Origin of the sequence: Nocardiopsis lambiniae (genome assembly GCF_031845465.1) — a bacterium.
GTDB classification, from domain to species: domain Bacteria; phylum Actinomycetota; class Actinomycetes; order Streptosporangiales; family Streptosporangiaceae; genus Nocardiopsis; species Nocardiopsis lambiniae.
In genome coordinates, this window is the sequence record NZ_JAVREP010000011.1 from 171,484 (window position 1) to 225,781 (window position 54,298).

General features: G+C 72.5%; 56 protein-coding genes (2 of these 56 running past the window's edge). 24 read left to right on the top strand and 32 right to left on the bottom strand.

All coding sequences use genetic code 11. From position 1 onward, the window contains the following. On the top strand, nt 1-126 hold the final stretch of the coding sequence (locus RM479_RS17660; RefSeq protein ID WP_311512816.1) for an acyltransferase domain-containing protein. It extends 897 nt beyond the left edge of the window; only the last 126 of its 1,023 coding nucleotides appear in the window; its start codon lies off the left edge, out of view; it ends in the stop codon at nt 124-126. A 39-nt stretch (nt 127-165) separates the two neighbouring features. Here the strand turns inward: RM479_RS17660 and RM479_RS17665 are convergent, their stop codons facing one another. The 7 genes from RM479_RS17665 to RM479_RS17695 all read right to left on the bottom strand — a co-directional run bounded on the left by RM479_RS17665 (nt 166) and on the right by RM479_RS17695 (nt 5,861). Further along, nucleotides 166-360, bottom strand: coding sequence for a hypothetical protein (locus RM479_RS17665; RefSeq protein ID WP_311512817.1), 195 nt, complete (start codon nt 358-360; stop codon nt 166-168). A gap of 236 nt (nt 361-596) precedes the next feature. Next, nucleotides 597-2,396: a bifunctional metallophosphatase/5'-nucleotidase gene (locus tag RM479_RS17670; RefSeq protein WP_311512818.1), complete on the bottom strand. Its 1,800-nt coding sequence runs from the start codon at nt 2,394-2,396 to the stop codon at nt 597-599. A 133-nt stretch (nt 2,397-2,529) separates the two neighbouring features. Continuing rightward, nucleotides 2,530-3,525 carry an NAD(P)-dependent alcohol dehydrogenase gene (locus RM479_RS17675; protein ID WP_311512819.1) on the bottom strand — a complete coding sequence of 332 codons (996 nt, stop codon included), beginning with the start codon at nt 3,523-3,525 and terminating at the stop codon, nt 2,530-2,532. 35 nt (nt 3,526-3,560) lie between these two features. Next, entirely contained in the window at nt 3,561-3,779 is a 219-nt protein-coding gene (locus RM479_RS17680; RefSeq protein ID WP_397222449.1) for a helix-turn-helix transcriptional regulator, read from the bottom strand. Nucleotides 3,780-3,782: 3 nt separating this feature from the next. Further along, a complete protein-coding gene (locus RM479_RS17685) occupies nt 3,783-4,202 on the bottom strand; it encodes a hypothetical protein (protein ID WP_311512820.1) in 420 nt (139 codons plus the stop codon). Between the two features lie 113 nt (nt 4,203-4,315). After that, a complete protein-coding gene (locus RM479_RS17690; RefSeq protein ID WP_311512821.1) occupies nt 4,316-4,777 on the bottom strand; it encodes a GNAT family N-acetyltransferase in 462 nt (153 codons plus the stop codon). A gap of 166 nt (nt 4,778-4,943) precedes the next feature. Continuing rightward, a complete protein-coding gene (locus RM479_RS17695; protein WP_311512822.1) occupies nt 4,944-5,861 on the bottom strand; it encodes a LysR family transcriptional regulator in 918 nt (305 codons plus the stop codon). A gap of 373 nt (nt 5,862-6,234) precedes the next feature. On the opposite strand from RM479_RS17695, the gene RM479_RS17700 reads away from it, so the two are divergent. Together RM479_RS17700 and RM479_RS17705 are read left to right on the top strand one after the other, a co-directional pair. Beyond that, entirely contained in the window at nt 6,235-6,450 is a 216-nt protein-coding gene (locus tag RM479_RS17700; protein WP_311512823.1) for a helix-hairpin-helix domain-containing protein, read from the top strand. Between the two features lie 132 nt (nt 6,451-6,582). Next, the gene (locus RM479_RS17705; protein ID WP_311512824.1) at nt 6,583-7,281 is read left to right on the top strand and encodes a metal-dependent transcriptional regulator; all 699 of its coding nucleotides are present in this window, start codon (nt 6,583-6,585) and stop codon (nt 7,279-7,281) included. Between the two features lie 34 nt (nt 7,282-7,315). On the opposite strand, the gene RM479_RS17710 is transcribed toward RM479_RS17705, so the two are convergent. Then, the gene (locus RM479_RS17710) at nt 7,316-8,884 is read right to left on the bottom strand and encodes an alkaline phosphatase D family protein (RefSeq protein WP_311512825.1); all 1,569 of its coding nucleotides are present in this window, start codon (nt 8,882-8,884) and stop codon (nt 7,316-7,318) included. A gap of 489 nt (nt 8,885-9,373) precedes the next feature. Here RM479_RS17710 and RM479_RS17715 point away from each other — a divergent pair, with 489 nt between their 5' ends. Then, the gene (locus RM479_RS17715) at nt 9,374-10,723 is read left to right on the top strand and encodes an MFS transporter (protein ID WP_311512826.1); all 1,350 of its coding nucleotides are present in this window, start codon (nt 9,374-9,376) and stop codon (nt 10,721-10,723) included. 292 nt (nt 10,724-11,015) lie between these two features. Further along, nucleotides 11,016-11,822: an alpha/beta fold hydrolase gene (locus RM479_RS17720; protein WP_311512887.1), complete on the top strand. Its 807-nt coding sequence runs from the start codon at nt 11,016-11,018 to the stop codon at nt 11,820-11,822. A gap of 42 nt (nt 11,823-11,864) precedes the next feature. Here RM479_RS17720 and RM479_RS17725 read toward each other — a convergent pair whose 3' ends face one another. Both RM479_RS17725 and RM479_RS17730 read right to left on the bottom strand, forming a co-directional pair. Next, nucleotides 11,865-13,406, bottom strand: a complete 1,542-nt coding sequence (locus tag RM479_RS17725) for an MFS transporter (protein WP_397222453.1) — start codon at nt 13,404-13,406, stop codon at nt 11,865-11,867. Beyond that, nucleotides 13,403-13,993, bottom strand: coding sequence for a TetR/AcrR family transcriptional regulator (locus tag RM479_RS17730; protein WP_311512827.1), 591 nt, complete (start codon nt 13,991-13,993; stop codon nt 13,403-13,405). The genes RM479_RS17725 and RM479_RS17730 overlap by 4 nt, the downstream gene beginning before the upstream one ends. Before the next feature lie 503 nt (nt 13,994-14,496). Between RM479_RS17730 and RM479_RS17735 the strand changes: the two genes are divergently transcribed. After that, entirely contained in the window at nt 14,497-15,627 is a 1,131-nt protein-coding gene (locus RM479_RS17735) for a baeRF2 domain-containing protein (RefSeq protein WP_311512828.1), read from the top strand. Nucleotides 15,628-15,675: 48 nt separating this feature from the next. Here RM479_RS17735 and RM479_RS17740 read toward each other — a convergent pair whose 3' ends face one another. Further along, nucleotides 15,676-16,644, bottom strand: a complete 969-nt coding sequence (locus RM479_RS17740; RefSeq protein ID WP_311512829.1) for an exonuclease domain-containing protein — start codon at nt 16,642-16,644, stop codon at nt 15,676-15,678. Between the two features lie 367 nt (nt 16,645-17,011). Between RM479_RS17740 and RM479_RS17745 the strand changes: the two genes are divergently transcribed. Both RM479_RS17745 and RM479_RS17750 read left to right on the top strand, forming a co-directional pair. Next, a complete protein-coding gene (locus RM479_RS17745; RefSeq protein ID WP_311512830.1) occupies nt 17,012-18,178 on the top strand; it encodes a sensor histidine kinase in 1,167 nt (388 codons plus the stop codon). Nucleotides 18,179-18,221: 43 nt separating this feature from the next. Continuing rightward, nucleotides 18,222-18,866, top strand: coding sequence for a response regulator transcription factor (locus RM479_RS17750; RefSeq protein ID WP_311512831.1), 645 nt, complete (start codon nt 18,222-18,224; stop codon nt 18,864-18,866). A 180-nt stretch (nt 18,867-19,046) separates the two neighbouring features. Here the strand turns inward: RM479_RS17750 and RM479_RS17755 are convergent, their stop codons facing one another. The 3 genes from RM479_RS17755 to RM479_RS17765 are packed head-to-tail and all read right to left on the bottom strand — an operon-like array spanning nt 19,047 to nt 22,223. After that, nucleotides 19,047-20,363 (bottom strand): ABC transporter substrate-binding protein, encoded by a 1,317-nt coding sequence (locus RM479_RS17755; protein ID WP_311512832.1) that lies wholly within the window; start codon nt 20,361-20,363, stop codon nt 19,047-19,049. A gap of 20 nt (nt 20,364-20,383) precedes the next feature. Next, nucleotides 20,384-21,262: a carbohydrate ABC transporter permease gene (locus RM479_RS17760; RefSeq protein WP_311512833.1), complete on the bottom strand. Its 879-nt coding sequence runs from the start codon at nt 21,260-21,262 to the stop codon at nt 20,384-20,386. Further along, nucleotides 21,252-22,223, bottom strand: a complete 972-nt coding sequence (locus RM479_RS17765) for a carbohydrate ABC transporter permease (RefSeq protein WP_311512834.1) — start codon at nt 22,221-22,223, stop codon at nt 21,252-21,254. Before RM479_RS17765 ends, RM479_RS17760 begins: the two co-directional genes overlap by 11 nt. A gap of 413 nt (nt 22,224-22,636) precedes the next feature. On the opposite strand from RM479_RS17765, the gene RM479_RS17770 reads away from it, so the two are divergent. From RM479_RS17770 to RM479_RS17790, 5 genes are all read left to right on the top strand, one after another. Further along, nucleotides 22,637-23,950 carry a Gfo/Idh/MocA family oxidoreductase gene (locus tag RM479_RS17770; RefSeq protein WP_311512835.1) on the top strand — a complete coding sequence of 438 codons (1,314 nt, stop codon included), beginning with the start codon at nt 22,637-22,639 and terminating at the stop codon, nt 23,948-23,950. Then, a complete protein-coding gene (locus tag RM479_RS17775; RefSeq protein ID WP_311512836.1) occupies nt 23,947-25,113 on the top strand; it encodes a Gfo/Idh/MocA family protein in 1,167 nt (388 codons plus the stop codon). Before RM479_RS17770 ends, RM479_RS17775 begins: the two co-directional genes overlap by 4 nt. Further along, nucleotides 25,110-25,943 carry a DUF6807 domain-containing protein gene (locus RM479_RS17780; RefSeq protein WP_311512837.1) on the top strand — a complete coding sequence of 278 codons (834 nt, stop codon included), beginning with the start codon at nt 25,110-25,112 and terminating at the stop codon, nt 25,941-25,943. Before RM479_RS17775 ends, RM479_RS17780 begins: the two co-directional genes overlap by 4 nt. A gap of 46 nt (nt 25,944-25,989) precedes the next feature. Next, a complete protein-coding gene (locus RM479_RS17785) occupies nt 25,990-26,883 on the top strand; it encodes an NAD-dependent epimerase/dehydratase family protein (protein WP_311512838.1) in 894 nt (297 codons plus the stop codon). An 82-nt stretch (nt 26,884-26,965) separates the two neighbouring features. After that, complete coding sequence (locus RM479_RS17790; protein WP_311512839.1) at nt 26,966-28,000, top strand: LacI family DNA-binding transcriptional regulator; 1,035 nt, start codon at nt 26,966-26,968, stop codon at nt 27,998-28,000. 238 nt (nt 28,001-28,238) lie between these two features. Here the strand turns inward: RM479_RS17790 and RM479_RS17795 are convergent, their stop codons facing one another. The 8 genes from RM479_RS17795 to RM479_RS17830 all read right to left on the bottom strand — a co-directional run bounded on the left by RM479_RS17795 (nt 28,239) and on the right by RM479_RS17830 (nt 36,607). Continuing rightward, a complete protein-coding gene (locus tag RM479_RS17795) occupies nt 28,239-29,315 on the bottom strand; it encodes a mandelate racemase/muconate lactonizing enzyme family protein (RefSeq protein ID WP_311512840.1) in 1,077 nt (358 codons plus the stop codon). A 4-nt stretch (nt 29,316-29,319) separates the two neighbouring features. Next, nucleotides 29,320-30,228, bottom strand: a complete 909-nt coding sequence (locus RM479_RS17800) for a 5-dehydro-4-deoxyglucarate dehydratase (protein WP_311512841.1) — start codon at nt 30,226-30,228, stop codon at nt 29,320-29,322. A 31-nt stretch (nt 30,229-30,259) separates the two neighbouring features. Then, nucleotides 30,260-31,162 carry a sugar phosphate isomerase/epimerase family protein gene (locus RM479_RS17805; protein WP_311512842.1) on the bottom strand — a complete coding sequence of 301 codons (903 nt, stop codon included), beginning with the start codon at nt 31,160-31,162 and terminating at the stop codon, nt 30,260-30,262. Further along, the gene (locus RM479_RS17810; RefSeq protein ID WP_311512843.1) at nt 31,159-32,319 is read right to left on the bottom strand and encodes a dihydrodipicolinate synthase family protein; all 1,161 of its coding nucleotides are present in this window, start codon (nt 32,317-32,319) and stop codon (nt 31,159-31,161) included. The genes RM479_RS17805 and RM479_RS17810 overlap by 4 nt, the downstream gene beginning before the upstream one ends. Further along, entirely contained in the window at nt 32,316-33,470 is a 1,155-nt protein-coding gene (locus RM479_RS17815; RefSeq protein WP_311512844.1) for a Gfo/Idh/MocA family protein, read from the bottom strand. Before RM479_RS17815 ends, RM479_RS17810 begins: the two co-directional genes overlap by 4 nt. Before the next feature lie 479 nt (nt 33,471-33,949). Then, nucleotides 33,950-34,786, bottom strand: coding sequence for a peroxiredoxin family protein (locus RM479_RS17820; RefSeq protein WP_311512845.1), 837 nt, complete (start codon nt 34,784-34,786; stop codon nt 33,950-33,952). Between the two features lie 96 nt (nt 34,787-34,882). Continuing rightward, a complete protein-coding gene (locus RM479_RS17825; protein WP_311512846.1) occupies nt 34,883-35,476 on the bottom strand; it encodes a TetR/AcrR family transcriptional regulator in 594 nt (197 codons plus the stop codon). A 180-nt stretch (nt 35,477-35,656) separates the two neighbouring features. Beyond that, a complete protein-coding gene (locus RM479_RS17830; RefSeq protein WP_311512847.1) occupies nt 35,657-36,607 on the bottom strand; it encodes a saccharopine dehydrogenase in 951 nt (316 codons plus the stop codon). 53 nt (nt 36,608-36,660) lie between these two features. Between RM479_RS17830 and RM479_RS17835 the strand changes: the two genes are divergently transcribed. Continuing rightward, nucleotides 36,661-37,296: a TetR/AcrR family transcriptional regulator gene (locus tag RM479_RS17835; protein ID WP_311512848.1), complete on the top strand. Its 636-nt coding sequence runs from the start codon at nt 36,661-36,663 to the stop codon at nt 37,294-37,296. On the opposite strand, the gene RM479_RS17840 is transcribed toward RM479_RS17835, so the two are convergent. The 3 genes from RM479_RS17840 to RM479_RS17850 form a co-directional block, all read right to left on the bottom strand. Further along, nucleotides 37,293-38,144: an alpha/beta fold hydrolase gene (locus RM479_RS17840; protein ID WP_311512849.1), complete on the bottom strand. Its 852-nt coding sequence runs from the start codon at nt 38,142-38,144 to the stop codon at nt 37,293-37,295. The two genes, RM479_RS17835 and RM479_RS17840, sit on opposite strands and share 4 nt — an antisense overlap. Further along, nucleotides 38,141-38,620, bottom strand: a complete 480-nt coding sequence (locus tag RM479_RS17845) for a GbsR/MarR family transcriptional regulator (protein ID WP_311512850.1) — start codon at nt 38,618-38,620, stop codon at nt 38,141-38,143. The genes RM479_RS17840 and RM479_RS17845 overlap by 4 nt, the downstream gene beginning before the upstream one ends. 75 nt (nt 38,621-38,695) lie before the next feature. Next, nucleotides 38,696-40,579, bottom strand: a complete 1,884-nt coding sequence (locus tag RM479_RS17850; protein ID WP_311512851.1) for a serine/threonine-protein kinase — start codon at nt 40,577-40,579, stop codon at nt 38,696-38,698. 264 nt (nt 40,580-40,843) lie between these two features. Here RM479_RS17850 and RM479_RS17855 point away from each other — a divergent pair, with 264 nt between their 5' ends. Genes RM479_RS17855 through RM479_RS17865 form a run of 3 tightly spaced genes read left to right on the top strand, consistent with a single transcriptional unit; the run spans nt 40,844 to nt 43,418 of the window. Beyond that, the gene (locus RM479_RS17855; RefSeq protein WP_311512852.1) at nt 40,844-41,779 is read left to right on the top strand and encodes a metal ABC transporter substrate-binding protein; all 936 of its coding nucleotides are present in this window, start codon (nt 40,844-40,846) and stop codon (nt 41,777-41,779) included. Next, nucleotides 41,776-42,525, top strand: a complete 750-nt coding sequence (locus RM479_RS17860) for a metal ABC transporter ATP-binding protein (RefSeq protein WP_311512853.1) — start codon at nt 41,776-41,778, stop codon at nt 42,523-42,525. The genes RM479_RS17855 and RM479_RS17860 overlap by 4 nt, the downstream gene beginning before the upstream one ends. Beyond that, entirely contained in the window at nt 42,513-43,418 is a 906-nt protein-coding gene (locus RM479_RS17865; protein WP_311512854.1) for a metal ABC transporter permease, read from the top strand. Before RM479_RS17860 ends, RM479_RS17865 begins: the two co-directional genes overlap by 13 nt. A gap of 12 nt (nt 43,419-43,430) precedes the next feature. On the opposite strand, the gene RM479_RS17870 is transcribed toward RM479_RS17865, so the two are convergent. Beyond that, on the bottom strand, nt 43,431-44,015 hold the full coding sequence (locus RM479_RS17870) for a CGNR zinc finger domain-containing protein (protein ID WP_311512855.1): 585 nt from the start codon (nt 44,013-44,015) through the stop codon (nt 43,431-43,433). 123 nt (nt 44,016-44,138) lie between these two features. Between RM479_RS17870 and RM479_RS17875 the strand changes: the two genes are divergently transcribed. Then, nucleotides 44,139-44,900, top strand: a complete 762-nt coding sequence (locus tag RM479_RS17875; protein WP_274809821.1) for a metallophosphoesterase — start codon at nt 44,139-44,141, stop codon at nt 44,898-44,900. Between the two features lie 222 nt (nt 44,901-45,122). On the opposite strand, the gene RM479_RS17880 is transcribed toward RM479_RS17875, so the two are convergent. Beyond that, nucleotides 45,123-45,938, bottom strand: coding sequence for a thioesterase family protein (locus RM479_RS17880; RefSeq protein WP_311512856.1), 816 nt, complete (start codon nt 45,936-45,938; stop codon nt 45,123-45,125). 137 nt (nt 45,939-46,075) lie between these two features. Between RM479_RS17880 and RM479_RS17885 the strand changes: the two genes are divergently transcribed. Then, a complete protein-coding gene (locus RM479_RS17885) occupies nt 46,076-46,840 on the top strand; it encodes a MerR family transcriptional regulator (protein WP_311512857.1) in 765 nt (254 codons plus the stop codon). Here RM479_RS17885 and RM479_RS17890 read toward each other — a convergent pair. Both RM479_RS17890 and RM479_RS17895 read right to left on the bottom strand, forming a co-directional pair. Next, nucleotides 46,825-47,652, bottom strand: coding sequence for an SDR family oxidoreductase (locus RM479_RS17890; RefSeq protein WP_311512858.1), 828 nt, complete (start codon nt 47,650-47,652; stop codon nt 46,825-46,827). The two genes, RM479_RS17885 and RM479_RS17890, sit on opposite strands and share 16 nt — an antisense overlap. A 190-nt stretch (nt 47,653-47,842) precedes the next feature. Continuing rightward, the gene (locus tag RM479_RS17895; protein ID WP_311512859.1) at nt 47,843-48,742 is read right to left on the bottom strand and encodes an NADP-dependent oxidoreductase; all 900 of its coding nucleotides are present in this window, start codon (nt 48,740-48,742) and stop codon (nt 47,843-47,845) included. Between the two features lie 81 nt (nt 48,743-48,823). Here RM479_RS17895 and RM479_RS17900 point away from each other — a divergent pair, with 81 nt between their 5' ends. Then, nucleotides 48,824-49,483: a class I SAM-dependent methyltransferase gene (locus tag RM479_RS17900; protein WP_311512860.1), complete on the top strand. Its 660-nt coding sequence runs from the start codon at nt 48,824-48,826 to the stop codon at nt 49,481-49,483. A gap of 134 nt (nt 49,484-49,617) precedes the next feature. Then, nucleotides 49,618-50,145: an NUDIX domain-containing protein gene (locus RM479_RS17905; protein ID WP_311512861.1), complete on the top strand. Its 528-nt coding sequence runs from the start codon at nt 49,618-49,620 to the stop codon at nt 50,143-50,145. A gap of 3 nt (nt 50,146-50,148) precedes the next feature. Here RM479_RS17905 and RM479_RS17910 read toward each other — a convergent pair whose 3' ends face one another. Beyond that, nucleotides 50,149-50,934, bottom strand: a complete 786-nt coding sequence (locus RM479_RS17910) for a DUF4253 domain-containing protein (protein WP_311512862.1) — start codon at nt 50,932-50,934, stop codon at nt 50,149-50,151. Nucleotides 50,935-51,126: 192 nt separating this feature from the next. Next, nucleotides 51,127-51,564, bottom strand: coding sequence for an NUDIX hydrolase (locus RM479_RS17915; RefSeq protein WP_311512863.1), 438 nt, complete (start codon nt 51,562-51,564; stop codon nt 51,127-51,129). A gap of 139 nt (nt 51,565-51,703) precedes the next feature. On the opposite strand from RM479_RS17915, the gene RM479_RS17920 reads away from it, so the two are divergent. Then, complete coding sequence (locus RM479_RS17920; protein WP_311512889.1) at nt 51,704-51,892, top strand: CsbD family protein; 189 nt, start codon at nt 51,704-51,706, stop codon at nt 51,890-51,892. 173 nt (nt 51,893-52,065) lie between these two features. On the opposite strand, the gene RM479_RS17925 is transcribed toward RM479_RS17920, so the two are convergent. Next, a complete protein-coding gene (locus RM479_RS17925) occupies nt 52,066-53,058 on the bottom strand; it encodes a GNAT family N-acetyltransferase (RefSeq protein WP_311512864.1) in 993 nt (330 codons plus the stop codon). A 282-nt stretch (nt 53,059-53,340) separates the two neighbouring features. Between RM479_RS17925 and RM479_RS17930 the strand changes: the two genes are divergently transcribed. Both RM479_RS17930 and RM479_RS17935 read left to right on the top strand, forming a co-directional pair. Continuing rightward, entirely contained in the window at nt 53,341-54,114 is a 774-nt protein-coding gene (locus RM479_RS17930; protein ID WP_311512865.1) for a GNAT family N-acetyltransferase, read from the top strand. A gap of 70 nt (nt 54,115-54,184) precedes the next feature. Beyond that, nucleotides 54,185-54,298, top strand: the 5' portion of a protein-coding gene (locus tag RM479_RS17935) for a hypothetical protein (protein WP_311512866.1). Its footprint extends 114 nt past the window's final position; only the first 114 of its 228 coding nucleotides appear in the window; it begins with the start codon at nt 54,185-54,187; the stop codon falls past the right edge of the window.

The following is a 54,298-nucleotide window of genomic DNA, read 5'->3' on the forward strand; positions in this document are numbered from 1 at the left end:
GGGATGTCGGAGGTGGATGTGGTGGCGGCGCCGCGTCGTACCCGGTTGGAGCGTGCGGCGGTGGAGCGTGTGGAGGGGGGTGGTGGGTGGCAGGTGCGGACGGGGTGGTTGCCGTTGCCCGTGTGATGGTGGGTGTGGGGTGGTGGGGGGTTTTGGTGCGGGTGGTCACGTGTGGGTCGTGGTGTCGGGTGGGCGGGGGTGGACGGTGGCGGTGAGTTCTTGGTGGCCGGTGCGGTCGCAGTCGGTGCAGGGGTGTCCGAGGAGGACCTGGGTGAGGGTGTGGTCGGCTTCCCGGCGGGCGAGGACGACGGCACGGGTGCCGGTGCCCAGGCAGGTGCGGCACAGGATGCTGATGCGCATGTGCGCAGGATAGGTTTCTTTGCCGGTTTCGTCTGGGAGAACACGGCTTTTTCACGGTGATATCCGGGCAAAGAGTGCCGGGGTTTCGTCCGCGGGTGGCGGGCACGCGGGTGGCGGGGGCGGGCCTTGGGGGCCGCCCCCGCCGGTGTGGGGTGGGTCGGTGGCGGTGTGCGGGGCCGCTCCGGGGGCGTCGGCGGGGGTGCCGGTGGGGGCCCGGGTGGTCTTCGGGGCCGGGGTCAGGTGAAGATCGGGGCGCCTTGGCGCACCAGCCGCCAGTTCACGTCGTGGAAGTCGGCCGGGTCGATGACCCCGACCGCGGTGGCGTGGTCGATGAGGGCCTGGCGGATCTCTCGTTGGGCGTTGTAGACGACGGGCGCGTCGGTGATGTGGGGGAAGGCGCCGCCGCCGGATTGGCGGTAGTTGTTGACGGCGACCACGAATCTCTGGTCGTCGGTCACCGGGGTCCCGTTCAGGGTCAGTGAGGTGACGCGTTGTCCGGCGGGGCGGGACACGTCCAGTTCGTAGTCGACGCCGGCGAGCTGGTCACAGCTGTAGTCGGGGATGTCGTCGGCGTTGGTCAGGTCGGCCGGGTCGACCGTTCCGGTGGCCGGGACCTGCTTGTAGTAGCGGGCGGAGTGCTCCAGGTAGGCCCGTAGTCGGGCGCCGGTCAGTACCGAGCCCAGCAGGGTGTTGTCGTAGATGTAGAGGGCGGCGATGTCGCGGATGCTCAGGTCGCCGGCGGGGAAGACCGCGGAGCGGCTGAAGGGGGCGGCGATGGAGACCACGGGCAGGTCGGCCTCGGGGGTGCCGGTGAGGGCGGCGGTCACGGTGTCGATCTGTACCTTGTGCACGAAGTCGACGATGGCGGTGTCGGTCCAGCAGGCCTGGGCGGCGCTCAGTTCTCGGGCGCTGGTGGCCACGACCTGGTTGACGTAGGCGACCGTGGTGGCGTGCTGGTCGGCGACCAGGGCGGCGATCTGCGGGTCCTCTTCGACGGTGTTGGTGTTGAGGGTGAGGGCGTTCTTGGAGATGACCTTCCAGCGGCCGTGTTCGCGGCGCAGGGCCAGGTCCATCACGGAGAGGCGGCGTCCCCAGAAGGAGGGCATGGTCATGAGGACCCGTTCGCCGGTCTCGGTGTTGGTGACGAAGCGTTCGGGGACCTCTCGGTGGGCGTGTCCGAAGAGGATGGCGTCGATGCCGGGGACCTGTTCGGCGACCATGGCGGAGGCGTTCTCGACGGGGATGTCGCCTTGGTAGGAGGAGGTGCCGCTGTCGCCGGCGTGGGCGCTGACGATGACGATGTCGGCGCCTCGGGCGCGCATGAGGGGTACCCAGTGGCGGGCGGATTCGATGAGGTCGCGGAATTCCAGGTGGCCGTGGACGTGGTGGCGGTCCCAGATGGCCGAGCCGGGGTTGGTGAGGCCCAGTACTCCGATGGTGAGGGGTTGGGTGCCGGGTCGGTTCGTGCAGTCGACCTTCATGCGTTTGAGGGCGTAGGGCTTGTAGGCGGGGTCGTCGGTGCCGTGGTGGACGGCGTTGGCGGCCAGTGCGGGGGCTCGCATCTGGGAGATCCAGGTGTCGAGGTGGTCGATGCCGTAGTTGAATTCGTGGTTGCCGAGGGTGATGGCGTCGTAGTCCAGGGCGTTCATGGCGCGGGCCATGGGGTGGGTCTCGCCGGTGTCGGTGATGGGTTCGACGACGCTGTAGTAGGTGGCGAGGGGGGCGCCTTGGATGGTGTCGCCGGAGTCGAACAGCAGGGTGTTGTTGTGGCCGCGTTCGGCGCGGATCTCTTTGACGAGGGCGGCGGCCTTGGCGATGCCGATGTGGTCGCCGTTGGCGTCGGAGTAGGTGGTGTTCTTGTAGTAGTCCCAGTTGAGGCAGTGGCCGTGCAGGTCGGAGGTGCCCATCACGGTGATGAGGGCCTCGCGTGCGGAGGAGGCGGCGGCGGGGGTGGGCCAGCCGGCGAGGGTGAGGGCTCCTGCGGCGCTCAGGCCGCCTAGGGCACCGCGTCGCGAGATGGTGGGCTCCTTCGTCATGGGCTTCTCCCGGGGGTTCGGAGCGGGGCGAAGCCACACACGGTAGCGAGGCGGTCGCGGGGGAGGGAACCGGGCTCGCGTTAACAGTCGGTGCACACGATAGGAGAAGGGGGCGCGTTGTGGAAGGTGGGTGTCAGGGGAGGACGACGACCTTGCCGCCGTTGTGGCCGGCGCGCACGTGGGCGAGGGCGGCGGTGGTGTCGGTGAGGGGGAAGGTGCGGGCGACCATGGGGGTGAGGCGTCCTTGTGCGGCGAGGTCGGCGAGGTGGGCGAGGTCTCGGGGGGAGTTCTCGGTGATGAGTCCGGTCAGGGTGTGGGTGGTGAAGGGGGACCACAGGGCGGCCCGGAGTTGTCGGTCGGTGCCTTGGATGAGGGGGCCGCCGCCTTCGGATCCGACGATGACGAGGGTGCCGTGGGGGTTCAGGGCGCGGCGTAGGAGTCGGAGGGGGCGGTGTCCGGCGGTGTCGATGATGAGGTCGTGGCGGTGGCCGTGGTCGGTGATCTCGGCGCGGGTGCGGTCGATGACGTGGGTGGCGCCCAGGGAGCGGACCAGGTCGAGGGTGGCGGGGCCGCATACGCCGGTGACGCGGGCGCCGGCGTCGGCGGCGAGGGCGACGGCGAGGGTGCCGACGCCTCCGCTCGCGCCGATGATGAGGACCGTGCGGTCTTTCAGGTCGCCGCCGGTGCGCAGGGCTTGGAGGGCGGTGCGGCCGCAGGTGGGGAGGGTGGCGGCTTGTTCGAAGGTGAGGGTGGTGGGTTTGCGCACGAGGTCGTCGGTGGTGGTGAGGGCGTATTGGGCGCAGGCGCCCGGGGCGGTGCCCATGACCTCGTCGCCGGGGGTGAGGTCGGTGACGCCTTCGCCGATGGCGGTGACGGTGCCGGCGAGGTCTTCGCCGATGCCGGTGGTGCGGGGGCGGCGTATTCCGTAGCCGAACAGGCGGGTGAGGTAGGGGAGGCCGGTGGTGAGGTGCCAGGTGCCCTGGTCGATGCCGGCGGCGTGCACTCGGACCAGGACCTGTCCCGGTCCGGGGGTGGGGCGGGGGGTGCGGACGGTGCGCAGGACGGTGTCGGGCGGGCCGTAGCGGTCGCGGACGATGGCGGTCATGGTGGTGGCGGTGGTGTCGGGCATGGTGTCCTCGTTGTGTGCGGTGGGTGGCTCGGGGTTCAGGTTTCGGGGTAGTGGAAGACGTCGTCGAGGCGGGTTCCGAAGACGCGGGCGATGAGGAACGCGGTCTCCAGTGAGGGGGAGTAGCGGCCTTGTTCGATGGCGATGATGGTCTGGCGGGTCACTCCGACGCGTTCGGCGAGGTCGGCCTGGGTCATTTCGTCGTGTGCGAAGCGCAGGGCGCGGATGGTGTTGGTCACCCGGGTCTTCTTGGGCACGGTTCACATTCCTCGGCGGTAGGCGATGATGCGGGCGGCCGATGAGGTCAGTGCGGAGAGCACGAATCCGAGGTAGAGGGTGTGGGCGATCCAGAAGTGGTCGGCTCGGGTGAGGGTGAGGGCGAGGGCCGCCGCGGCGCCGATGGCCAGGGCGATGAATTCCCAGCGCAGGCCGCGGCGGTCGATCTCGGTGTCGCGTTCGTCGCGTAGGTGGGCGTCGCGTGGCCATAGGGCGCCGGCGATGACGGTGAGGAGGAGGTTGGCGGCCAGGGCGGTGCCGATGGCGATGAGCAGGGGGCGTGTGTAGGTGATGTGTTCGGGTGGGGTGTCGGTGAGTCGGGTGGCGATGATCGCGGTGTAGATCACCGGGATGATCAGGGCGATCGCGGTGTAGATCCACACGCGTCTTTCTTCGAATGTCATGTCCGCCTCCATGTCAAATATCTAAGACTCAGTGTCAGGCATGGCGGACATGATGTCAATGATGTTTTACATATGGGGGTGTGCGGGATGGGCGGATCGGCGGGGTCCGTCGGTCACAGGTCCTTGCGGTAGACGATGTTGGGGATGCCGGACTCGGGGAAGCTGCTTTCGCCGACGGGGTACCAGCCGGTGGACTCGTACAGGGCGCGGCCCGCGGTGTTGGCGTGCAGGACTTCGAGGGTGAGGGAGTCGGCGTGGGCGGCCACGCGGGCCAGGGTGGTGTCCATGAGGCGGCGGCCCCATCCGGTGCCCTGGAGGGCGGGGGCCACGGCGAGGTGGGTCAGGTGGGCGGTGCGCTCGCCGCCGGTGGGCAGGCGGGTGAGGGTGTAGCCGTCCAGGGCGGGGGTGCGCAGGAGCAGGAGGAGTCGGGGGGTGTGGAGCAGTCGGCGTTCGGCGCGGGCGCGTACCACGGGGTCGGGGGCGGTGCCGTCGCGGTGGGCGACGGCGCGGGTCCACAGTTCGGCGCAGGCGGGGTGGTCGGCCTCGGTGCCCTCGACGATGGTGTGCCGGTCCACGGTGGTCCTTCGGGGTGTGGGGGCGGGGGTCGTCCCCGCCCGTGTGGTCCATGGGGTCGGGCGGTACCGGCGGATCGCGCCGTCACCGGTGGGGTCGGGTGTCGGGGTTGGACGCCCGGGGCCGCCGGGGTGTGGAGCGGGTCGAGGCCCACCGTCGGGGCGGGCCTCACCCTCTCGGGGCGGTGGCGGTGGCGGACAGGTCGGTGAGCGTGGTCAGGGCGGCGACGACGGCGGGGTGTGTGCGCGATCCCCGGCGGGTGCAGGTGAGGATCTTGCGGGCCGGGGCCGGTGTGCCCTTGAGGGGGACGCGGACGACGGGCAGTGGGGGCAGGTCGGCCAGTCGGGGGATGAGCGCCACTCCCAGGCCGTGGGCGACCATGGCGGCGATGGCGTTCCACTCCCGTGCCCCGTGGGGGCCGTGCGGGGTGAACCCGGCCGCGCCGCAGGCCGACACGGCGTGGGCGTGGCAGGTGGTGTCCGCCGGGGGCAGTACCCAGGTCTGGCCGGCGGCCTGGGCCAGGGGCATCTCGGTGCGGTCGGCGAAGGGGTGGTCGCGGGGCACCACCAGGTCCAGGGCGTCGTCGAGCAGGGGTGTCTGGTCGAAGCGCGTGTCGGTGGGCGGTGGTGTGGTGGGGGAGGCCTCGATGACGGCGAGGTCGACCTCGCCTTGGAACAGCAGGTCCAGGGCGCGCTCGGGGTCGTTCTCCGACAGGCGCACGTCCAGGCGGGGGTGGGCGGCGGTCAGTGCGGCGGCCATGGGGGCGAGCAGGCGGGAGAGCACCACCGGGAATCCGGTCACCCGCAGGGGGCCGGCGGGTTCGGTGCCCAGGCCGCGCAGTTCGATCTCGGCGCGTTCCCAGCGGGCGGTGATGTCGTCGGCGTGTGCCAGCAGGCCGTGCGCCGCCGGGGTCAGGCGTACGCCGCGCCCCCGGGGTTCCAGGAGGGTGACGTCGAGTTCCCGGGCGAGCAGGCGGACCTGTTGGGACGCGGCGGAGGTGGTCATGTGCAGCGCTTCGGCGGCGGCGGTGACGGTTCCGTAGTGGGCGACGGCGCGTAGGACGCGCAGGCGCCGTAGATCGATCATGTAGTTCATCCTTCATGGTCTGGTCCATGAATTCAACGTGGACATTGAAGGTCGGTGGGGAGAGGCTGGAGGGGTCAGGTTTTCGGCGACGAAGGACGGGGAAGCGATGACGAGTGTGTGCCCGTACTGCGGTTGGCCCGATGGTCGGCCCTTCCGTGTGGTGTCCCGGCATGCCACCGCCGCGGGGATGACGGTGTGGGTGCGCTGTGCGTGCGGTTCCCTGCAGATCCGTGAGGTCGGCCCGGCGGGGGTGCGGGTGGTCTCCCGTGGCGGGCCCGTCCTGGTGCCGGAGGGCGGGGGGTGTCGGGCCTGATCCCGTCGTCGGTGGGGGTTAGGGTCGGGGGGACGGTCGAGTGACGCCGGGAGGTCCGCCATGGTCGAGTCGGAGAGGGTGCCGCCCACGGAGTTCCCCGCGAGCATGGGCAGGGTCGCCCCGCGGGAGCTGGCCGCTCACGGTTACACCCGGTTCGATCAGTTGACGGGGGTGACCGCGGGGGAGTTGCTGAAGATCCACGGTGTGGGTCCCAAGGCGATCCGTGTCCTGGAGCGGGAGCTGGCCGCCCGGGGGTTGTCCTTCGCGGATGGGTGACGCGTCGGTGGTGGGGCGGTGTCCGGGCGGGACGCGTGGTGGCGGTGCGCCCGGAGTGGGGTCCCGTCTCCGAGGTCCCCGGGGGGGTGTGGAGATCGTGGCCTGTGGGCGGTCCGCGATACGGTTGTGGGCATGAGCGACACCCCGACACGGCCGTCCACGTCGGTTGAGGACTACGTGAAGGTCGTCTACGACCTCCAGGAGCGCGGTACCGGGCCGGTCACCATCTCCGGGATGGCCGAGCGGCTGTCGGTGTCCAATTCGTCGGTGTCGGGCATGCTCCGCAAGCTCGGTGAGCTGGGCCTGGTCGAGCACCGCCGCTACGGGACGGTGAGTCTCACCGAGGCGGGCACCAAGGCGGCCCTGTCGGTGCTGCGCCGCCACCGGTTGTTGGAGACCTATCTGGTGGCCGCCCTGGGGTACTCCTGGGACGAGGTCCACGACGAGGCCGAGATCCTCGAACACGTGGTGTCGGACAAGTTCGTCGACCGTATCGCCTCCTATCTGGGCGATCCCGTCGTGGATCCGCACGGCGACCCCATTCCCACCAGCGAGGGCCACATCGTCGAACGCCCCTCGGTGTTGTTGTCGGACGCCGAGGAGGGGGTGGAGGGCGTCATCGTGCGCGTCAACGACACCGACCCCCACCTGTTGCGCTACCTGGCCGACATCGAGATCGGCATCGGTATGAGCGTGCGGGTCGTGGAGCGTCAGCCCTTCGCCGGGTCGCTGCGCATCGCCGTGCGCCCCGACCACGAGACCCCGGCCCACGACCGGTCACTGGGGTTGGTCGCCGCCGAGGCGTTGTGGATCGCCCCCGACGGTTCCTGAGCGGGGGGCCGGTGGGGGCCGGCCCCCGCGGGTCTCAGCCCTGCGGTGCGGCTCCGGGGACGCCGTCGGTGATGACGAAGCGGGCCCGGTCGGTGATCGGCGCCCCGGGCACCGACACCCGTGCCACGGTCCGGTAGTCGGCCGTCCACTCGGTGGGCGTGACCACGTTGCGCACGTAGCCGCGTCTGCGGTCGATGAAGGTGATGTGGGGGTTCTCGGCGAGCTGTACGGCGTCGCCCGGGTTCTGGTCGGTGCCGTCGCCGCCGCTGGTGAGGGAGGTGCCCACCAGTTCGGTGGCGACGGTGGCCGAGGCGGGGTCGTCGAAGTCGGCTTTGACGTCCACCACGTAGCCGGCGTGCACGTCCCCGGTGATCACCACGGGGTTGCGCACCCCGGCGAGGTGGTCGCGGACCTCGTCGCGTTCGACCTTGTAGTCGTCCCAGGCGTCGTCGCTGAAGCGGGTGGGGTCTCCGGCGGCGAAGTCGCGTTGGGAGAAGAACACCTGTTGGGCGAGGATGTTCCATTGTGCCCGGGAGGCGGACAGCCCGTTCAGGAGCCACCGTTTCTGGTCGGCGCCCAGCAGGGTGCGCGCGGGGTCCTCCCGGTCGGGTGGGGACTGTGGGTCGCGGTACTGGCGGGTGTCGAGCAGGTGCAGGTCGACCAGGCGGCCGAACGCCAGCCGGCGGTACAGGTGCAGGTCGGGTCCCTGGGGGCGTTGTGCGGGCCGCAGCGGCATGTGCTCGTAGTAGGCCTTGAGGGCGTCGGCGCGGCGCTGGAGGAACGCCTCGGAGGGCTGTCCGCCGTAGGGGTGGTCGTCGGCCCAGTTGTTGTCCAGTTCGTGGTCGTCGAAGACCACCGCCCAGGGGAACGCGGCGTGGGCGGCCTGGAGGTCGGTGTCGTTCTTGTACTGGGCGTGGCGGATCCGGTACTCGGCGAGGGTGTGGACCTCGCGGGCGGGTACGTGGGGGCGGCCCACCGATCCGGCCTCGCCGGTCTCGTAGATGTAGTCGCCCAGGAACGCGACGAGGTCCAGGTCCTCGTCGGCGAGGTGGCGTTGGGCGGTGTAGTGGCCGTGGGTGAGGCTCTGGCAGCCGGCGAACGCGAACGCGAACCGGTCGACGCGGGCGCCGGGGGCGGGGGTGGTGCGGGTGCGGCCGACGGGGCTGATGTGGGTGCCGACCCGGAACCGGTAGTGGTAGTGGGCTCCCGGGCGCAGTCCTCGGGCCTCGATGTGGACGGAGTGGGCGCGGTCGGGGCCGGTGGTGGTGGTGCCGGTGGCGGTGACGCGGGTGAAGCGCTCGTCCTGGGCGATCTGCCACTGGACGTCGACGTCGCGGTCGGGCATGCCGCCCAGGCCGTCCTGGGCGAGGGGGTCGGGGGCCAGGCGGGTCCACAGGACGACGCTGTCGTGGTCGGGGTCGCCGGAGGCGACGCCGAGGGTGAAGGGGTCGGTGAGGGGGGTGGCGCGAGGGGTGGCGCCGGCGGGTGCGTTCCAGGGGGTGGCGGCGCCCACCAGTGCCGCGGCGCCCAGGGCGGCGCCGCCGGCCAGGACCGTGCGTCGGGTGGTGTGGGGGTGGTTCGGGTCGTGGGGGGTTCCCGGCATGGGTGTTCTCCTGGGGTGCGGGTGTGCTCGCCGCGGGAGCGGCGGGGCCGTGTCCCATCCGGCCACGGGCGGGGGAACGTCCCAACCCTCCTGGGGTGAACATCGTGCCTCGTTCGGTGACGAATCGGTTGCATTGAGCGATGGTCGGGGGGTGGGGTGTCGGGCGGGTCGCGGTCGCACCGTGATCGGGGGCGTCCCCACGGTCCGCCGCGGGTGAGGAGAACGGCGTGCGGCGGTCTCACGGGGCGGTGCCGGTGCCGTCGGCGGTGGGGGGGCGGGCCCGCCCCCGGGTGCTGACGCGCACCCTGCGTCGGGCGGGGCGTGTCGGGCCCTGGTTCCGTGAACCGCCGGCCCCGGGCGGGGTCGGCGGCGTATGCTGGTCCCATGCGCAAGCGACATTAAGTTCCACGATGGTCCTCGGTCCGTGCACGGGCGCCACCGGGTGGTGGTGTTCTCCGGTGTCCCTGCACGTTCGACCGAAAGACCTCCATGTTCCTCTCGTTCCCACGCGCGTGCGGCGCGCGTGTGTCCCGTGTGACCGGGCCCCTGTACGCCTATGCGGCGTCGGAGGAGTTCGTCCTCCTGTACCCGGTGTACGTGCTGTTGTTCGCCGACCACGGCCTGTCGGTGGCGCAGATCAGTTCCCTTTTCGTGCTCTGGTCGGTGACGGGTCTGCTCACGTCCGTGCCCGCCGGGGCGTTGGCCGACGTGGTCCCGCGTCGGTACCTGCTGGCCGCCGCCCCGGTGTTCGCCGGTGCCGCGTTCGCCCTGTGGTCGTGGTCTCCCGGGTACGGGGTGTTCGCCCTGGGGTTCGTGTTGTGGGGTGTGGGCGGTTCCCTGTCCTCGGGTGCCTTGGAGGCGTTGGTCTACACCGAGTTGGCCCACCGTGGGGTCGCGGACCGTTATGCGCGGGTGATGGGTGTGACCCGGGCGTTGGGTGTGGCCGCGGTGGGTGCGGCGACCCTGATGGCGGTGCCGGTGATGTCCTGGGGCGGGTACGACGCGGTGGGTGCGGCCAGTGTCGCGGTGTGCGCGGTGTGCGCCCTGGCCGGTCTGGCCCTGCCCGAGCACCGGTCGGCCCCCGAGGCCGACGACGCCGAGGCCACCGGGCCGGCCGGTTCCGGTGGGGGCGACGTGCCGGTTGCGCCGCACGCACCGGGGCACGGGCGTGGCGGCGCCCCGGCCGGTCGGGCGCACGATCCGGCCGAGGAGGGCGAGGAGGACGAGGAGCCGACCGGCCCTTCGGAGTACGTCGCCGCGTTGCGGGCCGGTCTGGCCCAGGCGCGCGGGGACCGTCGGGTGCGCGGTGCGATCCTCATGCTCGTGGTGGTCACCTCCGTCTGGGGTGTGCTGGACGAGTACGTGCCGTTGCTGGTGGCCGCCGAGGGTGTGCCGGTGGAGACGGTGCCGGTGGTGGTGGCGGTGGTGTGGGCCGGGGTGACCCTGGGCGGTCTGGTGGCGGGTCCGGTCTCGCGTCTGCCGGCCGGTGCGTTCGCGGTGTTGTTGGGTGCGGCGGCGGTGGCCATCGCGGCGGGTTCCCTGATGGGCGGTCCGGTGGGGTGGGTGTCGCTGGGGGCCGGGTTCGGTGTGTGCCAGGCCGCGAGCGTGGTCGCCGACGCCCGGTTGCAGGAGCGCATCACCGGTTCGGCCAGGGCGACGGTGACCTCGGTGGCGGGGTTGGGGGTGGACCTGGTCACCACGGTCTCCTATCCGTTGTACGCGGCGGTGTTCGTGGTGACGGGGCACGGGCCGGCGTTCGCGTTGTTCGCCGTGCCCTATCTGGTGGCGGCGTGCGTCCTGGGGTGTGCGAGGCGATCGGTCCCCGCGGTGGGGAGGTAGGGGGTTCTCGTCGGGAAGGCGTCGTGGTCGGCCCCGAGGGGTCGCCGGGGCGTCTTCCCCGGTGGGGTGTCCCGGGTCCGGGGGAGGACGGGGTGCTCTTCACCACGCCGTGGCCTGTCCGGGGACGGTGGGTCACGGCGTGTGGGGGCCGGGATCGCGTACGGTTCCCGTCGTTTCCGTCGTCTCCAGGGTGGGCCCCCACGGATCGATGCCCTTGCGCGGGTGAATAGCATCGTTTCTTGTGGCACATCAGACGAACCCCGTGAACAGCGACGGATCGCGTACCGCCCGCGTGCGCGGTATCGACGTCCACTATGTGGACCTCGGTGTGGGGTATCCGATCCTGTTCGTGCACGGGCACCCCTTCGACCACACCATGTGGGAACCGCAGGTCAGGGCGTTGGCCGGTCGCGGGTTCCGGGTGATCGCGCCCGATCTGCGCGGGTACGGGCGCAGTACCGTGGTGCCCGGTGTCACGACCATGGACGCCTTCGCCCGTGATCAGGACGCGCTCCTGGAGCATCTGGGGTTGGACGTGGTGGGCGTGGTGGGGTTGTCGATGGGCGGCCAGATCGCCTTGGAGTTGTGCCGGCTCTTCCCCGACCGGGTCGACTGTCTCACCCTGGCCGCCACCAACCCCTACGCCGAGACGGAGCAGGGCCGGGCGGGGCGTCGGGCGATGGCCCGGCGGCTGCGGGCGCAGGGCATGGGCGGTTACACCGACGAGGTGTTGGTCGGGATGATGACCGAGGCCAACGTGCGGGCCCTGCCGGCGGTCGCCGACCATGTGCGGGCGATGATGTACGCGGCTCCGCCCGAGGGGGCGGCTGCCGCCTTGGAGGGGCGGGCGCAGCGGCCGGACCACGTGCCGTTGCTGCGTCGTATCTCGGCGCCGACGTTGCTGGTGGCCGGCCAGGAGGACGTGTTCACCCCGCCGGACTTCACCGAGGCCATGCACGTGCGCATCCCCGACTCGGTGGTGGAGATCATCGAGGGTGCGGGGCATCTGCCCAATCTGGAGCGTCCCCAGCGGTTCAACGAGGTGTTGCGGCGTTTCCTGGAGCGTTCCCGTGCCCGGGTGCGCGCCCCCCATCTGTGAGCGCGCGTTCCGGCCCCGGCGCGGGCCGGGGCCGGGAGGCGGTCAGTGCTGCTGGGTGGCCAGGTCCAGGTCGCGGGGTACCAGGGCGAAGACCACCGCGGCGGCGGTGAACATGACGATGGCGCCGATGAGGCCGGTCTGGACGAGGGCCTCGGTGAAGGCCGTGCCGGCGCGGGTGGCCAGGTCCGTGCTCTGGGCGCGTTCGGCGACCTCCAGGGCGGCGCCGAGCGATTCCCGGGCGGCGGCCAGGTCCGCCGGGGTGGGTCCGGTCAGGTCGGTCACGTCCAGGTGGGCGCGGTAGACGACGCCGGCGATGGAGCCGACGACGGCGACCCCCAGGACGTTGCCCAGGTCGTAGGCGGTCTCCTCGATGGCGGCGGCGTTGCCGGCCTTGGTCTGGGGGGTGCCGGACATGATGATGGCGGAGGCGATGGCCAGCGCGCCCGCGCCGATCCCCAGCATCAGCAGCGAGAGCAGGACCACGGGGTGGGCCGGTGGGCTCGGTGCCAGGTACAGCAGGAGGAATCCGGTGCCGGCCACGGCCAGGCCGCCGGCCAGGGTGGTGCGCGCGCCGATCCGGGCGGCCAGCCAGGGGGCCAGGGGTGAGGCGACGACGGCGCCCAGGGCCATGGGGGTCAGGTACACCCCGGCCATGAAGGGGGACGCGCCCAGGACCAGTTGCAGCCATTGGGCGACCAGCAGGAGCAGGGAGGCCATGGCGAACATGGACGCCAGTGCGGCCAGGACGCCCGCGGTGAAGGGGCGTCGGGTGAACAGGCGTACGTCCAGCAGGGGGTCGGGGCGGCGCAGGCAGCGCAGTACGAACCAGGTGAGGATGGTCAGGGCGGCGGCGAGCGCGGCCCAGCCCAGGGGGTCGCCGGGGCCGGCCTTGGCGAAGTGTTTGATGGACCACACCAGGGCGAGCATGCCGGTGATGGCCTGGAGGGTGGCGAGGGCGTCCCAGCGGCCGGGGGAGGGGTCGCGGGCCTCGGGGAGCAGGAGCAGGCCGGCGATGATCGCGGCGATCATGAGCGGCACGTTGACCAGGAACGCGGCGTGCCAGGAGAAGTGTTGGAGCAGTAGTCCGCCGAGGATGGGGCCCACGGCCATGCCCAGGGAGGAGGTGGCCGCCCACACTCCCAGGGCGGTGGCGCGTTCGCGCGGGTCGGGGAAGAGGGTGCGGATCATCGACAGGGTGGTGGGCATGATCATGGCGCCGCCGGCGCCGAGCAGGGCGCGTACGGCGATGACGGCGGCGGGGGTGTCGGCGAGGAGGACGAGCAGGGAGGCGCCGCCGAACACGGCGAACCCGGCCAGCAGCATCAGGCGGCGGCCCCACCGGTCGGCGAGGGCGCTCATGGGTACGAGCAGTCCGGCCAGGACCAGGGAGTAGACGTCGACGATCCACAGTTGTTGGCCCGCGGTGGGGCGCAGGTGGGCGGCCAGGTCGGGCAGGGCCACGTTGAGGATGGTCATGTCCATGGCCACGACGAGCAGGCTGGCGGACAGGACGATCAGTCCGGCCCAGCGGCGGCGTCGTGTGGGGGCGGGGGCGGTGGTCCGGGGCAGGGGGGAGGTCGTCACGGGGTCCTCTCGGCCGCCGCTCTCATGAGGGCGGTGATGGTGCGGTGCAGGGTGGTGGTGTCCAGGGGGGTGTCGTGCAGGAGGGCGTGGACGACGGCGCCGTCGGTGAAGACCGTGATGGCGTGCGCGGTGTGGGGGTCGGTGTATTCGCTCAGGAGTTCCACGAGGCCGTCGAACCAGATGAGGGACAGGGGGCGCAGGGCGGGGTCGCCGGCGGCGGCGGAGGTGAGGGCGAAGTCGGTGTGGACCCGGTCGCGGTCGGCGAGGTAGTCGGCGAGCAGGGCGCACAGTCCGATGGGGTCGCCGTCGTGGTCGGCCAGGGCGGTGCGTGCCCGTTGGAGCCAGGCGTCGCATTCGGTGGTGAGGTGTTCCAGGGCGGCGACCTTGAGTTCGGTCAGTGAGGAGAAGTAGTAGGTGGTGGAGCCCAGGGGCACCCGGGCCCGGGAGGCGATGCGGCGGTGGGTGAGGTCGGCGGCGCCCTGGTGGACGATGAGGTCGGCGGCGGCCTCGACGATGGCGTGTCGGCGGCCGTGGGGGTCGCGGCGGGCGCGGGGCGGTGGGGTGGGGCGCCGTTGTTCTCGTTCCATGGTCGGGCTCCTCGCACGTTATGGAACAGATGTACATGTACAAATGTACTGTACGTGTGTTCCCGGTGGGTCCCGCGGTGGGCGAGGGTCGGGCGGTGTCTGCGCGCGTACTCCGATGGCGGCATCGCGGCCGGGCGCGGAGCGGGTGGCGCGGGTGGTGGGCGCGACACGCGCCATCGCCTGCGTGTCCAACGATTCCCCGGTGTTCTCCTGGGCCGGTTCCAGGGCCCGGTTCGGCCCCTGCGGCACGGTCGTCCCCTTCGCCCGGCACCGGCGTTGCGCAGGCGGGACGCGGTCGCACCCGACGGTCGCGGTGTCCGTGAGGTCGGGTCGGTGGGCGGGCCCGATCTCGGGCAAGGCCGGGACATCGTTGGGCAAGGACTTGTGACACCGGCGACGTGGGCGGTTACGGTGGGCGGCACCGTCCCCTGAGGATGGCCCGAACAGGCCGACCCCGAGAAGGAGGTGGGCGGGGCGAGGTGGAGACCGCGCCCCGCGGATACATGGATCTGGGTTTTCTGCGACCGCTGTACGAGAGCGACGCCCCGGTGGCCTCGGTGCTTCTGGACACCAGCCGCGCCACCATCGACGCCGACAAGAAGATCGAACTGAGCTGGCGTCACCTGCGCGAGGATCTCGCCGCGACGGGTGCCGACGAGGCCGACCTGAAGGTGCTGGGGGAGGCGGTGAGGGAGGGCACCTCCCGGGCCTTCGGTGAGCACGGCCACGCCCTGTACGCCTCCGAGGGGCGCCTGCTGGGGGTGTACACGCTGAGCGAGCCGCCCTCCCGGGACCGGGCGCTGTGGTCGCCGGTGGCGGACACGCTGCCGGTGGTGGTGGACCGGGGCCGGCACCTGCCGTACGCGCTGGTGGCCCTGGACCGGGTCAACGCGAAGGTGTACGCCTACGCCGGTGAGCCCGACCCCAAGCCGGTGACGGAGAAGTCCTTCACCGGCGCCGACCTGCACAACATCCCCACGATGGGGCGGGGCGGGCCGGGCAACCTGGGCGGGTACGGCGGCGACTTCGTCCGCAAGCAGTACCCCCTGGAGACCTGGCGGGAGAACACGGCCCGGCTCGCCGAGCTCGTACGCGAGGCCGTGGCGGAGGTGGACGCGAGGATCATCCTCGTCGGCGGGGACGACGAGGCCATCGCCTACCTGCGCGAGAACATGCACGAGCGCAAGCTCTCCATCCCGATCCAGGTGGTGCCGGGCGGGCGCGGCGGCCCGGACGCGGAGGAGCGGCTGCACCAGGCGGCGGCGGAGGCGTTGCGGGCGTTCGTGGTGGACTCCCACGACGAGGCGCTGGACGAGTTCGAGCGCAAGTTGGCCCACGACCAGGCGGTGCGCGGCACGGAGTCCACGTTGCCGATGCTGTCGGAGGCCCGTGTGCGGACCCTGTTGTTGGGGGCCGAGCGCGACGGCGAACCCGACCTGTGGGGTTCGCCCACCGAGCCGATCCTGGTGGCGGCCAAGCCGACGCAGCTGGACGACCCGGACAGGGCCTTCAAGGCGCCGGCGAGCGCGCTGATGTTGCGTTCGGCGGCGATGTCCGACGCCGGGTTCATGGAGGTGTTGCAGCACGGGGAGACCGCCGCGGACGGCGGGGCGATCCTGCGCTTCCCCAAGTAGGGGCCGGGAGTGTCGCGGGGCCGTCCGGCGGGCGGCCCCGTCCCGGTGTCAGGCGCCGGTGGTCATGCCCAGCAGCACCAGGAGGTCGGGCTCGGTGACGAAGTCGATGCGCTGGCCGCGTTCGACGTAGGTCTCGGCCTGGCGGTGCTTGGCGGTCTTGCCCGTGCCGTCACCGACACCGGTGACGAGCACGTCGGTCTTCTTGGTGACGTTCTTGGCGGGGGTGCCGCCGGCCTCGGCGATGCGCCGCCACACCTCGGGTTTGTCCATGGACGCCAGGTCGCCGGAGACGCACACGACCTTGCCGTACAGGGGGCCGGCGGGGTCGGCGTCGGGGGAGGGCGCGGGCAGGTCGGCCTTGGCGGCGCGCTGCCAGCGCGCGAAGCGGTCCTGGCCGCCCGCCGGCGCGCGCACGGGCACCGCCACGGGGGCGGGGGTGGGGGCGGCGGTGGCGGCCATTCGGCGCAGCCCGCCGGCGGCGCGGGCCAGGTCGGCCAGGGAGGTCGTGCCGTGCCGTTCCATGGCGGCGATGGCGATGCGCGCGGCGGCCTCGGCGTCGGCGTCGGCCCGGTGGTGGTGGGTGACCCGGTGGCCGATGTGGGCGCTGACGGTGGGCAGCCGGTGGTCGGGCAGGTCGGCCCAGGTGCGGCGGGACAGGGCCAGGGTGCAGGCGTAGTCCCAGTCGGGGTGGGCCAGGCCGGTGTGCGCGCAGGCCCGGGCGAGCACCCCCATGTCGAAGGGGGCGTTGTGCGCCACCAGCGGGTCGCCGTCGGCGAACTCCACGATGCGTCCGTGCACGGTCTCCCAGGTGGGGGCGTCGGCGACGTCGGCGGGGGTGATGCCGTGGACGGCGATGTTGTGGTGGGAGAAGAAGTCGATCCCGGCGGGCGGGCGGATGAGGGTGGTGTGGCGGTCCACGATCACCCCGTCGCGGACCTTGACCAGACCGACGGCGCAGGCGCTGCCCCGGTCCTGGTTGGCGGTCTCGAAGTCGATCGCGGTCCACCTGTCGGACACGGTCGTCCTCCCCTGTCTGCCCCTGTGCGGTGATGACGCATCGAGGCTACCGCCGCTGCGGGCCGGCGGGGGCCGAACGGGCAGGGTCCGCCCTCGCCGGTGGCGGTCGGGGACGACGTCCATGACGCGGTGGGAGCGCGGGGGGCCCTGCGCAAGACCGCACCGTCGGCCGGTGGGCGGCACCATGGCCGGGCCCCGGCCTCGCCGACCGGTTGTCGTTCGCCGCCGGTGCGGCGTTCCCGGGCACCCCCTGCGCGTTGGGTCGGGGTCGGGCTCACCCTCTGTGTCGGGGGCGTGGTACTGCTGTGCCGGGCGTCGGTGGCGTCGGTGGTGCCGACCCGCCGGGACGTCTGAGGGGGAGGGTCCGGTGGCCGTAGGACGATGGTGGGAGCCGGTCGCGTCGGTGGGGCGCCGGTGCGGCCGTTGCCTGGGCGGGGTGGTGGTGGGGCAGGTCACCGCGGCGGCCACGGTGGTGTGGGCGGTGGCGGCGGTGGTCGCCCTGTGGCCCGCGGCGCGGCCCCGGGTCGCGGGGTGGGCGGTGCGGATCGCCGATCGGGATCTGGCGCGGTTGGGTCGCTGGTACGGGACGTGGGTCCGTGCCGATCCGGGGGCGGGGCCCCGGGTGCTCTATCTGTTGGCCCGGTTGCCGGTGGCGGTGGTGTCCCTGGTGCTGCTGTTCGTCCTGGGTGGGATGGCGTCGCTGTTCGCGGGGGGTCTGGTGTGGGACGCCGTCACGGGGGGCGCTTCCATGGTGGACATCCGGATGACGGGGGTGAGCATGCACGTGTCCTCGTTGGCGTTGGGCGGGCTCTTCGGTGTGGGTGCGGTCCTGCTGCTGTGGGCGGGGACCGAGGCGACGGGGGCGGTGGAGGTGCGGCTGGCCCGCCGTCTGGTGGGCCCCAGCGTCCACGATCTGATGGTGCGGCGCATCGACGAGTTGACGCGCACCCGGGCGGAGGTGGTGCGGGCGGTGGACGAGGAGCGGCGCCGTATCGAACGCGATCTGCACGACGGTGTGCAGCAGCGGGTGGTGGCGTTGGCGATGTTGCTGGGACGGGCCCGGCGGGGCCGTGATCCGGGGCGGACGGCCGAGCTGGTGGGGGCGGCGCACACCGAGGCGCGGGTGCTGTTGGAGGAGTTGCGCGACGTGGCCTGGCGGGTCTATCCGAACGCGCTGGACACCCTGGGGTTGGAGTCGGCCCTGGTGGAGGTCGCCGACCGGTGTCCGCTGCCGGTGACGGTGCGGGTGCGGGAGGCGCCGGTGGGGGTGCCGGCCACGGCCCTGTACTTCGTGGCCCGGGAGGCCATCACCAACGCCGTCAAGCATTCCGGGGCGGGCGAGGTCATCGTGCAGGTGGACGACGCGGGGGGTGTGTGGGACCTGCGTGTCCTGGACGACGGTCGGGGCGGCGCCGACCCGACCGGGGGCGGTCTGACGGGGTTGGCGCGGCGGGTCGCCGCGCTGGACGGCACACTGTCGGTGGACAGTCCCGCGGGCGGCCCCACGACCGTGCGCGCCGTCCTGCCCCGGTGATCGGCCTCGCCGGGGGGCGAGAAGACGAGAAGAGGGACGTTCCATGCGTGTGGTGATCGCCGACGACTCGGTCCTGTTGCGGGAGGGGTTGGTGCGCCTGTTGGAGGAGGAGGGGCACGAGGTGGTGGCGGCGGTCGGGGACGCCGAGGCCCTGCTCGTGGAGGTGGCCCGGTGGGTGCCCGACGCGGCGGTGGTGGACGTGCGGATGCCGCCGACCCACACCGATGAGGGGTTGCGGGCGGCGTTGCGCGTCCGCGCCGAGCACCCGGGGGTGGCGGTGCTGGTGTTGTCGCAGTACGTGGAGCGGCGCTACGCCACCGAGCTGCTCGCGGGTTCCTCGGGCGGGGTGGGGTACCTGCTCAAGGACCGGGTGTCGGAGGTGGGGGAGTTCCTGGACGCGTTGGAGCGGGTGGCGGGGGGCGGTGCGGCCTTCGACCCGGAGGTGGTGCGTCGTCTGTTGGCGCACGCCGGCCGCGCCGATCCGCTGGCGCGGTTGACCCCGCGTGAGCGCGATGTGTTGGAGCAGATGGCGCAGGGGTGGAACAACCCGTCGGTCGCGGCCCGGTTGCACGTCTCGTTGAGCGCGGTGGAGAAGCACGTCAACGCGATCTTCGACAAGTTGGACCTGGACCGCGGCACGGGGCACAGTCGTCGGGTGCGCGCGGTGCTGCGTTACCTGGGGGCCTGATCCGGGCGGGCGCGGTGTGCCCCCCGGGGCGTTCCACGTCATCGGTCATGTCCGTCCGCTCCCGGATCGCCGGACCCGTGGGTCGGGTCTTCGTCACAGGCGGGTGCGGGCGCGATGATCCCGCCCGGACACGGGCGCGGGGCCGACCGGGAGTGGTCGGCCCCGCGTCACGGGAACGGGTCACTGGGAGCCGGTGGCGGCCTCCACTTCCGACATCCACTGCTCGGCGGCCTCCTGGGGGGTGAGGTCGCCGAAGGCCATCGAGTCGGTCACGCGCTTGGTGATCTCCACGACCTGGCCGGCGCCGATGGGCGGCGGCGGGTTGCCGTCGACGATGGTGCCCTCGACCTCGGACAGGAACACGGCGCTGCGCTCGTCGGCGGGCGGCAGGGAGCTGAGGATCTGGGCGCGCACGTCCACGTTGGCGGGCAGGCCCAGGTCGGACAGGATCAGCTCGGCGGCCTCGTTGCTGTTGAGCATGAAGTCGACGAACCGGGCGGCCTCCTCGGGGTGCTCGCTGCCGGCCGAGACGGCGTAGAACATGGCGGGCTTGAAGTACATGCCGGTGCGCTCGCCGGTGGTCTCACCGGGGTAGCGCAGGAGTTCGATGTCGCTGCCGGAGGCCTCGGTGATGCCGCCGAGCTGGTTGGTCCAGAAGTGGGCCATGGCGCCGGCGTTGGTGGACAGCACCGACTGGTCCGGGCCGCCCGCCTCGATCTCCACGCTCTCGGACGCGGAGGGCTGGCCGCCCTCGTCCAGCAGTTCCTTGGTGATCTCGAACCAGGCGGCGAGGGTGTCCTCGGAGAAGCCCAGGGTGCCGTCCTCGTTGTAGAGGTTCTCCCCGTGCTGGCGGGCGAAGATCTGGAACCCGGACTCGTTGTAGGACATGCTCTGGGTGCCGACGATGTCGCCGCCGGAGGCCTCGGTGATCTCGGCCGAGAGCGCGACGTAGTCCTCCCAGCTCCAGGTGGAGTCGTCGGGCATCTCCACGCCGGCGGCCTCGAACGCCTTGGGGTCGGCCATGACCGCGTAGGCGTTCACGCCGCTGGCGATGCCGTAGGTCTTGTCGTCCAGGTCGCCGCTCTCGGCGACCAGCGGGTCGACCTTGGACAGGTCCAGGTGGTCACCGAACTCCGACAGGTCGGCCAGGGCACCCCGGTCGCCGTATTCGCGCAGGTAGCGCTCCTCCTGCATCATGATGTCCGGTGCGTCGCCGGCGGCGGTGGAGGTGGCCAGCTTGTCCCAGTAGGAACCCCAGTCGGTGTAGTCCGCGACGATGCGGATGTCGGAGTTCTGCGCCTCGAAGACGTCGATGACCTGCTGGAGGGTGGAGTGGCGGTCGTCGGAGCCCCACCAGGAGTAGCGCAGTTCGACGACGCCGTCGTCGCTGTCGGAGCCGCCTCCGCCGCAGGCGGAGGTCATCAGGGCCAGTGACGCCGCCACGGCGGTGAGGGTGAGGAGGCGACGCGGGCGTCGGCCTTCGGGGAGGATGTTCATGGGGGGATGGGTCCTTTCCGTCATTTGATGCCTGTGGTCGCGATGCCCTTGACGAGGTAGCGCTGACCGGCCAGGAAGAATCCGAACACGGGTCCCAGTGCCACGACCGACATGGCGAACAGGGGACCCCAGGAGGTCTGGGAACTGGAGTCGACGAAGGTGCGCAGCGCCACCGGGACCGTGTACATGTCGGGCCGGGTGAGGAAGATGAGCTGGCTGAAGAAGTCGTTCCAGGTCCAGATGAAGGTGAAGATCGCGGTCGTGGCCAGTGCCGGCATCGACAGCGGCAGGATGATGCGCAGGAAGATGCGCACGTGTCCGCAGCCGTCGATGCGCGCCGCCTCGTCCAGGTCGCGGGGCAGGCCGCGGATGAACTGCACCATCAGGAAGATGAAGAAGCCGTCCGTGGCCAGGAGCTTGGGGACGATGACCGGGTAGAAGGTGTTGATCCAGTCCAGCTGTGCGAACAGGATGTACTGGGGCACGATCACGACGTGGATCGGCAGCATGATCGTGGCCAGCATGATCGCGAAGAAGAGCCGCTTTCCGCGGAATTCCAGGCGGGCGAAGGCGTAGGCGGCCATGGAGCAGCCGATGAGGTTGCCGACGATGGATCCGCCCACCACGATCGCGGAGTTGAGCAGGTAGTGGTGGAAGGGGTACTGGAGGGCGGTCCAGCCCTCGCTGTAGTTCTCCGGGGTGAAGTTCCAGGGGATCAGCCCCGGTTCCCGGAAGATCTCCGCGGTGGGTTTGAAGGAGCTCGACAGCATCCACAGCAGCGGGTAGAGCATCACCAGGCCGAAGCCGATGAGTCCGATGTGGACGAGGAGTCGTCGGATGTGTGCGGTCCGCTTGCCGGCGTCGTTGGAGCGCGCGGGGGACCTCGTCTCAGTCGCCATAGAAGACCCAGAACTTGGAGGCGAGGAAGTTCACGGCGGTGAACCCTCCGATGATCATCAGCAGGAGCCAGGCCATCGCCGAGGCGTAGCCCATGTCGAACGCCCCGAAACCCCGTTGGTAGAGGTAGAGCGTGTAGAAGAGGGTCGAGTCGGAGGGGCCGCCGGTGCCGCCGCTGACGATGAACGCCTGGGTGAAGGTCTGGAAGGCGTTGATGATCTGCAGCACGAGGTTGAAGAAGATGATGGGCGTGAGCATGGGGACGGTGATGTGCCAGAAACGGCGCACCGGTCCCGCACCGTCGACCGCGGCGGCCTCGTGGTACATGGCGGGGATCTGGCGCAGCCCGGCCAGGAAGATGACCATGGGTGCGCCGAAGGTCCACACGTTGAGCACGATGAGGGTGCTCAGGGCGTGGTCGGGGTGGGACACCCAGCCCTCGCCCTGGATCCCGAAGACCGCCAGGACCTGGTTGACCAGGCCTTGGGCGCCGAACACCTGGCGCCACAGGATGGCGATGGCGACGCTGCCGCCGAGCAGGGACGGCAGGTAGTACACCGACCGGTACAGGGGCAGGCCGCGCACACCCCGGTCCAGGACCATCGCCAGGGCCAGGGCCATGGCGAGCTGGAGCGGCACCGACACGAACACGTAGACGAAGGTGACCCTCAGGGAGCTGTGCAGGCGGGCGTCGTCGAGCATGCGCTCGTAGTTGGCCCACCCGATGAACTCGTGGTCGCCGATGAGGTTGTAGTCGGTGAAGGAGAAGTACAGGGAGGCCAGGAGGGGGCCTGCGGTGATGAGGGCCAGGCCGACGAACCAGGGTGCCAGGAAGGCGTAGGCGGCGAGGTTCTCCCGCTTGTGGCGACCGGTGCCGGCCCGGCCCGCCTTGGCGCGGCGGGGACGTGCCGAGGGCTCGGACACCGGGGCCGCCCCGGGCCTCCGTTGGAGGAGTGCGCTCACGGGGACCCGCCTCCTCTCGGGGCCGTCTCCCACTGCGAGGTGGGGACGCGCGTACCGGGATTCATGCTCAGAGACCACCAATCTGGTCGGGGAGGGCGCGGGACACGGGGTCCCATGGGCCCTGTGTCCGAGAACACTGCGGGAATTCGCAGGTGATGAGTTGGTAAGCGCTATCCAGCTACTAAGATGTTCAGTTTCTAGCACCGGGTTACATGGGTGTCAACGCCCGGTTTCCCCTCCCGCGACAACCGCAGGCCGGATCGTTACCTTCCCGATCGGCCCGGAGGGCGTCCCCCGGAGGGCTTTTCGGGCCCCGCCGAACCTCCCCGGCGACCCCCGGACCCCGGGATTCCACCCCGATGATCTTCGCGGGGCCATTGTGGTCTTGTTCGGAAAGCGTTTACCATCTCGGTGTGAACCACACCACGCAACGCAGGTACGCGATCGTCGGCACCGGTTCCCGGGCCCGGATGTACACCCGTGCGCTCACCGGCGGCCACCGCCGGCACGGCGCCCTGGTCGCCCTGTGCGACACCAACGCCACCCGGATGGCCGTGCACAACCGGATCGTCACCGAGGCCGGCCTGGACCCCGTGCCCACCCACCACGCGGACGACTTCGCCCGCATGCTCGTGGAACGGGCCGTGGACGAGGTCATCGTGTGCACCGTCGACCACACCCACGCCGACTACATCGTCACCGCCCTGGAGCACGGGGCCGACGTCATCACCGAGAAGCCCATGACGACCGATCTGGAGGGGCTGCGCCGCATCGAGGAGGCCCGGGAGCGCACCGGCGGGCGCGTCACCGTCGGCTTCAACTACCGCTACAACCCCGTCCACCGCAAGGTCCGCGAGCTCATCGCCGAGGGCGCCGTCGGAGAGGTCGGCTCCGTCCACTTCGAATGGCTGCTGGACCTGCGCCACGGCGCCGACTACTTCCGCCGCTGGCACCGCGACAAGACCCGCTCGGGGGGTCTGCTCGTCCACAAGGCGAGCCACCACTTCGACCTGGTCAACTGGTGGATCGGCGCCCGTCCCGACGAGGTCTTCGCCTCGGGGAGGTTGTTCTTCTACGGTGAGGAGAACGGCCGCCGGCACGGTGTGGCCGCCGACTACGAGCGCGGCCACGGCGCCGACACCGCCCAGGACGACCCCTTCGCCCTGCACCTGGCCGACAGCCCCGACCTGACCGCCCTGTACCTGGACGCCGAGCATGAGGACGGCTACCGCCGCGACCTCAACGTGTTCGGTCCCGGCATCACCATCGAGGACGACATGTCGGTCCTGGTGCGCTACGACACCGGGGCCCGGCTCACCTACCACCTCACCGCCTACGCCCCCTGGGAGGGCTACCGGTTGACGATCACCGGCAGTCGGGGCCGCCTCGAACTCGACATGGTGGAGTTCGACCGCACCACGCCCGGCCGCGACGAGACCAACCCGGTGCGCGGCATGCCCGCGCCCAAGGAGGACACCGTCTCCCGGCTGTTGCTGCGCCGCCACTGGCAGGCCCCGCAGGAGATCTCCGTGGAGGTGGGCGAGGGCGGTCACGGCGGCGGTGACACCGCCATGCTCGACGCCCTCCTGGGGCGGGTGGACGACGGTATCCGCCCCGACCACGCCGACGGCGGCAACGCCCTGCTCACCGGGCTGGCCGCCAACGCCTCCATGGCCTCGGGGGCTCCGGTGCGCGTGGCCGACCTGCGCGCGGGGAAGACCGGATGAGCGTGCCCGTCGCCGACCCCGTCCCGTTGCTGCTGGTCGGCCTGCACGGCCACGGCCGTTCCCAGCTGCGCTCCCTGCTCCCCCTGGCCGCCTCGGGTCTGGTGCGGCTGGTGGGGGTGTGCGACCGGGTGCCGCCCGCCCCCGACGACGACCTGGAGGGGCACGGGCCCGTCCCGTTCTTCGAGGACCTGTCCACGGCGCTGGAGCGCACGCGGGCGCGCATCACCGTCCTGGTGACCCCCATCCACACCCACCTGCCGTTGGCCCTTCTCGCCCTGGAGCACGGTTCCCACCTGCTGCTGGAGAAGCCCACCACCGCGACCCTGGCCGAGTTCGACCGGTTGGTCGACGCGGTCGAGGCCTCCGACCTCGCCTGTCAGGTCGGGTTCCAGAGTCTGGGGTCGGCGGCCGTGGACGCGGTCCGCTCCCTCATCGCGGAGGGGGCGGTGGGGCGGGTGCGCGGCATCGGCGGGTGGGGGGCGTGGAAGCGCACCTCGGCGTACTACGCCCGCGCACCCTGGGCCGGGCGGCGTCGCCTGGACGGGCGTGACGTCGTGGACGGCGCGCTCACCAACCCCTTCGCGCACGCCACCGCCACGGCCCTGGCCGTGGCCGGGGGCGGCGATCGGCCGCCCCTGGGGATCGAGGTGGAGCTGCACCGGGCCCATCCCATCGAGAGCGACGACACCTCGGCGTTGCGGTTGCGCACCGCCGACGGGACCGTCGTCACCCTCGCGGTGACCCTGTGCGCCCCCGAGAGCGTCCCGCCGATGCTGGTGGTGCACGGCGAGCGCGGACGGATCGAGCTGGAGTACACCCTGGACCGGGTGGCGCTGCACCGTCCGGGACGGGCTCCGCACGTCACCACCCATCTGCGTCGCAATCTGGTGGCCGATCTGGTCGACCACGTGCGCCACGGCGCGCCGCTGTCGGTGCCGCCCGCGGCCACGCGCGGTTTCATGCACGTCCTGGAGGCGGTGCGCACCGCGCCCGATCCGTTGTCCATCGGGCCCGAGCACCAGGAGGTGCGGGAGGAGGACGGGGTGGTCCACCGTTCCGTGCACGGCATCGCCGACCTGGTGGTCCGCAGCGCCGAGTCCCTGTCCCTGTTCTCCGAGCTGGGCGTGCCCTGGGCGCGCCCGAACGTGGAGGTCCACCGATGAACCTCGTGATCGACGGCACCGTGGTGGCCGTCGGCGTCGACGGCACCGACATCGAGCCCCGGCTGTCGCCCCGCCCGTACCTGCACCCGGTGCGCACGCTGGGCGGGACGACGGTGACCGAGGTGCTGCCCGCCGATCATCGGCACCATCTGGGGGTGGGGGTGGCGGTGCCCGACGTCTCCGGTGTCAGTTTCTGGGGCGGGCGCACGTTCACCCCCGACCGGGGGTCGGTGCTGCTCGACAACCACGGTCGGCAGCGGCGTCTGTCGTGGCGTGGCGATGGTGGGGGCGGGGGTGTGGAGGAGTTGTCCTGGACCGGTCCCGACGGTGGGGAGTTGGTGCGCGAGGAACGTCGTCTGCGCGCCCGCCCCCTGGACGGGGCCGTGTGGGTGCTGGACCTGGACACGGCTCTGCGCAACACCTCGGGCCGGGATCTGGACATCGGCAGCCCGGCCACCAACGGTCGGCCCGGCGCCGGTTACGGGGGGCTGTTCTGGCGGGCGCCGATCGGTCCGGTGGCGCCGCGCGTCCACGGCCCCGGTGGTCTGGAGGGTGAGGCGGCGCTGCACGGTTCGCGTGCCGCCTGGTCGGCGCTGGTCGGGGACGCGGGCGGGCCCTGGACCCTGTTGTTCCACCAGCCGGGGGGGCACACGGATCCGTGGTTCGTGCGGGCGGGGGAGTACCCGGGGGTGGGCCCGGCCCTGGCCTGGGACGTCCGCCTGCCGGTGCCGGTGGGGGCGGTTCTGCGTCGGCGGCTGCGTGTCGCGGTGTGCGACGGGCACGTCGGTGATCTCGCCGGTCTGGCCGCGGCCGTCGTCGCCCTGCCCTGAACGCTTTTTCTCCGATTTTTCGAGTTCCGGAAAGGTGGAACGATCCATGCGCGTGCTCGTCACCGGGGGCGCCGGTCGGTTGGGGCGCAGTGTCGTCTCCGGGCTGGCCGCCCGAGGACACGATGTGACCTCGGTGGACATCGTCGAACACACCCACGCGTCGGGGGCGGTGGGGGTGCGGGCCGATCTGCTCGATCCGGCCGCGCGGGCGGACGCGTTCGAGCGGGCGCGTCCGGAGGCGGTGGTGCATCTGGCGGGGATCGCCGTGCCGTTCGCCCGGCCGGACGTGGAGACCCTTCAGGTCAACACCGGTCTGGCCTGGGCGGTGCTGGGCGAGGCGGTGGAGCGCGGGGCCCGGTGTGCGGTGGCCGCCTCCAGTCCCACCGTGTACGGCTACAACACGCCGTCGTGGCGGCCGCGGTACCTGCCGTTGGACGAGGAGCACCCGGTCGAGCCGTGGCACGCCTACGGGTTGAGCAAGGCGATCGTGGAGCAGACGGTGCGGGCGTTGGCCCGCACCTCCTCGGCGTGCACGTTGTGCGCGGTGCGTCCGGGGTACGTGGTCGCCCCCGAGGAGTGGGCGGGCGCGCCCACCCAGCAGGGGCACACCATGGCCGATCGGGTGGCCGATCCGGCGTTGGCGGCGGTGTCGTTGTTCAATTACGTGGACGCCGGTGATGTCGCGGACCTGTTCGCGCGCATCGTGGAGCACCCCGAGCGGGTGGAGCACGGCGGTGTGTACAACGCGGTGGCCGCCGATCCGTTGGCGGTGGGGCCGGTGGACGGGCTGATGGCGCGGTCGCATCCGGGTTCGGCGCCGGTGGCGGGGGCGTTGGCGGACGGGCGGGCGGTGTTCTCCTCGGCCAAGGCGCGGCGTGATCTGGGGTGGGCGCCGACCGCGACCTGGCGTGACCGGTTGCGGTCCGATCGGGTGCGCTGAATTGGCGAAGTCTGGGAGTCCCGGGCGCTCGGCTACTCTGGGAAAGAGTTTTCCAGGACGTGGGACGAGAAGGGCCAGGGGCGTGGACTCCGGTTACGTAACGCTGGAACAGGTGGCCGAGCACGCGGGCGTCTCCCTGGCGACCGCTTCGAGGGTCATCAACGGCAGTACCCGGCAGGTCAGTCAACGGCTGCGGGACAAGGTCAACGCCAGCGCGGAGGAGTTGGGCTATTTGGCCAACGCCTCCGCGCAGACGTTGGCGCGCAACAGCAGTTCGCTGGTGGGCCTGTTGGTCCATGACATCTCCGACCCCTATTTCTCCTCGATCGCGGCCGGGGTGACGCGGTGCGCCGAGGAGCGGGGGTTGGTGTTGGTGCTGGGCAGCACGAACCGGTCGGCGCAGAAGGAGGGGCGGGTGCTGGCGGCGTTGCGTTCCCATCGGGCCAAGGCCGTGATCCTGGTGGGGTCGCGTTCGACCGATGAGGAGAGCAACGCCCGCCTGATCGGGGAGATCGAGGCGTTCCGCCGCCAGGGCGGTCGGGTGGCGTGCGTGTCGCAGCCGGGTCTGCCCGCCGACACCGTCAGTCCCGACAACCATTCCGGGGCCGCCGCCCTGGCCCGGCATCTGGTGGGGTTGGGGCACCGGCGGTTCGCGATCCTGGCGGGGCCCACGGATCTGCGCACGGCCCGTGAGCGCCTGGACGGTTTCCACGGTGCGTTGTCGGCGGCCGGGTTGGAGTTGGCCCATCACAACGTGGTGCACGGGGCGTTCACCCGTGACGGGGGTTATGAGTCCACGCGTCGGCTCATGACGTTGGGCACCGACGCCACCTGTCTGTTCGCGGTCAACGACGTCATGGCCACGGGGGCCATGGCGGCGTTGCGCGATCTGGGCATGCGGGTGCCCGAGGACCTGTCGGTGGCGGGGTTCGACGACATCCCCACCCTGCGCGATCTGACGCCGGGGTTGACCACGGTGCGGTTGCCGTTGGAGGAGATGGGCGAGCGGGCCGCCGCGCTGGCCTTGGACGAGGATCATCAGGGGGGGCACCGGGTCATCACGGTGCCGGGAGAGGTGGTGGCGCGGGAGAGTACCGCGCCGCCCACCGTGTCCTGAGGCCGGGGCACGGTCCGCCGACCGGTGCTTCTCGGTGTGGGGGTGGCCTTGGATCCGGTGCGGTGGGTGCCTGCGGGCGGGTGGTCTTGGATGCCCGGGTCCCGGGTCGCCGGGCGGGCCGGGTGGAGGGCGTTCTCCCGGGGCGGGTGCGCCGGGTCGCGGTGTCGATCCCCGCGATCGGGCTCGGACGGGTGGTGGGGCGCCGTGGGCGCCCCACCACCGGTCACCCCGTCCAGTGCTAGGGGAGAGGGGTGAGCGTGTCGGCGAACACCAGTCCGTGCCCGAGGCCGGTGTCCGCCGACAGCGCGCCGCGCTCCACCCGCACACCGCTGGGGGCGGCCAAGGCTCCCAGTGCGGCGAAGGAGGCGCGATCGATGTCCTCGACCATGGCGGGTCGGGACAGGCACAGGGCCAGCTGCCCGGACAGTTCGGGCAGCAGGTGGGGGGCGACGGGCACGCCTCGGCGGGCGGCCGTCTCGGCGATGCGCAGGAACGGGGTGATCCCGCCGACGCGCACCACGTTGGGTTGGGCGATGTCGCACACTCCGGCGTCGATGAACCGTTCGAACTCCTCGATCGTGCGCAGGTTCTCCCCGAGCGCGAACGGTACGTCGGTGCGGGTGCGCAGCCGGGTGTGGGCGGCGAGGTCGCCGGCGGGCAGTGGTTCCTCGACGAAGTGGAGGTCGAAGGCGGTCAGGGCGTCCAGGGCACGGGCCGCTCCGGGCACGTCCCATCGCTGGTTGGCGTCGATCATGAGGGTCCCGTCGGCGCCCAGGAGGTCGCGCACCGTGCGCACCCGTTCGACGTCGCGGGCCGGGTCGGGTGAGCCGACCTTGATCTTCGCGGCCCGGTGTCCGGCCGCCGACCACCCCTTCACCTGGTCCGACAGGTCGGACAGGGGGTAGTCGAGGTTGACGCCGCTGGCGTAGGCGGGCACCCGGTCGCGGCGTCGGCCCAGCAGGTCGACCAGGGGCAGGCCGGCGGCCTTGGCGGTGAGGTCCCACAGGGCGATGTCGATGGCCGCCAACGCCATCAGGGTGAGCCCGCCGGTGCCCGCCTCGCGCAGGTGCCAGAGCAGGTCGTCCCATCGGGTGGGGTGGGCGGGGCCGCCCATCAGGGCGGGCCGCAGGTCGTCCTCGACGAGGGCGAGCACCGCCCGGGCGCCGATGAACGGCGTCCAGGAGAAGCCCGTTCCGGTGATCCCGGTGTCGGTGTCGACCTCGACCACGACGATGTCGTTGCGGTCCACCCCGCCGTCCCACGCCCGGTGCAGGGGGAGTCGGTGGGCGCGGGCGCGCACCCCGGTGACGCGCACGCGTTCAGCCCTTCCCGACCAGGGCCAGCCCGGTCTCGATGAGGGCGGCCAGTTCGGTCTCGTCCTCGGGGGTGAGGTCGACGAACGGGGGTCGTACCCCGCCCACCTCGACGCCGCGCAGTCGGGCCCCGGCCTTGACCAGGGACACCGCGTACCCGGGGGTGCGGTCGCGCAGGGCGACCAGCGGGTCGAAGAAGTCGGCGAGGAGCCGGCTCGCCAGGGGGTCTCCGGTCTCCACCGCCTTGTGGAAGGCGTCGGCGACCTCGGGGACGAACGCGAACGCCGCGGAGGAGTACAGCGGCACCCCCACCCCCCGGTAGGCGGGGACGGTGAGTTCGGCGGTGGGCAGGCCGTTGAAGAACGCGAAGTCCTCGCCGCGCACGGACCGCACGGCGAGCACGATCCGCTGCATCAGGCCCAGGTCGCCGACCCCGTCCTTGATGCCCACGACGGAGGGGATGGTCGCGATCTCGGCGGCCGAGGCGGGGGTGAGCACCATGGTGCCGCGTTGGTAGACGATGATCGGGATCTCCACGGCGGAGGCCACCGTGCGCACGTACTCCACCAGGCCGCGCTGGGGCGCCGTCACCAGGTAGGGGGGCAGGAGCAGGATCGCGTCGGCGCCCGCCGCCTTGGCGGTGCGGGCCTGTTCGATGGCGGTGCCGACGCTGCCGCCGGCTCCGGCCACGACCGGGACGGCCCCGTTGACGACCGTGACGGTGCGTTCGACGACGGCGGCGTGTTCGGCCGCGGACAGGGCGTGGATCTCCCCGGTGCCGCAGGCGGTGAACACGCCGCCCGCGCCGTGGGCGACCCCGGAGGCGACGTGTTCGGCGAGCACGTCCAGGTCGACGGTGCCGCCGTCGGGGCCGAAGGGGGTCAGGGGGAAGAAAAGGATTCCGTCGAAGTGCATGACTCTCCTCGTCGGGGAAGGGGGACCGGGTTCACAGGACGTGTTCGACGTGGCGTCGGGCCATGGTGGCGATGACGTCGTCGACGTCGGCCGCCCAGATGTCGGCGTTGAAGATCTCGACCTCGATGTCGCCGGTGTGGCCGGCGGCCGTCACCGTTTCCAGCAGGGAGCGTACGTCGATGTGGCCGTCCCCGACCATGCCCCGGCCCAGGAGGGCGTCGGAGGGCAGGGGCAGGACCCAGTCGCAGACCTGGAACAGGGCGATGCGTCCGTCGTGTCCCGCGCGGGCGATCTGCGCTTGCACCTGGGGGTCCCACCACACGTGGTAGGTGTCCACGGTGACGCCGACCGTCTCGGCGGGGAAGTCCTGGGCCAGGTCCAGGGCCTGGCCCAGGGTGGACAGGACCGCGCGGTCGGCGCAGAACATGGGGTGCAGGGGTTCCAGGGCGAGCCGGACGCCGCGTTCGGCGGCGTAGGGGACGAGTTCGCCGATGGCGTCGGCGGCCCGGGAGCGCGCCCCGGGCAGGTCCCGGTCGTCTTCGGGCAAGCCGCCCAGGACCATGACCAGGGCGGGGGCGCCCAGGGCGGCGGCCTCGTCCAGGGCGCGTCGGTTGTCGTCCAGGGCCTTGGCCCGGTCGTGGCCGGTGAGGAAGCCGCCCCGGCAGTAGGAGGAGACGCGCAGGCCCGAGCGGTGTATGAGGTCGACGGCGCGGTCCAGGCCCAGGTCGGCGACGTGTTCGCGCCACAGGCCGATGGCGGGCAGTCCGGCGCGCAGGCAGCCGTCGACGGCCTGGATCAGGGTGCTGGGGCGCACGGTGGCCTGGTTGAGGGCCAGGCGTTCCAGGCGGGGGTCGCCCGGTTCGGGGGTGGCGACGGTGGCGGGGCGTCCGGTGGGGACGTCCACGGCGGTGGGGACGGGTGTCAGGGCGGTCATCGTGGCACCCCCGCCACGTCCAGGAGGGCGCCCATGCGGGCGGCGGCCAGGTCGGGGTCGGTGAGGACCCCGGCGGTGTCGGCCAGGCGCAGGGTCTGCGCGAGGTGGGGCAGGTCGCGGGCGGACTGCATCCCGCCGACCATGTGGAACCCCCGTTGGTGGCCGTTGAGCCAGGCCAGGAACGCGATGCCGGTCTTGTAGTGGGGGGTGGGGGCCGAGAACAGGTGCCGGGCCAGTGGCACGGTGGGGTCCATCAGGGCCCGGTAGCGGTCGACGTCCCCGGCGTCGAGGGCGGCCAGGGCCCGTGCGGCGGCGGGGGCGATGGCGGCGAGCACCCCGAGCAGGGCGTGGGAGTGGCCGTGGTCGTCGCCCAGGATGAGGTCGGGGTAGTGGAAGTCGTCGCCGGTGTACATGCGCACCCCGGGGGGCAGCAGGCGGCGCAGGCGCACCTCCAGTCCGGCGTCCAGGAGGGACACCTTGATGCCCTCGACGCGGTCGGCGTGGTCGGCGATGAGCGCGGCCACGGGTTCGATGGCGTCGGCCGGGTCGGCGAATCCCCAGTAGCCGGCCAGGGCGGGGTCGAAGACGGCGCCCAGCCAGTGCAGGATCACCGGTCCCTGGGCGCGTTCCAGGAGGGTGGAGTAGACGCGCACGTGGTCGTCGTGGCCGGTGGCGATGGCGGCCAGGGCGCGTGAGGCCATGAGGACGGGGGTGGCCCCGGCCTTGTGGACGAGGTCGAGCTGGTCGGCGTAGGAGGAGATGACGCCGTTCAGGTCGGCGTCGGAGGGCGCCAGGTCGTCGGTGCCGACACCGCAGGCCAGGGCGGCGCCCCGGGTGGCGGCCTCGGCGCCCGAGCGGCGGATCAGTTCGGCGACGGTTGCGGGGTCCAGGCCCATGCCGCGTTGGGCGGTGTCCATCGCGTCGGCCACGCCCAGCCCCTGGTCCCACAGGTGGTGGCGGAAGGCCATGGTGGCGTCCCAGTCCAGGTGGGCGGGGGCGCCCGGGGCGTTGGGGAGGGAGGGGTCGGCGACCACGTGGGCGGCGGCGTAGGCGACGCGGGAGCGGGCCGGGGGCAGGGGGGAGGTGTCGGCGGCGGCACCGCTCAGCGTGTAGGGGGCGAGGGTGCCGTCGCCGGTGGGCAGGCTCAGCGTGCTCATCGGATGGAGACCTCGCTCAGCTCGACGGTGCGGCCGGTGCGGGCCGATTCCAGTCCGGCCTCGGCCATCTGGAGTCCGCGCGCGCCCGACAGCAGGTCGTGGGGGAAGGGGGTGTCGGTGACGACGTGGCGCAGGAAGTCCTCCCACTGGGCGCGGAACCCGTTGGGGAAGTCGGTGTTGTCGGGGACGGTCTCCCACCCGTCGCGGTAGCGGCCCGGGTCGACGGCGTCGGGGTCCCACACGGCCTTGGGGGTGAGGGAGCGGTGCTGGACCCGGCAGGAGCGCAGGCCCGCGACGGCGCTGCCGTGGGTGCCGTCGACCTGGAACTCCACGAGTTCGTCGCGGTCCACGCGCACGCTCCAGGAGGAGTTGATCTGGGCGATGGCGCCGTTGTCGAGTTCGAAGATGCCGTAGGCGGCGTCGTCGGCGGTGGCCTCGTAGGGGAGGCCGTTCTCGTCCCAGCGGCGGGGGATGTGGGTGGCGGTGCGGGCGGTGACGGTGCGCACCGTGCCGAAGAGGTGTTCCAGGACGTAGTGCCAGTGGGGGAACATGTCCAGGACGATGCCGCCGCCCTCTTCGGAGCGGTAGTTCCAGCTGGGGCGTTGGGCGGGCTGCCAGTCGCCCTCGAAGACCCAGTAGCCGAACTCTCCGCGCACGGACAGGATCTCGCCGAAGAAGCCGGACTCGACCAGGCGGCGGAGTTTGAGCAGGCCGGGCAGGAAGAGCTTGTCCTGGACGACGCCGTTGCGCACGCCCGCCTGTTCGGCGAGCTTGGCCAGTTCGAGGGCGGCGTCCAGGGTGGACGCGGTGGGCTTCTCGACGTAGATGTGCTTGCCCGCGGCGATGGCCGAGCGGACGGCGGCCTCGCGGGCGTGGGTGATCTGGGCGTCGAAGTAGATCGACACGTCGGGGTCGGACAGGACCGAGTCCAGGTCGGTCGACCAGCGGTCCAGGCCGTGGCGGTCGGCGATCTCGCGCAGTCTGCGCTCGGAGCGGCCGATCAGGATGGGTTCGGGGAGGATCCGTGATCCGTCGGGCAACGGGATGCCGCCGTCGTCCCGGATGGCCAGGATGGACCTGGTCAGGTGCTGACGGTATCCCATGCGCCCGGTGACGCCGTTCATGGCGATACCCAGTACGCGATCGCTCATCGTTTGTGACCACCTCTCGTGTGAAAGCGCTTTCCACCTTACGGCAAACCCGGGCGTCGCACCAGGGGCGAACAGGGGGTACGGGGGTGGGGAGGGGTGGGCGCGACGGGGCCGCCGGTCGATGTGCCGGTGTCGGAAGGCCCTCGCGTCGCATCGGCGACGGAAAAGGGACGGTTTTCTCCGGAGCCCGACCCCGGAATGCGCCCGCTCTTTTTCCGGCTTTTCCTTCGGATGCCCTGACCTGGGCAGACGCTGGAAAGGCATGGTTCTCGACGGTGGCGTTCCGACAATGCTCCGATGCGGAGCGTCGGCGTCGTGGTATCGCGCACGCGGCGCCCGAGATATGGAAAGCGCTTTCATTTCGAGTGGCGACGGCGCGCCCCCATCCGTTCCGCGGGGGACCCGCTCGGGCGCCCGCACCGCCGGTCGCCGTGGGGCGGATCCGGCGGCGGGGCGCGCGGCGGGCGGCGCGCAGTACCTCAGAGGAGGAACGGGATCACGGCGGTCGCGAGGAGGATCCCGACGAGGAGGGCGGTGGCGGCGAGGCCCCTGCGGTCGGCGGGCAGCCGGCCGAAGAGCCGGGACAGGCGCCCGAGGAGGGCCAGCGGCGGTGCGGCGAGCCAGACGTCGCGCTCGACGCGGGAGCCGGCGGCGCGCACGATGCCGGGCAGGTGCCCGACGGCCCGCAGCAGCGAGCCCGCCATGCCCCTGCTGTGGCCGCGTGCGGGAGCCCGCCCCCGCACGGCCGCCGTGAGGGCGCCGCGCAGGCCGCGTTCGTCGTTGGCCCAGTGGGCGCGGTAGAGGATCGTGCCCTGCGGGTCGATGAGGTAGGCGGAGTTCGGTTTGGGGCTGAAGGCGCGGTGCGTGGCGCCGTCGATGTCGTCGACCGCGACCTCGAAGGGGAGGGCGTGGTGGCGGCGCAGCTCCAGGGCGTGCTCCCATTTGCGCTCGAAGGTCCGGGGCTGGGGGAGGAGTTGTCCGGGGTGCGCCTCCCGGGTGTTGACCAGGACGAAGCGGACCGCCTCGCCGAACTCGGCGTGCAGGTCGCGCAGGACGGGGCCGGCGCTCTCGGTGACGGGGCAGGTGCGCGATCCGAAGACCAGCAGGACGGGGAGCGGTCCCGGGTCGGTGCTGGTGAAGCGCGCGCCGTCGAGGGTGGGCAGGTCGAAGGCGGGGACGCGGTCGCCGGCGCCGGGGTCGTCGGGGCCGAAGGACATGTCCTTCACCAGCAGTCCGGTCCGGAACCGTTCGAAGCGGTAGGCGTCTCCCGTTCGGGTGGCGGCCGGGGTCGGGTCGGGGGTGGGCGGTCGGTTCATGGTGGCTCCTCGGTCGGGGTGATCCTTGATTGACTGGTCAGTCAAGTGGTGCGGCAGGCGGAACCGGCCCGTGTCCGGGTCGGCGGGGGCGCGGGTTCAGTGGGAGGGGGCGAGCAGGGCGCGGACGCCGTCCCGGGCGTGCTCCACGAGTTCGGGGCGGTCGTAGGCCTTGGCGAGCAGTGCCGTGCCCTGGAGGTAGGCCAGGATCCGCAGGGCGCTCTCGTGGGGGTCCACCGTGGGGTCGACCTCGCCGCGCGCCCGGGCCTCGCGGAGGGCGTCGGAGAAGTAGGCGGCCCAGGCGTCCAGGATCCGCGTCGCGTGGGCGCGGGGTTCGTCGCCCTTCGCGGAGAGTTCGGCGGACAGGCCGCCGATCGGGCACTCGGGCGTGCTGCCCATCCGCTCCCGCATCAGGGCGATCATGCCGCCGAAGCCGCGGACGAACCGGTCGATCCGCTCCAGGGGAGGGGCCTCGGCGCCGAAGGCCTCGTCGAGCAGGGCCGCCATCATCGCCCAGTTGGCGTCGAGCACGGCCAGGCCGAGCCGTTCCTTGGAGGGGAAGAAGTGGTAGAGGCTGCCCCGGTGGACGCCGGCCTCCTTGCAGATGTCCTCCACGCTCACCTGGGCGAACGAGGAACCGTGGATGAGGTCGCGCGCCACGCGCACCAGCCGTTCCCGTGTGTCCCCGGCCATGCCGCCTCCTCGCATTGACTGTTCGGTCAAGAATCTAGGCGCTCTTGACCGAACAGTCAACAGAGGGGTCGTTCCGGAACCCCGAAACGGGCATCGCCCTTCATCGCGGGAGGCCTCCCGCCGGAGTCCGGTCTCGTCGGCGCCCGGCTTTTCGCGCGTGATCGACCGGGGCCCGGCGGCTCAGGCCCGGGTCGTCACGTCCAGGGTGATGCCGGGGAGGGCGGGCAGGTCGGTCAGGGTGGTGATCCGGTGCAGGTGGTGCACGCCCGGGGGCAGGTCGGCGGCCAGGCCCACGGCGTGGGCGGTGAGCAGGGCGGTGGCCCGCGACTGCCCCCGGCCCCGGGCCCGGCGCAGGCGGGGACCGCTGCGGGCGGCCACCGTCCAGGCGTCCGAGCCCGGCAGGTGCGGGACCTTCGACAGCCGGCCCGCGCCCGGCAGCCGGGCCAGCAGTCCCAGGCCCCGGGTGAGGGCGGGGGAGTCCAGCCCCAGGTGCGTGCGGACCGGTCGGCCCAGGTCCCGGGTGAGCGCGTGCTGGTCGGAGAAGTCGGCGCGCAGCAGTCGGCGCCGCCCCTGTCCGGGCAGGTCGAACACGGCGCCCCGGGACAGGTTGCGCACCGGTTCCCCGGTGGCCGGGTCGGCGAAGGAGCGCCCGATCAGACCGATCGTCCACGCGGTGGCCGCGGCCCCGTGCGCCTCGCCCGCGCCCAGGATGACGGCCACGTCGATCGGGTCGTCCCCCGGGTGGGCCGCGTGCAGGTCGGCGGCGAGCAGGTTGGTCAACCCCGGGGCCAGGCCCACGCTCAGGAGCACCGGGGCGCGCGGGGTCAGGCGTTCCACGCGGGCGATGTAACCGGTGGTGGCGGTGGCGTCGACGAAGGCGGCGCCCCGGTCGGCGGCGATCTCCACGAGGGCGGGATCCTCGGCGCCGGAGGCGTTGACCACGACGTCGATCCCCTCCAGCGCGGCGCGGTAGTCGTCGGGGCGGGTCAGGTCGACGGGCCGGTCGGCGCGGTGGGGGTCGCGCCCGGCGGTCAGGCAGAGGTGGCCGGCCTCGCGCAGCGCGGCCGTGGTGGGTGCGCCGACGGCTCCGTAGCCGCCCAGGATCAGCACCCGAAGAGTTCTTGTAGTCATACTCCAATAAGATATGTGTAGTGGAACTACAGTCAAGTCCTAGGATCGTGGGCATGGACACGCACACCGTCGACGGGCGCACCGCCCGCTCCCGGGCCACGCGGGCCCGGATCGCCCTGGCCGCCGCCCGACTGTTCACCGCACGGGGGTACGCCGCCACCAGCGTCCAGGCCGTCGCCGACGAGGCCGGCGTGGGGGTGCAGACGGTGTACTACACGTTCAGGACCAAGGCGGCGGTGCTCAAGGAGGCCGTCGACATGGTCGTGGCCGGGGACGACGAACCCGTGCCCACCCTGGAGCGGCCCTGGGTGCGCGAGGCGTTGGCGGCCCCCGACGCGGCCGGGCAGGTGCGCCTCCAGGTCGCCGGGACGGCCGCGATCATGGTCCGTGGGGCCGGGCTGCTGGAGGCGGTGCGCGGCGCGGCCGGCGACGAGCCCGATCTGGCCGCGTTGTGGGAGGTCAACGTGGCGCAGCGGCGCACCGTGCAGCGGGTGTTCGCCGACGCCCTGGCCGACCGGGGCGCGCTGCGTCCGGGGACGGGCCCCGAGGAGGCCGCCGACACCATGCTCGGCCTGCTCTCCCCGGAGTTGTTCACCCTGTACACCGCGCACGTGGGCCGACCGGTGCGGTGGTGGCGCGACTGGGCGACCGACGCGGTCCTGTGCCAGGTGGTCGGGGCGTCCTCCTAGGCGAGGAAGGCGCGGACCAGCGCCTCGACCCGGTCGGGGCACTGGCGGTTGACCCAGTGCCCGGCGCCCTCGATCGTCTCCAGGCGGGCGCCGGGTACGCGGGCGGCCGCCGCGGCGGTGCGTCGGGGGTCCACCCCCACGTCCCGGTCGCCCTGGACGAACAGCGCCGGGCAGGTGATCGCGCTCAGGCGGGGGAGCAGGTCGACGTTCATGCGGGTGAACCCGATGGAGGCGTTCTGCCAGTCGGAGGAGCCGGAGCCGTTGGCGCGGGACTCCTGGACGATCTCGTCCACGATGGCGTCGAGGTCGGGGACCGGCTCGGGGATCAGCGTGGTGCGCACGAACCGTTCCACGCCGGTGCGCGAGCGCAGCATCAGGCCCGGCAGGGTGGTGTTGAGGAACCGGCTGCGGGCGGTGAGCCACAGCAGCTGGTGCACGAGGGGTGGGAAGGAGAGCGTTCCGGCCGGGGCTATGGCCACCAGCCGATCCACCCGGGCGGGGTGTTCGATGGCGTAGGCCAGGGTGAGCGCGCCGCCCTGGGAGAGACCGACGAGGGCGACGCGCTCCAGCGCGAAGTGGTCCAGGACGGTGTCCACGACGCTCAGCAGCGCCGCGTGGTCGGCGGTCCCGCGCCAGGGGCGACTGCGGCCCTGTTTGGGCCAGTCGGGGGCGAACACGCGGTGGTCCCGGGCGAGGGCGGGGATCAGGTGCCGCCAGCTGAGCAGGGCGTTGTCCCGGCCGCCGCCGCTGAGCAGGACCACGGGGGTGCCGTGGTCGCCGGCGGTGACGACGCTGAGGGGACCTTCGGGGCGGGTGATGACGGTGCGCTCGTGGGGGTCGGCGGTCACGGGGAGGTGTCCTTTCCCCGGGTGTCCTGCCAGCGTCGGAAGAGGGCGGGCAGTTCCGATTCCAGGAACCGGTACAGCTCGTTGACGTTGGCCAGGCGTTCGCGTCGTTCGGGTGAGGCGTCGTCCAGGGCGCGCAGTCCGCGTTCGGTGATCTCGCGGAACGCGGCGGTGCGGGCGTAGCGGCGTTCCAGCATGCGGCTCCACCCGTCCGCGGAGACGCGGTGGTAGGCGTTGCGGTCGCCGGGGCGGCGCACGGTCTCGACCAGGCCGCCGGGGACGAGCAGGCGGGTGGCGGTGCTGACGGAGCTGCGGCTGACCCGCAGGGCCTCGGCGATCCGGGCGGGGCTCTGTTCGGGCGGGTCGCAGATCAGCAGCCAGCCGATCACCCGTCCGGAGATCAGGGGGAGTCCGTCGCGCTCGAAGAAGGCCGCGACCTCGTCCACGAAGGCCGATTCGTCGTCGGTGGGTCCGCTCATGCCTTCACGCTACCGTCATTGCAGTCACTACTGCAATGAGAAGAGCGGGGCGTCCCCCTCGGAGGGGATCGCCGATCAGGCCGGTGCGAAGGAGTCCAGGGCGGCGGTGCGCATCCCCTCGAACTCCGACCAGGCACCGGCCGGGGAGGCCCAGGCCACCGTGTAGTGCACGCCAGGGGAGACCGCGATGTTGCGGGCCAGCACGCGGCGGTCCTGTCCGGCGTCGGTCCAGGTGAACTCCCAGTCGGCGACCGAGTGGAAGTCGGTCCCGGAGGTGACGTCCTCGATCCGCACCTGCTCGTACCCCGGCAGCCTCCCGGAGTCGAACACCCCCTGTTCCTGGTCCAGGACGTGCCGGTACTCGTCGTCGGTGGGGTGGTCGGCGTGGTCGATCTGGAGGTAGGTGTCCCCGTTCGCGGACTCGTAGTAGATGCTGCTGCCCTCGGTGCGCCTGTTCCACCCCTCGGGGGCCAGAACGGAGAACCCCTCGGGGTCCTCGGTCCACACCATGCCCTCCGCGCTCGGCTCACCCGTGTCGTCCTCGGTCTCCCCCGCGTCGGTGGGCGGGGATTCCGCCGGGGCGTCGGTGTCGGGGTCGGCGCCCTCGGCTCCCCCGTCCTGTCGGGGCTCCGCGTCCGGCGTTGCGGAGTCCTCGCCCGACAGGACCGTCCCTGCGGGGTCGCCCCACGGATCCAGGACGACCACGAGGGTCGCGGTGGCCACCAGGAAGGCCAGACCCAGGGCCAGGACCACGAACGGCCAGGACAGTCGCCCGCCGCGCGCCGAGGCCCCGGACGCACCGGGCGGCGTCGGCTCCGGGCGGGTGTGGGCGACCCGACGCGGGACGGGGTCCACGCTCCGGGGGAACCGGCGGGTGACCTCCGATCCCGGCGGGTCCGCGGGCGGTGGGATCAGCGGCCCGGAGTCGGCGTGCGGCGGCGTGATCGGGCCCGAACCGGGGGGAGTGCGCGGTGGCGGCGGCCCGAACGGTGCCGCCTGCGGGCCCGAGGGGTGGGGGGTGGTCGGCGGACCGCCCGCCGGGCCTGACGGGGGCCGTGGAACCGACACGGGCGGCGTACCCCGCCGGCCCGCGGGGTACCCCGCGGCCGGGGCATGGCCGATCGGGGCGGGACCCCGCTCCAGGACGGCCTCCAGGAGGGTCCGGCAACCCCGTGAGTCCAGGCGCAGCCCGGGGTCCTTGGTCAACAGCCCGCGCACCGCCCGGTCGAGCGGGACCGATCGCAGTCGCAGCGCCGGCTCCTGGGTGAGGACGGCGTTGAGGGTGGCGGGGACCCCCTCCCGTTGGAACGGCGAGGTCCCGGTGGCCGCGTGGTACAGGGTCGCCCCGAGCGACCACAGGTCGCCGGCCGGGGTGGCGGGGCTCATCGAGAGCCGTTCGGGGGCCAGGTAGGCGGGGGAGCCCATGATCCCGGAGGTCTGGGTGAGGGTGGAGGTGTCGGCGATGGTGGCGATGCCGAAATCGGTGAGGACGACGCGGCCGGCGTCGGTGAACATGACGTTCTCGGGTTTGACGTCGCGGTGGGTGATGCCCTGCCGGTGCGCGGTGTCCAGCGCGCTGAGCAGGTCGATCCCCCATTCGGCCACGGTCTCGGGGGGCCGGGCGCCCTCGCGCCGGATCAGCTCGTGCAGGGAGCACCCGGTGAGGAACTCCATGACGATCCAGGGGCGGCCGTCCTCCTCGAAGACGTCGTGGACGGTGACGATGTTGGGGTGCGAGCCCATGGCGGCGGCCTGGGCCTCGCGGCGGGCGCGGGCGGCGGCGCGGGCGCGTTCGTCCTCGTCGAGCCCGGGGCCGAAGAGGATCTCCTTGACGGCGACGGTGCGGTTGAGGTCGTCGTCGTGGGCCTTCCAGACCCGCCCCATCCCTCCGCGACCGAGTTCCTGCGTGAGGCGGTAACGGTCGCGCAGCAGGCGTGCGGGTTCGGGTTCGGACCCCATGGGTCTCCCTCGTGTGCGGGCCGTCGTGGCCTGCCCGCGCGGACGTTGCGAACAGGGCGACAGGTGTCATGAAACGTGCCCCCGGGGCCGGTCCGGTAGTTGCCATCGGTCCGTCCGCTTCCGGCCACCTCGGTCTCGGGGGAGGGGGTTCGGGCGTCGGGGCTGCGGCGGGCACCGGCCCGATCCCGGGCACCGAACCCGATCGAGCGAAGATCACCACCTCCGACATGCGTGGTTCGGCCCGCGCATGGTAAAAAGTTAGGTGTGCCGAACTTTAGAGATTGGGTCTCTTCGCCGCGGTGGTACGCCGCCCCGGTCGCCCTCGCCCTGACCCTCACCGCCTGCACCCCCTCCGCCGGCGGAGAGGACGACGACGGCCGCCCCCTGGTCCTGACCACGTTCACCGTCCTGGCCGACATGGTCGACAACGTCGCCGGCGACAGGGTGCGGGTCGCCTCCCTCACCCGCCCCGGCTCCGAGATCCACGGCTACGAGCCCGTCCCCGACGATCTGGTGCGAGGCCAGGGGGCCGACCTCATCCTGGAGAACGGGCTGGGCCTGGAGGCCTGGTTCGCGCAGTTCACCGAACGCGTGGACGCCCCCACCGCGGTGCTCTCCGAGGGCGTGGAGACCCTGCCCATCTCCTCCGGCGACTCCGAGGGCGAACCCAACCCCCACGCCTGGATGTCCCCCGACAACGCCCTCGTCTACGTGGACAACATCCGCGACGCCCTCATCGACCTCGACCCCGGGGGCGAGGCGGAGTACAGCGCCGCCGCCGAGACCTACAAGGCCGAGATCACCGAGGTCGGCACCTACCTGGAGACCGAGCTCGCCGAGGTCCCCGAGGCCTCCCGCGCCCTGGTCACCTGCGAGGGCGCCTTCTCCTACCTGGCCCGCGACGCCGGGCTCACCGAGATGTACCTGTGGCCGGTCAACGCCGAGAGCGAGGCCACCCCGCAGCGCATCGCCGAGGTCACCCGGTTCGTCGAGGACAACGGGGTGCCCGCCGTGTTCTGCGAGAGCACCGTCAACGACGGCGCCCAGCGCTCCGTCGCCCGCGAGACCGGCGCCGCGTTCGTCGGTCCGCTCTACGTCGACTCCCTGTCGGAGGAGGACGGCCCCGTGCCCACCTACCTGGACCTGTTGCGCCACGACGCCGAGACCATCGTGTCCGGCCTCACCGGGGCCCGGCCGTGACCTCCGCCATCGAGGTCGTCGACGCCACCGTCCACTACGGTGACGTGCTCGCCCTGGACGGGGTGTCCCTCACCGTGGAGCCCGGCCGGATCTGCGGCCTGCTCGGCACCAACGGGTCGGGCAAGTCCACCCTGTTCAAGACCGTCCTGGGGCTGACCCGGCCGGACCGGGGCCGTGTGCGGCTGCTCGGCATGGACGGGGCGAGCGCCCGCCGCAAGGGGCTGGTGGGCTACGTGCCCCAGACCGAGCAGGTCGACTGGGACTTCCCGCTGAGCGTGCACGACGTGGTGATGATGGGCCGCTACGGGCACATGGGGATCCGCCGCCGCCCCCGGCCCGCCGACCGTGACGCCGTCGCACAGGCCCTGGCCCGCACCGACCTGACCGACCTGGCCCGGCGCCGCATCGGCGCGCTCTCCGGCGGCCAGCGCAAACGCGCCTTCGTCGCCCGCGCCCTGGCCCAGGGCGCCGACGTGCTGCTGCTCGACGAACCCTTCGCCGGCGTCGACAAGCGTTCGGAGGCGACCATCACCGACCTGTTGCGCCGGTTGCGCGACGAGGGTCGCACCCTGCTGGTGTCCACCCACGACCTGGCCCAGGTGCCCGGGTTGTGCGACGAGGCGGTGCTGTTGCAGCGTCGCGTCATCGCGCGGGGCACCCCCGCCGAGGTGCTGCACCCGGAGATCGTCATGGAGGCCTTCGGCGTCCACGTCGGCGAGGAGAGTGGGAGCACATGGACGCGCTGACCGCCGCCGTCGACTGGTTCGCGGTGCCGTTGCAGTTCGAGTTCGTCCGGCGCGCCCTGCTGGTCGCCGTGGTGGCCGGGGCGGTGTGCGCGGTGCTCTCGTGCTGGATGACCCTGGTGGGCTGGTCCCTCATGGGGGACGCGGTCTCCCACGCGGTGCTGCCCGGGGTGGTGCTGTCGTACATGTTCGGGTTGCCGTTCGCGCTGGGCGCCCTGGTGTTCGGCGCCGGGTCCGTGGCGCTGATCGGGGTGGTCAACCGCACCTCCCGGGTCAAGGAGGACGCCGTCATCGGGGTGGTGTTCACCGCGCTGTTCGCCCTGGGGCTGGTCCTGATCTCCACGGTGCCCAGCCAGACCGACCTGGGGCACATCCTGTTCGGCAACGTGCTGGGGGTCTCCGACACCGAGATCCTCCAGGTCGTGGTGCTGGCCGCGGTGGTGCTGGTGGTGGTGTGGTTCAAGCACCGCGACCTGACCCTGTACGCGTTCGACCGGACGCACGCCCACGCCATCGGGGTGAACCCGCGCCTGCTGGAGACCCTGCTGCTGGGTCTGCTCGCGGTCACCGTGGTGGTGGCGTTGCAGGCGGTGGGGATCATCCTGGTGGTGGCCATGGTCATCGTCCCCGGCGCCACCGCCTACCTGCTCACCGACCGGTTCGAGCGGATGCTGGTCATCTCGGTGGGCATCGCCGTGGTCGCGGCGGTGGCGGGGGTGTTCGTCAGCTACCACGCGAACGTGTCCACCGGCGGTTGCGTCGTGCTGGCCCAGGCGAGCGCGTTCACCCTGGCCTACCTGTTCTCGCCGCTGCACGGGGTGCTCGGTCGCCGTCGGCGCCGCGCCCCGTCCGCCGCTCTCCCGGATCCGGGCGCTCAGAGCACCGCGCGGCCGTAGAGGCCCCGGCGCTCAGGTGCGGGCGGGGGCGTGGCGGCGGTAGTGGCGTGCGGCGCGGGCCCTGTTGCCGCACGAGGTGCCGCACCACTGCTGACGCCCGTGGGCCTGGACGAAGTAGCGCGCGCAGCGCGGGGCGGGGCAGGAGCGCAACCGGTCGCGGTCGGGGCCCTCCAGGAAGGCGATCGCCGCCCGGGCCAGCGCCGCGACCGTGTCGGGGCACCCGCCGCCGGGGGTGAACTCCACCGTGGGCAGGTCCCCCTCCTCCCAGCGCAGCCTCGGGACCACCGCCTGGCGTGCGGCCGCCGCGTTGAGCAGGGTCAGCGCCTCCCGTGTCGGCGGTAGCAGGTGGGTGTCGGCGGGGCTGGGCGAGGCCGGGGCGACCGTCCGCGCGAACAGGGACCGCACCGCCCCGCGCAGGGTCACCACCTGGGCGTGGAGTTCCTCGTCGACCCGGGGGTGTCGCGCCGGGGGCAACCGGTCGGCGACCTCGCCCAGCCAGCGCGCGGTGCCCGCCACCCCTTCCAGGTCGTCGGCGATCCCGCCGACGCCGTCGTGGCGGATCGTCCCGGCCAGTTCGAGTGCCAGGCGGCCGTCCATGGATCCCCCATCCGTTCACCGGAACCCCACTTGCCCGCATCCTTCCCCACGGGCTAGCGTTCTAACGGTTAACACTAACTTATCCGTTAGAACACCGTATCCGGTGAATCGACAAGGATCTCGATGACTCTTCTTCTCGCGCACATCAGCGACCTGCACCTGGACGGGTCGGACCGCTCCACCGAGCGCGCCGAGCGCACCGTGGCCTACCTGCGCGACCTCTCGCAGGCCCCGGACGCGCTGCTGGTCACCGGGGACATCGCCGACGCGGCGACGCGCGAGGAGTACGAGGAGGCCGCCCGGCTGCTGGACCTGCCCTTCCCGGTGATCGTCTGCCCGGGCAACCACGACGACCGGGCGGCGTTGCGCGCGCACCTGCTGGGGGAGGGGCCCTCCACCGAGCCGTTCAACCGGGTCCACCACGTGGCCGGGGCGGCCGTGCTGGCCTGCGACTCCACGATCCCGGGCCAGGACGGGGGGCGTCTGGAGGCGTCCACCCTGGTGTGGATCAACGACACCCTCAACGCCCTGCCCGCCGACACCCCGGCGCTGCTGGCCTTCCACCACCCGCCGGTGCGGATGCACCATCCGCTGCCCGACTCGATGCGCCTGGGCAACTCCGACGACCTGGCCGGGTTGTTGCAGGCCCACCCACGGGTGGCGGGCATCCTGGTGGGTCACATGCACACCGGTGGGGCCACCATGTTCGCCGGGCGGCCGTTGCTGCTGGCCCCGGGTGTGACCTGGACGCTGCGCATGCCCTGGGAGGGGGAGCCGGCCGCCGACCGCACGCAGCCCCCGGGCGTGGCCTTCCACCTTCTGGACGACGATCAACGGTTGAGCACGCACTTCCGCGCGGTGATGCGCGCCGGCGCCGAGGTGTGAGTCCGCGTCCGCCCCGGGGAACACCTCGGGGCCGCCACGAGTCGGTGGCGGCCCCGGATGAGCGGAAGGATCCCGACCGAACCGGTGGTCGCCTCGGCGACCTGATCGGGGTTCTCTCCCCGGTTCGACGGGCCCGTGCAGGTCGGGCCGGGCACCGTCGGACCCGTTGGGAGTCTAGGCGAGGCGGGGGAGTCGACCGTCCCGAACGGTCGGGGCCGCGACTCAGAGGAGCATCGCGAGCTGGCGGCACTGCGCCACCAGGGTGCCCGTGGAGTCCCAGATCTCCATGTCCTCCTCGTGCAGGCCGCCCGAGACGTGCTTGGTGAAGACCCGGCAGGCCAGCCATCCGGGGGCGGGCCTGGCCCGCACGTGGACGCCGAGTTCCACGGTGATCGTGGTGAACTCCCCGATCTCCAGGACGGCCGGGGGCGCGAAGTCGACCATGGCGGGCAGGGAGTGCGCGTCGGGTTCGCGGCCGTCGGCGAAGCGCATCCAGAACTCGGCGTGGGGACGTCCGTCCTTCTTCCCGTCCAGCCATCCGGGGCGGGTGGGGTAGCGGTACTCGACGCTGCGGGCGATGCCCGGCGCTTCGGGCCGGTTCGCGAACTCGTCCGGGACGGGGCAGTCCTCGGGTGCGGGCAGGTCGGGCGGGGAGTCCAGGGTCAGGACCCGGGCGGAGGGGTTCGGGGTGAGGTCGCCGTAGGTGGCGGTGGCGCGGACGATCTCCTTGCCGCCCTGGTCGAGGATCACCTGGCCGGTGGCGGTGCGTCGGCCTTCGCGGATCACCTCGGTGCGGGCGATGACGGGGCCCGGGGCGGCGGGGCGCAGGAAGAACGCCGAGACGGCCAGCGGGTCGGGCTGCCCCAGGTTCTGGCGCAGCGCGTTGAGCGCGGTGCCCAGGATGTACCCGCCGTTGGGGTGGGAGGTGAAGGTGGTCCAGGCGTCGGTGAGGGTGGCTGCGAATGCGCCGTCGGTCAGCTTCTCCACGCGGGTGTCGCGGTCGAAGCGGTATTCCTCGGCGATGGGGTCAAGGCTCATGCCCCCAATGTTACCGACCAGTAGGTTCGAGTGCGAGACACGTCCCGAGAAAAGGGATTGACCCTGACGTGACGTCAGGCCCTAGCGTCGAGGACATCGGGAGAACCGAGACCACCTGCGAGAACGGAGGAGAGCGGATGGGCCGCACCGTGGGCGAGGTCGCCCGCATGAGCGGGCAGACCGTGCGCACCCTGCACCACTACGACCGTATCGGCCTGCTCGTTCCGGCCGAGCGCACACCCTCCGGTCACCGCAGCTACGACGACGAGGACCTGGAGCGGCTCCGCCGCATCCTGACCTACCGGGAACTGGGATTCGGCCTGGAGGAGATCGCCACGCTCATCGACGACCCCACCGCCGACACCCGGGCCCACCTACGGCGGCAACACCGCCTGGTGACCGAGCACATCGAACGCCTGCGCGCCGTGGCGCGCGGCCTGGAACACCTCATGGAGGCCGACACCATGCAGCTGAACATCACCCCCGAGGAGCGACTCGAACTCTTCGGCGACTTCGACGTCGACACCCACGACGAGGAGGCCGAACGCCGCTGGGGCGGATCCGACGCCTACGCGCGGTCCCGGCGCGCGGTGAGCGCCTACACCAAGGAGGACTGGGAGCGGAACCGGGCCGAGGCCGCCGAGATCGGCCGGGCCCTGGCCGCCGCCATGGCCGAGGGGGCGCCCGCCCACGGCGAGCGCGCCATGGACCTGGCCGAACTCCACCGCGAGCACGTCACCCGCTGGTTCTACGACTGCACCACCGAGATCCACCGCGGTCTGGGCGCCCTGTACGTCGACGACGAGCGGTTCACCGCCACCATCGACGCTCACGCCGAAGGCCTGAGCCGCTACCTGCGCGACGCCTTCGCCGCCAACGCCGACCGTCAGGAACGGGACTGACCCCGCCACCAGGCGGGGGCCGCCCCGGCGGCGTAGTCCGCGAAATCCACGGGGGGACGCCCGGTCACCCGCGACACCGTCTCGGTGGGCAGGGCGTCCCCGCCCTCCGCCAGGGCGGTGAACGACGCCGTCATCGCCTCCACCGCCTCCACCGGTGTCCCCGCCTCGCGCCGCGCCCGGGTGAACCCCTCCACCGACCCGTCGAAGACCACCTCGTACCCGGCCGCCGCCGAGAGGGTCGCGGCGGCCTCGGCGAACCCCAGGGCCCGGGGCCCGGTGACCTCGTAGGTCCGCCCGGCGTGCCCCTCCCCGGTGAGGGCGGTCGCCGCCACGGCCGCGACGTCCCCCGCGTCGACGAACGCCTGCCGCATGTCACCCACGGGAACGGTGATCCGTCCCGCCCGCACGTCCTGCGCGAACACGCCCTCGTCGAAGTCCTGGTCGCACCGGTCGGCGCGCAGGATCGTCCACTCCGCCCCCGATCCCCCGACGGCCCGCTCGGCGTCCAGCAGCCTGCGGTCGTCCGTCTCCTCGACGCCGCGGCCGGACAGCAGGGTCAGCCTTCGCACCCCGTGGCGGACCGCGTACTCCAGGAACTCGGGGTCGACCCCGACGCCGTCGGGCGCCATGACGTGGATCGCCGAGGCGCCGTCCAGGGCGCCCTCCCAGGTGTCGGGGTCGGTCCAGTCGAACCGGACCCGGCCTCGGCGCGAGGCCGCGCGCACCGGGACGCCCCGCGCCCCGAGCCGTTCGAGGACCCTGCGGCCGACGGAGCCGGTGGAGCCCAACACGAGTACCGTTGGTTCGCCCATGTCCCACCCCTACCCACCGGGGAGCCCCGCCATGGGGCCCGACCCGGCGGCCCCGCGCCGCCCGCACATCCGGGTGGGGAGGTCGCGGACGCGGTGGTCGGGCGGGTCCGCTCGGCGCGGGCGCGGCCGAGGCCCGGGGAGGGCCCGGATACCTCCGCCCGGGCGGCCCGGCTCCGGGCGTTCGACCGTTTCAGGGGATGAGGACGATCTTGCCCGAACCCCGCGCCTCCAGTTCGGCGTGGGCGTGGGCCGCGTTGGCCAGACTCATCAGCCGGGGCTCGGGCAGCACGATCCTCCCCTGGGCCTGCGCGTCCAGCAGGGCGCGCAGCACCTGCGGGGTCCGGGCGCCCGGCCCGCCCGAGGAGAACCGCACCCCCAGCTCGCCCGCCGCGTCGTCGGCCAGGGTGACGATCCGCTCCGTGGTGCCGCCGCGCAGCGCGATCGCGTCCGGCAGAACACCGTGTCCGGCCGCGTCCAGCACCGCGTCCACCCCCCGCGGCGCGACCTCCCGCACCCGGTCGGCCAGCCCCGCGCCGTGGACGACGGGCACCGCGCCCAGTTCCCGCACCCGGTCGAGGTTCGCCTCCCCCGCGGTGCCGATCACGGACACCCCGTCGGCGACCGCCAACTGCGTCGCGATCGCCCCCACCGTGCCCGAAGCGCCGTGGACCAGCAGCGTCTCGCCCTCACGGGGCGCCAGCTCCCGCAGCGCGCGCGACGCCGCCTCCCCGGCGACGGGCAGCGCCGCCGCCTGCGCCCAGTCCAGTTCCTCGGGTTTGACCGCGTAGACCTCCATCAGCGCGCATTGCGCGTACCCGCCCTCCACCGCCCAGCCCGCCACCGCGTCGCCCACGGCGACGTCGAGGACGCCCTCGCCCAAGGCGTCGACCACGCCCGCGACCTCGGCGCCCAGCCCTGTGGGCAGGGTTTTGAGCCGCATCGCGCCCGATCGCACCTTGGCGTCGAACGGGTTGACCCCGGCCGCCCTGACCGCCACCCTCACCTGTCCGGGGCCCGGTACGGGCTCGTCGGTCTCCACCACGGTCAGCACCGACGGGTCGCCGTACTCGGCGAAACGGACAGCGTGCATCGGCTCGTTCCTCTCATCCCACGGGCCCCACCGGGTCCCCTACCCTCTTGCCCATCCCTTCCCCGTCCCGAACGAGGTGACATGGCCCCCCTCGCCCAGCGCGCCCTGGCGGCGATCGACCGGTTCAACGACGCCCACCCGTGGGACCACAACGCCCACTACCACCGGTGGATCCTCGATCGTCTCCCCGAACGGGCGGGCCTCGCCCTGGACGTGGGCTGTGGCGGTGGCGACCTGGTACGGTCCCTGGCCGACCGGGCCGACGAGGTGGTCGGCCTCGACGCCGACCCGCGCATCGTCGACCTGGCCCGGCGGGCCACCGACCCCCGGGCCGGGATCTCCTTCCGGGTCGGCGACGCCGCCGCGGACCTGCCCGCGGGGCCCTTCGACGTCATCACCTGCGTGGCCGTCCTGCACCACCTGCCGTTCGCCCCGACCCTGGAGCGCCTGCGCGACCGTCTGGTCCCCGGCGGCGTCCTGGTGGTGCTGGGCGTGCACCGGTCGGCCCTGTTCACCGACCACCTGATCGACGCGGCGGCCGTCCCCGCGAACCTGGCCGTGGGGCTGTTCCGGGGCCGGGGAGGCCCCGTGTCCCGACCGACGTCGATGACCGCGCGCACCGCCCCGGCCGCCATGACCCTTGTGGAGATCGCCCGGGAGGCCGGACGGGCACTGCCGGGTGTCCGTCTTCGGCGTCACCTGTTCTGGAGGCACTCCCTCGTATGGCACGCCCCGGTGTGAACCGTTCCCGAACGGTGCACGGTCGTTCCGCCCACGCGGCGTGTGACGAAAACCAGTGGCGCACCGGCGTGGGAAAGTTGCACAGTTCAACCGGAAAACGCACTTTTGACAGGAAACTGGGAAGAGAGCCACCCGTGCGCTGGACCGTCCACTCGGAGCGCCCCCTCTACACCGACCCGTGGTTGGACGTGCGCGTCGCCGACGTCGAACTCCCCGACGGCCACCGCTTCGATCACCGCCTGATCCGCCGCCCCCAGGGCGCCGGCGCGGTGATACGCGACGGCGACCGGGTGCTGCTGCTGTGGCGGCACCGGTTCATCACCGACACCTGGGGTTACGAGGTCCCCATGGGCGGCGTGCACGAGGAGGAGGACCCGCGTGAGGCCGCCGCCCGGGAGGCCGAGGAGGAGACGGGGTGGCGGCCCCGCACCCTCGAACCGCTGTTGCGGGTGCAGCCCTCCAGCGGCCTCACCGACAGCGAGCACCACGTGTTCGTCACCGACGACGCCGAGAAGGTGGGCGAGCCCACCGACGCCTGGGAGTCCGAACGGATCGAGTGGGTGCCGCTGGTGCGGGTCCCCTCCCTGATCGAGCAGGGGCTGATGGTCAGCGCCACCACGGTGAGCGCGCTGCTGTACCTGCGGGCCCTGGCCCCGGAGTGAGGGTCAGTCCCACCAGAAGGACCAGGTCTCGTCACCGAGGAGCGACTCGGCGTAGGCCTCCAGGCTGCCCGCGCCCTGCCAGACGTTGTCCGGGCACAGCGCGAAGTGCTCGGCGGCCACCCGCAGCGCCCGCTCCCGGTCGGTGACCACGGCCGCCGTGCTCAGGACCAGGGTGTCGAACCCGGCCATGATCAACCGGGCACCGAATCGGCGTTCCCAGTCGGCCAGGACCGCGGAGATCGCCTTGACGTCGATGCCGTGGTTGACCGCACCGGCCCAGCCGATGACGCTCAACGCCTCGGCCCCGGAGGCGGCCCGCACCAGGCCCAGGCGGGGGTTGGGCCGTTCCACCAGCCATTCGGCGTTACGGTCGGCGATCTCGTCGGGGTCACCTGCCAGGGGCGTCTCGGGAGCCGGACCGGGCCACGCGATGTCGTGGGGGGCGGTGACGGCGAGCCGCGCCGCCGGGACGAGATGGTCGTACTCCTCCTCGACCTCGGTGGAGCCGCGCCAGGCCTCGGCCAGCACCGTCTCCGCGTCGTGGTCGGCGATCGCCCCCTCCTCGGACGGGACCAGCTCTCCGGTCTCCCAGGGGCGGTCGCCGTCCTCGTCGCTCATGGAGGTCAGAAGCAGCGGCCACCATCCCGAGGTCGCGTGGGCGGCGCGCAGCCGCTGCCACAGCCCCGGAGGCGCGGTGCCGTCACTGATCCACATCACGGCCTCGCCGCTCTCGGAGAGCGCGGGCCTGCCCGGCGGGAGTTCGACGGGGATGTCGGCTCGGGGGTCCATGGGGGTCCTGCCTTCCTTCTTGGGTCTGCACTGGTCGTTCGTGAGATCGGTGAGCCCGGGGGCTTCGGGTACGGCTGCCATGGGTGCGCCCGCGCGACGGCCGTGTGCCCGTCTCTCGGCGGTCCAGGTGGCTCGATCCGGCCGTCGGACGTCCTCTTCCCGCTGCGTCCGTGATCGGATCACGCCGGCAGGCTATCGATCTTCGGGGCCGAATCCGTCCTCAAGGCACCGAACGGATCCGTCGGTGTCGGCGGTGATGGCGGCCCGCACCCGGCGGACGATCCTGGCGGGGAGAACGTCGCCCAGGGCGTCCGGGGCGACCCACGCCCACGACGCGAGTTCCCTCTCCGGCAGGCGGATCCGCGCGCCCTCGGGGAGTGCGGCGGCGAACACCCGGTGGACCGGGTCGCCGACCCGGTCCACCACCAGTGGACGCCCCACCCGGGCCAGGACCCCCAATTCCTCGTACAGTTCGCGCGCGCAGGCCTGCCGGGGCGTCTCCCCCGCCTCGATGACCCCACCGGGCAGGGTCCACGGCGCTTGGGGCCTGTAGGTGCGCTCCACCAGCAGCACCCGACCGGACGCGGAACGGATGAGCGCCCCGGCCGACCCCGATTCCACGACGATCACGGCGTCGGTCCCGCCCCTCTCCTGAAGTGAACAAAGAGGCTTCTTTTCTCATGTTCGGTGTTCTCGTGACCGATGGGATGCATGAAATCCTCCAGATCGGACAGGGGATGGGGTGAGAACCACGATCGAGGAGGTCGAGATGACCGAGGACAACAAGGCGAAGAACAAGTTCGACGAGGCCAAGGGCAAGGGCAAGGAGAGTCTCGGCAAGGCCACCGGCAACGAGCAGTGGCAGGCCGAGGGTAAAACGGAGAAGACCACCTCCAAGCTCAAGCAGGCCGGAGAGAAGGTCAAGGACGCCTTCACCTCGGACGACGAACCCCGGTGAGGACGGCGCGCTCCCGCCGCCCCAACGCCCATCGACTCACGGGCCCCGACCGGCACCTCGCCGGTCGGGGCCCGTCACGATGTCGCCCGTCCACCGTCGCGCGCCTCTGAGACCCTTCCGGGGACGGACGGGCGGGGCGCACCGCGGCAGAGCGGGCACCCGCGGAACACGCCTCACCCGCGCGAGGTGAGGTCGTCCTCCACCAGCAGGCGCTCGGCGGTCTTCTCGTAGCCCAGCAGGCGGTTGACCTCCAACATCGCGGTGTTCTCCCGGTTCAGGGTCACCACCATGGCCTGTACGTGCGGGAAGTTCTCGTGCACCCGCAGGGTCTGGGTCGCCTTGACCCGACTGGCCAACCCCCGCCGTCGGTGGGCGGGCAGCACCGCGGTGTCGTGCTGGTCGGCGACGGGACCGCGGGTGACGGTGCACACCGTCGCCGCCACCACCTGGTCGGAGGTACGGTCCACCACCGCGCCCACCAGCAGTCGCGAGCCGTCCTCGGTCATCCTCAGTTCCCAGGCGCGCACGTCTTGCGGCCCCCACCGGCGCGGCTCCTCCTGGAAGGCGGCCCCGGGGGCGTCCAGCAGGTGGTCCATCACCCGGCCGAACGACGGCAGCAGCGGCTCGGGCGCCCTCCCCACCCAGTGGGTGATCCGGTACCCGCGCCTGGGCGTGCACGCCAGGCGCCGGCAGTGCCGGAGGGTCTCATCGTCGAAGGGCTGCACCTGGAGTTCCAGGTGCAGCAGGGTGCGCAGGTGGGGGCTGGTGCGGGCGAACGCCTCCCCGGCCCGGCCCGCCGGGACGGTGCTCTGCAACCGGCTCATGCCCTCGGCGCGCGCCCGTGCGGACGCCTCGGACCGCAGCCGGGTGCCCATGCCGTTGCGGCGGGCGGAGGCCTCCACGAACAGGCGCAGGAACCCGATGCCCGCGTCGTGGGGCTGGCGCCGTAGTTCGGCGGTGCCCAGGATCGGGCCCTCGGCGTGCATACGGCCAGCCCACCGCCAGGCCCGCCCGGCGCGCCCTCGGCCGAGCCGCTCGGCCAGTTCGTCGGCCTCGGGTGCGCTGCCGGACAGTTCGCGTCGCCCCGTCACATGGGCCGCGCTCCAGGCCGCCAGCTCGGCGGGGGCGGCAGTGAGGGGATCGAAGACCTCCACCACAGGACTCACGCGTCCACCGTTTCACATCGGCCGCCCTCTTGTCCCGTTGAACTCCTCCTCTCCGGTGAGGAGGGGGAGCCCGACCCCACCATGGGGGCGGTGCCGCTCACGCGGGTCGCCGCACGGTGGTGGTCCTCCGGGTGAGGAAGCCGCTCAACGACCGCACGTCGCCTTCTCGACGGGGCGCTCCGCGCCCCGGGGCAACGGGGCAACGGGCCCGAGAAAACCGGTCGCGGACATCGGGTGCGGCGGGCAGGGTGGAGGCGTCCCCCACTCCGGAGAGGAGTCCCGTTGGACGAGCTGTCCGTGCGCGCCCTGGCCCGGTGGGTTGCGGTGGCCGGCCCCCAAGGAACGCCCCTGGTCACCACGGCGCCCCTGACCGTCGCCGCCGTCCCGGCTTCGGGCCTGTGCCCGCCGGGCTGGTGCGGGATCGTCCACCTGGACGGTGTCACCCTGGCCACCGCGCCCGACCCCGGCACCGCGCGCACGCTGCGCGCCGCCCTGTCCGTGCTGTCGCCCCGAGAGCACACCGACCCCGGTGCGGTCGGGCGCGCCCTGACGGAGGTCCGGTTCCCCGGCCCCGACGCCTCACCGGTGGTGGAGGTGCTCGGCCCCGCCGCCCTGGCCTACCTGGCCCCGGGCGATCTCCTCCCCGCCCATCACGGTGCTCCGGTGAGCACCACGGGCTCCGGTGCCCCCGGGATCGGGGACCTGTTGGAGCGGGTCGGCCCGCGGGAGGCGGGGGAGAGCGGCCTGGGCGGTCCGGGCGTCCCCGTGTCCGTGCTGAGGGAAGGGGATCGCGTGGTGGCCGCCGCCGGGTACGTCCGCCAAGGCGGGCGCACCGCCCACCTGTGCGTGCTCACCGACACCGACCGGCGCGGCCGTGGCCTGGCCCGAACGGTGGCCTCGGCGGCCACCGCCCGCGCCCTGGCCGAAGGGCTGCTGCCCCAATGGCGGGCCCGTCCGCCGGCGTCGAGGGCGGTGGCCGCCTCCCTGGGCTACCGCACCCTGGGCGCCCAGCTGAGCCTGCGCCTCACCCCGCCCCCCGGTCCGCCGCATCCGTGAATCCGGGGAGCCGGGCAGGAGCCGGACACGTCCAAGGACCGAACCCGCGCCGCGACCGACCGGAGGCCGCATGACCGTGGAGAACGCCGCCTTCTCCCTGCCGCTCGCGGTGGCCTTCGCCATCGTCCTCGGGCCGCTCTTCGACGGCATCGTCCCGGGGGTCGCCCTGGGGGTGGCCACGGGC

Excerpts from the sequence above, each read along its gene's own strand:
- RM479_RS17810 (WP_311512843.1), bottom strand. The coding sequence starts at position 32,319 with ATGAGCACGCTGAGCCTGCCCACCGGCGACGGCACCCTCGCCCCCTAC.
- RM479_RS17665 (WP_311512817.1), bottom strand. The coding sequence starts at position 360 with ATGCGCATCAGCATCCTGTGCCGCACCTGCCTGGGCACCGGCACCCGT.
- RM479_RS17695 (WP_311512822.1), bottom strand. The coding sequence starts at position 5,861 with ATGATCGATCTACGGCGCCTGCGCGTCCTACGCGCCGTCGCCCACTAC.
- RM479_RS17730 (WP_311512827.1), bottom strand. The coding sequence starts at position 13,993 with ATGGAACGAGAACAACGGCGCCCCACCCCACCGCCCCGCGCCCGCCGC.
- RM479_RS17870 (WP_311512855.1), bottom strand. The coding sequence starts at position 44,015 with ATGGACGGCCGCCTGGCACTCGAACTGGCCGGGACGATCCGCCACGAC.
- RM479_RS17780 (WP_311512837.1), top strand. The coding sequence starts at position 25,110 with ATGAACCTCGTGATCGACGGCACCGTGGTGGCCGTCGGCGTCGACGGC.
- RM479_RS17700 (WP_311512823.1), top strand. The coding sequence starts at position 6,235 with ATGGTCGAGTCGGAGAGGGTGCCGCCCACGGAGTTCCCCGCGAGCATG.
- RM479_RS17785 (WP_311512838.1), top strand. The coding sequence starts at position 25,990 with ATGCGCGTGCTCGTCACCGGGGGCGCCGGTCGGTTGGGGCGCAGTGTC.
- RM479_RS17900 (WP_311512860.1), top strand. The coding sequence starts at position 48,824 with ATGGCCCCCCTCGCCCAGCGCGCCCTGGCGGCGATCGACCGGTTCAAC.
- RM479_RS17825 (WP_311512846.1), bottom strand. The coding sequence starts at position 35,476 with ATGGCCGGGGACACACGGGAACGGCTGGTGCGCGTGGCGCGCGACCTC.
- RM479_RS17865 (WP_311512854.1), top strand. The coding sequence starts at position 42,513 with ATGGACGCGCTGACCGCCGCCGTCGACTGGTTCGCGGTGCCGTTGCAG.
- RM479_RS17820 (WP_311512845.1), bottom strand. The coding sequence starts at position 34,786 with ATGAACCGACCGCCCACCCCCGACCCGACCCCGGCCGCCACCCGAACG.
- RM479_RS17675 (WP_311512819.1), bottom strand. The coding sequence starts at position 3,525 with ATGCCCGACACCACCGCCACCACCATGACCGCCATCGTCCGCGACCGC.
- RM479_RS17880 (WP_311512856.1), bottom strand. The coding sequence starts at position 45,938 with ATGAGCCTTGACCCCATCGCCGAGGAATACCGCTTCGACCGCGACACC.
- RM479_RS17750 (WP_311512831.1), top strand. The coding sequence starts at position 18,222 with ATGCGTGTGGTGATCGCCGACGACTCGGTCCTGTTGCGGGAGGGGTTG.
- RM479_RS17775 (WP_311512836.1), top strand. The coding sequence starts at position 23,947 with ATGAGCGTGCCCGTCGCCGACCCCGTCCCGTTGCTGCTGGTCGGCCTG.
- RM479_RS17830 (WP_311512847.1), bottom strand. The coding sequence starts at position 36,607 with ATGACTACAAGAACTCTTCGGGTGCTGATCCTGGGCGGCTACGGAGCC.
- RM479_RS17885 (WP_311512857.1), top strand. The coding sequence starts at position 46,076 with ATGGGCCGCACCGTGGGCGAGGTCGCCCGCATGAGCGGGCAGACCGTG.
- RM479_RS17890 (WP_311512858.1), bottom strand. The coding sequence starts at position 47,652 with ATGGGCGAACCAACGGTACTCGTGTTGGGCTCCACCGGCTCCGTCGGC.
- RM479_RS17835 (WP_311512848.1), top strand. The coding sequence starts at position 36,661 with ATGGACACGCACACCGTCGACGGGCGCACCGCCCGCTCCCGGGCCACG.
- RM479_RS17910 (WP_311512862.1), bottom strand. The coding sequence starts at position 50,934 with ATGGACCCCCGAGCCGACATCCCCGTCGAACTCCCGCCGGGCAGGCCC.
- RM479_RS17755 (WP_311512832.1), bottom strand. The coding sequence starts at position 20,363 with ATGAACATCCTCCCCGAAGGCCGACGCCCGCGTCGCCTCCTCACCCTC.
- RM479_RS17735 (WP_311512828.1), top strand. The coding sequence starts at position 14,497 with ATGGATCTGGGTTTTCTGCGACCGCTGTACGAGAGCGACGCCCCGGTG.
- RM479_RS17710 (WP_311512825.1), bottom strand. The coding sequence starts at position 8,884 with ATGCCGGGAACCCCCCACGACCCGAACCACCCCCACACCACCCGACGC.
- RM479_RS17760 (WP_311512833.1), bottom strand. The coding sequence starts at position 21,262 with ATGGCGACTGAGACGAGGTCCCCCGCGCGCTCCAACGACGCCGGCAAG.
- RM479_RS17805 (WP_311512842.1), bottom strand. The coding sequence starts at position 31,162 with ATGACCGCCCTGACACCCGTCCCCACCGCCGTGGACGTCCCCACCGGA.
- RM479_RS17815 (WP_311512844.1), bottom strand. The coding sequence starts at position 33,470 with ATGAGCGATCGCGTACTGGGTATCGCCATGAACGGCGTCACCGGGCGC.
- RM479_RS17895 (WP_311512859.1), bottom strand. The coding sequence starts at position 48,742 with ATGCACGCTGTCCGTTTCGCCGAGTACGGCGACCCGTCGGTGCTGACC.
- RM479_RS17715 (WP_311512826.1), top strand. The coding sequence starts at position 9,374 with ATGTTCCTCTCGTTCCCACGCGCGTGCGGCGCGCGTGTGTCCCGTGTG.
- RM479_RS17800 (WP_311512841.1), bottom strand. The coding sequence starts at position 30,228 with ATGCACTTCGACGGAATCCTTTTCTTCCCCCTGACCCCCTTCGGCCCC.
- RM479_RS17670 (WP_311512818.1), bottom strand. The coding sequence starts at position 2,396 with ATGACGAAGGAGCCCACCATCTCGCGACGCGGTGCCCTAGGCGGCCTG.
- RM479_RS17845 (WP_311512850.1), bottom strand. The coding sequence starts at position 38,620 with ATGAGCGGACCCACCGACGACGAATCGGCCTTCGTGGACGAGGTCGCG.
- RM479_RS17685 (WP_311512820.1), bottom strand. The coding sequence starts at position 4,202 with ATGACATTCGAAGAAAGACGCGTGTGGATCTACACCGCGATCGCCCTG.
- RM479_RS17850 (WP_311512851.1), bottom strand. The coding sequence starts at position 40,579 with ATGGGGTCCGAACCCGAACCCGCACGCCTGCTGCGCGACCGTTACCGC.
- RM479_RS17875 (WP_274809821.1), top strand. The coding sequence starts at position 44,139 with ATGACTCTTCTTCTCGCGCACATCAGCGACCTGCACCTGGACGGGTCG.
- RM479_RS17920 (WP_311512889.1), top strand. The coding sequence starts at position 51,704 with ATGACCGAGGACAACAAGGCGAAGAACAAGTTCGACGAGGCCAAGGGC.
- RM479_RS17705 (WP_311512824.1), top strand. The coding sequence starts at position 6,583 with ATGAGCGACACCCCGACACGGCCGTCCACGTCGGTTGAGGACTACGTG.